Raw genomic sequence first — 56,084 nt, forward strand, 5'->3', positions numbered from 1 at the left:
TACTCGATCGAGGACCTCGCGCAGCTCATCTACGACGCCAAGCGGGCCAACCCCTCGGCGCGAGTGCACGTGAAGCTTGTGTCCGAAGTCGGGATCGGCACGGTGGCGTCCGGCGTCACCAAGGCGAAGGCCGACGTCGTGCTTGTTTCAGGGCACGACGGCGGAACCGGCGCCTCGCCGCTGAACTCGCTCAAGCATGCGGGTGTCCCGTGGGAGCTCGGCCTCGCTGAGACCCAGCAGACGCTCATGCTCAACGGGCTCCGCGACCGCGTCGTGGTCCAGGTGGACGGCCAGCTTAAGACGGGCCGCGACGTCGTCATCGCTGCGCTGCTGGGTGCCGAGGAGTACGGTTTCGCGACCGCGCCCCTCGTGGTTTCCGGCTGCATCATGATGCGCGTCTGCCACCTCGATACCTGCCCGGTCGGCGTCGCAACCCAGAACCCGGAGCTTCGTTCGCGCTTCACAGGCAAGCCCGAATTCGTGGTCAACTTCTTCGAATTCCTTGCCGAGGAAGTCCGCGAGCTGCTTGCCGAACTCGGTTTCCGCAGCCTCGAAGAAGCCATCGGCCACGCCGAGGTCCTTGACACCCGCGAAGCGGTCGACCACTGGAAGGCCGACGGACTGGACCTGGACCCGATCCTGCACGGACTCGAGTTCGACGACGACGTTCCCTTGCGGAACCTCACCGGCCAGAACCACGAGCTCGACAAGCACTTCGACCAGCGCCTCATCGGCATGGCCGCCGAGGCCTTGAGCGACCGCACGCCGGTGAAGATCGCCGTCGACGTCATCAACACGGACCGTTCCGTGGGCACCATGCTGGGGCACGTCGTGACCAAGACGTTCGGCATCGATGTCCTCGCCACCGACACTATCGACATCACGCTGAAGGGCACCGCCGGGCAGTCGCTGGGCGCCTTCCTTCCGGCGGGCATCACCCTGCGCATGTTCGGTGACTCCAACGACTACGTCGGCAAGGGCCTCTCCGGTGGACGGATCATCGTCCGGCCGGACCGCACCAACGTTTTCCAGGCGGAACGCAACGTCATCGCCGGCAACGTGATCGGTTACGGGGCTACGAGCGGCGAAATGTTCCTTCGTGGCCAGGTGGGCGAACGCTTCCTGGTGCGCAACTCGGGGGCCACCGCCGTCGTCGAAGGCATCGGTGACCATGGCTGCGAGTACATGACCGGCGGCCAGACGCTCATCATCGGCCGCACCGGACGCAACTTCGGTGCCGGCATGTCCGGTGGTACCGCGTACGTGCTGGACCTCCAGCCTGCCCGCGTGAACAAGCAGGCCTTGGATTCCGGCGAACTGCAGCTGCTTGAGCTCGACGACGAGGACCGCACCATCGTCCACGGCCTCCTGGTCAAGCATGTGGAAGAAACCGAATCCGTCCTCGCAGGCCGCTTGCTCGAAAACTTCGATGACACAGCCGCCCGCATCACCAAAGTTCTGCCGCGCGACTACGCCGCAGTCCTGCAAACCCGTCTCGACGCCATCGAAGAGGGCCTTGATCCCGATGGCGAAGAAGTATGGTCCCGAATCCTGGAGGTAACCGGTGGCTGATCCACGCGGATTTCTGAAAGTCCGGCAGCGCGAGACGCAGCCACGCCGTCCCGTTCCCGTCCGCATCATGGACTGGAAAGAAGTCTACGAAGCCCAGGACAAGGGCGTGCTCAAGAGCCAGGCCGGCCGCTGCATGGACTGCGGCGTGCCGTTCTGCCACCAAGGCTGCCCGCTGGGGAACCTCATCCCGGAGTGGAACGACCTTACCTGGCGCGGAAAGGGCGAGGAAGCGATTGAGCGCTTGCACGCGACCAACAACTTCCCGGAGTTCACGGGCCGCTTGTGTCCCGCGCCGTGTGAAGCATCCTGCGTCCTGGGCATCAACCAGCCCGCTGTGACCATCAAGCAGGTTGAAGTTTCGATCATCGACGACGCCTTCGAAAACGGCTGGGTACAACCTCTTCCGCCGACGCGTCTCTCCGGGAAGACGGTCGCCGTCGTCGGCTCCGGCCCCGCGGGGCTTGCAGTCGCACAGCAGCTGACGCGCGTCGGACACACCGTGGCCGTCTACGAGCGCGACGACAAGATCGGCGGACTGCTGCGCTATGGCATCCCCGACTTCAAGATGGAGAAGGAACAGGTCGACCGCCGCGTCGAGCAAATGAAGGCCGAGGGCACCCGCTTCCGCACGGGTGTCGCGGTCGGAAGCGACGTGACCTGGGAGCAGTTGCGCCGCCGGTACGACTCCGTGGTGATCGCCACCGGTGCTACCGTTCCGCGCGACCTTCCCATCCCGGGCCGCGAGCTTGAAGGCATCCACTTCGCCATGGACTACCTGGTGCCCGCCAACCGCGTGGTTGCCGGTGAAACCGTGGAGGGCCAGATCGATGCCAAGGGCAAGCACGTGATCATCCTCGGCGGCGGCGACACCGGCGCCGACTGCCTCGGCACGGCACACCGCCACGGCGCCGCCTCGGTCACCACCCTCGCGATCGGCAAGCAGCCGCCGCTCGAGCGCGCCTCGCACCAGCCGTGGCCGACGTTCCCCACGCTCTTCGAGGTTGCCAGCGCACACGAAGAGGGCGGCGAACGCACCTACCTCGCCTCGACCGTTGAATTTGTCGGCGAAAACGGCAAGCTCACTGGCGTCAAGGTCGCCGAGACCGAGTTCGTGGACGGCAAGCGCCTGCCGAAGGCCGGTACAGAGCGCGTGATTCCGGCCGATCTGGTCTTCCTGTCGCTCGGCTTCACGGGCGCGGAACCTGCCGGTATCACCGAACAGGTCAGCGCAGAATTCGACGGCCGCGGCAACGTGGCCCGAGATGGGTACTACATGACCAACACCGAGGGCGTTTTCGTGGCAGGCGATGCAGGCCGCGGGCAGTCCTTGATTGTCTGGGCGATCGCCGAAGGCCGCGCCTGCGCTGCCGCCGTCGACAAGTACCTCATGGGCAGCACCATTCTCCCCGCGCCGGTGGCTCCCACCGACCGGGCTATATCGGTCCTCTAAGGACCGGCGCACGACGCTTTCCCAACTCCAACTGCAGCACACTACTAGGGTAGGTATATGAGACGCGCAAAAATCGTGGCAACGTTCGGACCGGCAATTTCCAGCTTTGACAACACCCTCGCGGTGCTGGAGGCCGGCGTCGACGTCGCCCGCATGAACATGAGCCACGGCGACTACTCAGTACACGACAACACGTACGAGAACGTCCGCAAGGCTTCCGCCCAGCTCCACAAGCCCGTTGCCATCATGGCCGACTTGCAGGGCCCGAAGATCCGCCTGGGTCGATTTGTCGACGGCCCCCACGAGCTCGCCGTCGGTGACACTTTCACCATCACCACCGAGGACGTCCCCGGTACCAAGGACATCTGCTCCACCACGCTCAAGAGCCTGACCGAAGACGTCAACGTCGGCGACGCACTGCTGATCGACGACGGCAAGGTTGCCTTGCGCGCCATCGAGGTTGACGACGTCAAGGTGGTCGCCACTGTGACCGTCGGTGGCTGGGTCTCCAACAACAAGGGCATCAACCTGCCCGGCGTCGCCGTCAACGTCCCCGCACTGAGCGAAAAGGACGAGGACGATCTCCGCTGGGCCATGAAGCGCGGTGTCGACATGGTCGCACTGTCCTTCGTCCGCGATGCCTCCGACATCAAGCGCGTGCACGAAATCATGGACGAAGAAGGCCGTCGCGTGCCGGTCATCGCCAAGATCGAGAAGCCGCAGGCAGTGGACCAGCTCCACGAAATCATCGACGCCTTCGACGCCATCATGGTTGCCCGTGGCGACCTCGGCGTGGAACTCCCGCTCGAGGAAGTGCCGATCGTCCAGAAGCGCGCCATCGAACTGGCACGCCGCTGGGCCAAGCCGGTCATCGTGGCCACCCAGGTTCTCGAATCGATGATCGACAACCCGCGCCCGACCCGCGCCGAGGCTTCGGACTGCGCGAACGCAGTGCTGGACGGCGCCGACGCAGTCATGCTCTCCGGCGAGACCAGCGTGGGCAAGTACCCGATCGAGACGGTCAAGACCATGGCCCGGATCATCGAGTCCACCGAAGAACACGGACTTGAGCGCGTTCCCCCGCTGGGTACCAAGCCCAAGACCCGCGGAGGCGCCATCACGCGTGCCGCCGTCGAAATCGCCGACCAGCTGGACGCAAAGTACATCTGTACGTTCACCCAGTCCGGTGACTCGGCCCGCCGACTGTCCCGCCTGCGTCCCGTCAAGCCGGTATTCGCCTTCACCCCCGTGGAGCACGTCTGGAACCAGCTGGCTCTGACCTGGGGCATCCAGCCCGTCCTGGTCCCCATGGTGGGCCACACCGATGCCATGACGGCCCAGGTGGACCGCAGCCTCCTCGAGATGAAGATCGTCGAGAACGGCGACCTCGTGGTCATCGCTGCCGGTTCCCCTCCCGGACAGGCTGGTTCCACGAACTCGCTCAAGGTGCACAGGGTAGGAGACCTCGCGGACACGTCCCGTGTGGAAGAAGCCGCAGCCCGCAAGGAAAAGCTGGGACCGTGGCCGGAAAAGAAGAAGAAGGCCAAGTCCAAGGCCTGATCTTTCCGCGCTGTTTAGGAGGCTCCGCCGTTTGGCGGGGCCTCCTTTGTCTTGTTTTGCGGCTGGGTGGTTTGCGGGGGCGAGCTGGTTCGGGCGGCGGGCCGCGGGCGCTGTCCCGGGGGCGAGTGGCGGTGTCGGGTTCTGGGGGCACGAAGGACGCCCAGGCGTGTCCGGAGACGACGAAAGGACGCCGCTTCCCGTGGGAGCGGCGCCCTTCGCGGGTAGTGCTAGTTGACCTGGTTGATGATGGTCTCGGCGACCTCGCGCATGCTGAGGCGACGGTCCATAGAGGTCTTCTGGATCCAGCGGAATGCTTCCGGCTCCGTGAGGCCCATCTTCGTGGTCAGGAGGCTCTTTGCCCGCTCCACAAGCTTCCGCGTGGCGAACTGCTCCTGGAGGTCGGACACCTCGTTCTCGAGGGCCTTGATCTCCTCGTGGCGGGACAGTGCGATCTCGATAGCCGGGATCAAGTCGGCTGGAGTGAAAGGCTTGACGACGTAGGCCATGGCCCCGGCGTCGCGGGCGCGCTCCACGAGTTCCTTCTGGCTGAATGCTGTCAGCAGGACAACGGGGGCGATCCTCGCCTTGACGATCTTCTCCGCGGCGGAGATGCCGTCCATGACCGGCATCTTGACGTCCATGAGGACCAGATCCGGCTTCAGTTCCTCGGCCAGCTGAACGGCCTTCTCACCGTTGTCGGCCTCACCGACAACGTCGTAGCCTTCGCCCTTCAAGATCTCGATGATGTCCAGGCGGATGAGGGTTTCATCTTCTGCGACAACTACTCGGCGTGCCGGCTGGGATGCGGGCTTGGACTCCGTCTGTTCTGACACGGGATCTCCTTCAAGACGTACGGCGGGTTCTCAACCATCTTAGTTGCACCCGGTCGCTGCGTATGATTTATTGCTCGGCCGCGCCGGTTCTGAAAATTAGCCTATCTGCATGTAGAGTAGTTTCGCGCACTGCAACAGGGAGCGTTGAGTACTGTGAAGAGCTCGACGTCGGTTAGTCTTGTTCCAGTGTTCCGCGCCCGAGTGGCGGAATTGGCAGACGCGCCGCACTCAAAATGCGGTATCGAAAGGTGTGTGGGTTCGAGTCCCACCTCGGGCACAGCATACCCCCTCGTCAGAGGGGGTTTTTGCTTTAACGTGTTGACAAGGCTTGCGGTGGCGTCCCTCTGACGCTAAGTCCGCGGACTTTGGCCTGGCCGCCGCGGGGGCCTATTCAGGTGTGTGGGTGGCGGGTTCAGGGGGGCCTGGCTGGTGGGCCTCCCGCCTGCTATGGGTGGGGTTATGCGGTTCCTCGCTCCGGTTCTGTCGGGTTGGTCGTGGATGGCCAACACCAGTTCACGGGGATGGGGTGCAGGTACGACATGATGAAACCGATTTTGTTGGGGAACGGTTCTCGGAAGGTTGCTCGTGGCCATCCGGGGAACTGTGTGGGTGAGTTGGTCCTGTCAAAGCGAGTGTGGACACTGTCAACACTTATGTCTGCTTTATCGACGCGGCGATGAGCGTAGGCCATCCTCTCGGCACTTTGAATACTGGTGGGTATGGTTCGCTCAGGTCCCTCAGAGGTATCGCCATCTCGGGATTGCCCCGTGTAACACTCAGGTCATCGGCTTCGGCTCGCTGCGCGCGATCGTGACGGCCGGTTCATCATCAACCGAAGAGGCACTCGGCGAGGTGAGGTCCTCCGTGACTCGTCTGCACACTCAACGCCTCACGAGTGCTGTTCGCGACGGCCGCGCTCCTGTCCGTCACCCTGTCCGAGCTGACAGAGCTTGCGCTCTCCGCCCCCGCCGGGGCCGGAGGCCTGACATTGGTGCCGTACTTCGAGGGCGAGCGGACCCCCAATTTGCCGGAGGCAACCGGTTCCCTTCACGGCCTGAGGCTCCAAAACTACAACCGAGCCAACATCGCGCGCGCCGCAGTCGAAGGAATCGTGTGCTCACTAGCGGACGGTCTGAGCGCGTTGGCCTCCCGGTGTGTCGCAGCCCGGCGAATCATTCTTGTCGGCGGAGCTGCACGCTCCGCTGCAGTCCAACTAGCGGCCGCCGGGATCTTGGGCTACCAGTAGAGGTCCCGCCACCAGGGGAGTACGTTGCCGACGGCGCGGCGCGCCAGGCGGGCGGGGTCATCCTTGGCCGTCTTTCCGAATGGCAAAAACCGCCACAAACACTGTCAACGGAGCGCCAACCCCTGAGATCCTCGAACGCTATCGGACCGTGAGCACCCTCGGCCACAGTTCCAAGCCGTTGAGCCGGTAGCAGTTCACGAATGTGCTGAGTCATTAGATGGGTCGATCAGACACGGCCCAGGTAGCTGCAAGATAAAGCGTCATTGATGTGGTGCTTAAAGACTCGGGTGTCTTGGGTACCGCGGGCTCGCCTGCCGTGCAGTCCGACTTCGTCGCGTGCCATTTCGACGACCCTCTGGACTGCGGCGGACGCCAGCCCGCGGCCTGCAAAATCGCTGTCCACCCAGTAGCCCAGCAGGCCGCAAAGGCCTGCAGCTCGGATCAAGCCGAGCTGCACGCCTCCATCGGGTACTGACAGTGCCTATACCGCCGAAGCGAGAACGAAGTCGTAGCTGACCTCGCGGCCCGTGCCGTCCGCCTTGTCCTTCGGCTCGAGGACGAGCTCGGGTTTAACGGCCGAGGCTATGTCGTCCGAGAGGTGCTTGTCAGCTGTGAAGTACAGCTGCGTCGTGATGAGCTGGTACCCGGGCGCGCTGACTTTGAGGTGGAGGTGCGCCGGACGCCAGGCATGCCAACCGGCGGAGGCGATGAGCTGCCCGCAGGCGCCGTCTGTGGGGATCTGGTAGGGCGCGGGCTGCACGGTGTTGATTTGGTAGAGGCCTTCGGAGTCGGCAATGACTATGCCGCGAAGGTTCCATTCGGGAACGTCGGGGGCGAATTGCGAGTAGAAACCGAGGTCGTCCGCGTGCCAGATTTCCACGCTGGCGCCCACCAGGGGTTGACCGTCGACGCCCGTGACTCGGCCTTGGAACAGCAGCGGCCTGCCGGGTTCGTCGTCGCGCATTGGCAGCGTTGCCGGGGTCTCGAGAACGGGTGACCCCGGAACGTAATAGGGCCCCTCGATGGTTCCCTTGCTGCCTTCCCTATCCGCGTTTGCTACTTCCTCGACTGCGTGTTCAATCCAGACGTCCAGGAATAGCGGCCATTCGCCGTCTTCGCCCACTTTGATGAGCCAGGATTTCAGCGCGTTGTATTCGTCGTAGGAGACCTTTTCTTCCATCACTGTGTCCACAAGCGCCTTGATGACGCGGGAGGCAAGCGCGTTGACTCGTTCAGTACTGACTTCCGCGGCCACGGTCTTGTCCGAGCGGAAGCGTTCGGTTGCGTTGGCGCCGGATGCGGCAGCGGTTGCGGTGGTTTCGACAGACATAGTTTGTCCTTTCGTTGTCATTCCGACTCAGCGGCGAGGCGGTAATAGCAGGGGTGGGTTAATTGACGCCGTCAGGAGATCGACGACGGGTGTTTGGCGAGGGCGGTGACCTCAATGTCCATATAGGGGAACAGCGGAAGGCTCTGTAGAAGCTCGTGCAGTTCGTCGTTGCTTTCGACATCGAAGACCGAGTAATTGGCGTATTGCCCCACCACCCGCCATAGGTGCGGCCAACGGCCGTCGCGCTGGACGCCCTGGGAGTAGGCTCTTTCTTTCTCCTTGATTGCGGTGGCCTGATCTTCGGGCAGATTGGCGGGGAGGTTCACGTCCATGCGGACCAGGTACAGCACAATGCTCCTTTGCATTCGAGAGGGATGGGTGGTTTGCTCCGGCCGGCTATTTGTCCTGCCGGTAGCGCGCGAGCTTGTCCTCGTCGATATCCGCTCCGACGCCGGGGACATCCCGGACGCCGATCCGGCCGTCCTGAATGGCTATCGGCTCGGCCAAGAGGTCATCAGACATGTCAAGGAAATTGGACAGCTCACCGGCACGCCGCGACGTGGCCTCGTGCGCGGCGCCGAACGTGACGGTGGCGATCGTGCCAAGCTGGGTGTCGATCTGGTTTCCCATCACGACGTCGACGCCCAGTCCGGTGCAAAGGCCAAGGATCTGCTGCGCCTCGGTGAATCCGCTGCGCGCGGTCTTGATGCTGATGGCGTTGCATCCGCCGGAGAGCAGCTCCCGGGATGCGTCGCCGGCCGTGGGGACGCTTTCATCACCGACCACGGGAATGGGGGATTTCTCCACCAGGCGTCGGCGACTCATGGCCTCGTTGGCGTCGCATGGTTCCTCCAGGAGGGAAAGTCCCAGGCCGTCCGTGCGGCGCAGCACCTCGAGCGCTTCGTTGGCGGTCCAGCCTCGATTGGCATCGAGGTACAACTCGGTGCCCGGGCCCAGCCCCGCACGCAGTACGCGGCAGGCCTCGATGTCCAATGACAGCGGGCGGCGCCCGACTTTGAGCTTGAAGGTGTTGATGCCGTATTCGTCCTGGAACCGCAGGGCCTCGTCCAGTAGTCGCTGCGCCGGTTGGAAGCCGAGCATATGGCTGACTTCCATGGAGTCGGTGAAGCCTCCCAGCAGCCTGCTGACCGGAGTTCCAGTGGCTTTGCCGATGATGTCCCAGAGGGCGATGTCCAGACTGCCTTTGGCCACCTGGTTATTGATTGTCCTGGCCAGAACCTGGTGGATCTTCCCGCGGTGCATGGGGTCGAGTCCAATCACGGCCGGAGAGAAGATTTTGGTGACCACCGAGATGATGGAATCCTGCGTCTCGCCATAGGTGAACGCGCGTGGTGGAGCATCCGCCGTGCCCACCACGCCGTCGTCTGTGTGGATCCGGATGAGGACGTGCTCGGCGTCGGACACCCGCCCGCTGGCGAACTCCAAGGGCTTGGAGTAGGGGATCGAGTAGGGGATCGCTTCAATGCGCTCAATCTTCACGGGTGCCTTCAGGGATTTGGAATGGTTGGTCACAAGGGTGATGCTTTCCCTCAATATCCTTGCGTTGAATTCCGTGGGCGAAAATGCGAAAAATCACTGCCGGGCGTAAAGCTTTATACCCTTCCGAGGTAAGGAAATCCCCAATACCCTGCTGATAAACAACGTGAAAGGAGAACACCCGATGGCCCATCCCAAGAAGCACGACCGGATGTTCCTGACTTGCTATGCGGACACCTTCGGCTACGGCTGGCACCATGTGGACCTGTTCGTCCACGACGAGAACGACCTGGAGGTGAACTGGGTGCACTGGCAGGCGGACCATGACGGACCGGAGGCCGCCGACGCCATTACAGCCCGGATTGAACCCAAGCTGAAGCGGATGACTGAATGGAAGCATGGAATCAGTGCCAACGGTTCCGAGTACTGGACTGCCGACGCGGCCTGGGCATGATCCCGAGAGGCGCAGCGTAGTTTTGACGCAGGTAAGGGAAGGTCCCGTTTGGAAATCCAAACGGGACCTTCCCTCGTGCATCGGACCTGCTTGGCTACACGTGAGCCAGGGAAGCTTCAAGCCGCTCCGCGATGGAGAAGAGGCGGTGTTCGCGGCCGGGGGCTCCGATGAGCTGAATGCCGAGGGGCATTCCGCCGGAGTCGCGGAGGCCGGGGATGGTGATGACCGGTAGGCCCAATGCCTGCCAGGGGCGGCTGAGCACTGGAGTGCCGGTGGCTTCGATGCCGGCAGGAGCGGCGCCGAGGGCAGCCGGGCCAAGGATCGCATCGAACTGATCAAGGGCAGCCTCCACGGACGTTCGGGCGTCCGCGACGCGGTAGAGGGCTGCGACATAGTCCGCCTCGGGTGTAGTGGCGCCGGTTGTCAGTAATTCGGCCAGCGGGACGCTCAGCCGGTCTAGCTGTTGCAGCTCCCAGGAGCGCTCGCGAGCTGCTTCGAAGGCCATGATTGTGGCGTGGTCATCGGCGAGCCGGCGGACGACATCGTGGTCGGTCCAGTCTTCGCAGTGGAAACCTTCATGACTGATCGCCGCGACAGCCTGTTCGACGGCGGCGGCCATGTCCGCCGAGACCTCGCCGAGGCCACTGCTGTTCCATAGCAGGAGGCGCACGGAATTGCCGTCAGCTTTGTCCTTCGAAGCCAGCTCATCCCCGATCAGGGCGCACCACGCGAGATGGAGATCCGTCACTGTCCGTGCTACGAATCCGAGAGAGTCCAATGAAGGGCTGAGCCCGGTGACACCGCTCATGGAGAACTGTCCCTTGGCTGCGACAAACCCTGCGACCCCGCAGAACGACGCCGGGCGGGTAAGCGATCCTGCCGTCTGAGTTCCAATGGCCAATGGGACCATTCCTGCGGCGACGGCGGCCGCCGAACCGCTGGACGAGCCGCCTGGTGTGTGGGCGGGATTCGTGGGATTCCGTGTAGGCCCGGGGGCGAAGTAGCCGAACTCGGTGGTGACCGTCTTGCCCATGACCACGGCGCCTGCCCGCCGGAGAAGCTTCACGCAATCGGCATCTGAGCCGGCTGGTTCGCCGCCGCGCAACACGCTGCCGCAGCGGGTGGGAAGCCCCTGGACGTTGATCAGGTCCTTGACACCCACGGGCACTCCCCAAAGTGGCCCGCGGGGATTTGCCGAGCGCTCCAGTTCCCGCGCAACGGAGCGGGCGCCGGCCGCATCGATCTCGACCCAGGCCCGGATCTCGGGTTCCGTAGCCTGCATGCGCTGCCAGGCCTGTTCGACGGCTGAGCCCGGCGTCACGGCGCCGGACGCCAGGGCCGTGGAGAGCTCGCGGAGCGAACCGTCGGAGCTCAAGCGACGAGCTCCGGAGTCACGGAAAGGCGATGAAACTGCCTCTTGAAATAAATGAGGCTGTCACGCCCCTCCTGGACCTCGACACGTTCTACCTGGACGAAAATTACCGAGTGCGATCCCTGGACGCTGCGCCCGCTGATGCGACCCACGATCTTGACAAGGGCGTCACGCAGCACGGGCACGGCGTCAGTGCCCTTCTCCCAGATGTCCCAGCCAAAGCGCTCCTCCATGGGAACGCGCGTCGCTCCGGAGAAATGCCGGGCGAGTTCCTCGTGTTCGCCGCTGAGGACGTTGATGCACACTTGGCCATTGCTGTTGAAGATATCGTGTGTGGCGCTGTTCTGGTTGACGCAAACCAACACAGTGGGTGGGGAGTCGGTAACCGAGCAGACGGCGCTAACGGTGATTCCCACGCGCCCGTGCGGACCGGCTGTGGTCACCACGTTCACAGCCGCAGGCAGGTGCGCCATGGCAGACCGGAAATCTTTCTGGATTTGCGTGAGTTCAGGCATTTCTCTTCTCCAACTGTCGTGAACATTAATTCTGATCAGTCCATTAATCCTTGTGATAAGAATCTATGGCGGACTGGACTTAATGGGTATTGCGATTTGTTCCACCCATTTTCAGAACTCGCTTCAGCGTTGTAGGTAGTTTCCTTAGCATGTTATTGATTGACGGCCATGCCGTGGGCTCGATACCGTCGAGTTTCCCCCTACTACACCCCCAGGCAGTGCAAGGTCCTCACACATGGATTCACCAGAAGCCCTCGTTTACATCGTCGACGACGACCAGGAGCTGTGTGCCTCTTTGGCCTGGCTGCTTGAATCCGTCAGCATCCAGTCCCGCAGCTTCTTTGACGTCGCGTCGTTCCTGGCTCAGTATGACCCCGATATCCCGTCGTGCCTGGTCCTGGATGTCCGGATGCCGAGGACCGGCGGGTTTCAATTGCAAGAGACCTTGAACCAGATCGCTTCGCCTATCCCCATCATTTTTGTGTCCGCTCACGGCGACATCCGCATGTCAGTGAAAGCGCTGCGCCAAGGGGCTGTCAATTTCCTGGAGAAGCCGTACGACCCACAGCACATGTTGGATGTGGTGCAGGAAACGCTCGAACTCGCACGCGCGCGCTTTGAATCCAACCGCGGGCGGCGGGAAGTCGAGCAACGGATCGCAGGGCTGACGCCCCGTGAACGGGAGATTCTAGCCCTCGTTATCGACGGTCTGCCGAGCCAGAACATCGCGAGGAAGTTGGGGACCAGCGTGAAGACCATTGACGTCCACCGCACGAGGATCAAGGCGAAGACCGGAGCAGACAGCATCGCCACACTGGTCCGGGACATTCTTCAAAACAACGTCACGGTCGCCCCAGGCTGAAGCCGGACCGCAGGTGCTCTGCACGAACAAAGGAGCCCCGTGGTCGATTCGCATGGATCGACCACCGGGCTCCTTTGCGAGAGCCGGGAACTCTTGCTTTCAGAGGAGCTCCAGGACCAGCCTGGGGGACTTTGACCGGGAAACGCAGGCCGCGATCTGGTCGTTGGCGTTCTTTTCGCTGCTGGACATGCACTGGTCCCGGTGGTCCGGTTCGCCTTTCAGGACGCCCATGATGCATGTGCCGCAGATCCCTTCCTGGCACGATGTGTCCACTTCGACCCCGTTATCCGCGAGGACCTGCACGATGGACTGACCAACGGGCACCTCATAGACCTCGTCGTCGAGTTCCACCTCAAAAGGTGTATCGCCGGCTGTGTCCACGGGCTCGGCGGCCTGGAAGTGCTCGATATGGACGTTGTCCTCAGGAATCACGGAAGCCGCGCTTTCCCGGACGCGCTCCATGAACCCCTGAGGTCCGCAGGTATAGACGTGCGAGGCAGCGCTGAGGCCCGCGAACGCGCCGTCCAGAACGGCCGGCTGCTGCTCACGCTGCAGTCCGAAATGGAAGTGGACACGTTCGCCGAAACCGCTGCGCTTCTCAAGGAGTTCGCAGAAGGCGGCATCCTCACGGGAACGGGCAAAATAGTGCAACTCGAACTCTTCGCCCTCCTTATGCAGGTGGTAGGCGATGCTGATCATCGGGGTGACGCCAATGCCCGCCGCCACCAGGATGTGCCGGTCGGCACCTTCGGCGACAGACAAGAGATTGCGCGGTGCGCTGATCTCCAGCTCGTGACCGACCTCGACGTGATCGTGGAGGGCCTGGGAACCACCGCGCGACTCCGGCTCAAGCTTGACTGCAACCACGTAGTCGTCAAGATCGTCAGGTGGACTGCACAGCGAGTACTGCCTGACAACGGCGGTCGGGCCGAGGACGTCGATATGCGCGCCCGCCGGATAGGGATCGAACGGCGCCCCGTCCGCACGTTGCAGGCGGAAGGACTTGATGTTGCTTGTCTCCTCCAGTACTTCAGCTACGCGTACCTTGAACATACCCATGGGGCAACGCTCCTTTCTTCTGTCAGCTTGTAAATGGGCCGGCCGGACCTAACGCATGTAAAGGCCGCCGTTGATGTCCCAGCAGGCTCCGGTGACCGAAGCGGCCCCGGGGGAGGCGAGGAGGGCCACGGTGTCGGCGATGAATTCCGCGTCGCCGAATCGGCCCACTGGAATGTTCGCCTTGATGGTGTCCAGCTTGTCCGGGTCCACGGTTTCGTAGACCACGGGCAGGTCCAGTGGACCCGGGGAAACGGCATTGACGGTAACGCCGGAGGAGGCAAACTCGCGGGCAAACACCTTGGTGAGCGTGGACACCCCGCCCTTAGATGCAGCGTAGTGGGCTCCGGTGGCCGTGCCTCCGTTGTGGCCTGCCAGAGAGTGGATGTTGATGATCCGGCCGTAGCCACGGTCCCGGAAATGCGGACCGAACACCTGGCAGCCTAGGAAAGTGCCGTTGAGGTTGATCTCAACATTCGCGGAGAACTCCTCCGGAGTGATCTCCAGCAAAGGCGCGACTTGGGAACGTCCGGCATTGTTCACCAGGACGTCCGTGCCGCCCCACTTTTCAGCCAGGACGTCCCGAACAGCCTCGAAGTCGGCCTTTTTCCGGACATCCAGGGCGCCGGCCCAAGCGGTTTCCCCGGAGGGGTCCAGGCTGTCCGCGATGGGCTGTAGGGAGGCAGGGTTGGTGTCGGTTATGGCTACTCTGAAGCCTTCCTTGTGCAGCTTGCGGGCGATGGATTCGCCGAGGCCGCGGCCGGCGCCGGTGACCAGTGCGACATGGTTCACTGTGGATCCTGCGTTCATGATGGTCCTAAAGGAGGAAGCCAGAGGCGTTGACGGCGGAATCGGAGTTGACCAGTCGGATGAGTTTGAGCTCAATCCGGGCATCGTCGCCGTTGAAGCGGATGCGGTGCGTCAGGTCGGCCCCCAGCATCTGGAACTTGTCGCGCTTGAAGCCCACCAGCACTTGCGCGGAGCGCAGGGTGACGGTGTCCGCGGTGATCTCTTCCACGGTGAAGCGGGAAATGGTGCGTGAGGTGCGGGCGGCAGCGACGGCGGACATCGAGTAGCCCTGCACAAGGCGCGTGACTCGCATGTGGCGCATCCGCGCGTCGTCGTACACCATGTTCAGTGACGATTCGAAGTCCTCGGTGTCCGGGTCGACAGGGATGACGTACTTGGCGTCCTCCGTGTACAGCGTCTGCCAGAATTCGTAGTCCTTGTCGTCCAGCAGCTGGGCCTCGCGCCAGATCAGCTCGATGGCACGGCCCACGAGGGGATCGGCGAGTTGACCGAGTCCCACCTCGTAGCGCTGGGGCGCTGGGCGGTTGTCGATCGCTACAACTTCTTCGGCGGTGTCAGTTTTCATCGCTCATCATCCTTTTCCACATTGCGTACGATTCGCGCATGCCGGTTTCGTCGGTCACGTGCGAGGTCTTCCAGCCTTCGTCCACGGTCACCTCACGTCCCAGGCCACGGTTGACCAGGATCGGCATGTCCGGGTTTGCGACGGCGCCGCGCTGCACCCGGTCCCAGGCCTCGGAGTCATCGGACGTGCCGAAGCCGAACGGCCCCTGGAAGTGCTCGTGGATGCGCAGGCGCTCGCGGTTCACGCTCTCCGGGCCGCCCTCGAGACCGAGCGCCATGTGCTGGATTTCCGTTTCGTTCACGGAGATGGGGCGCAGGACCCGGAAGAAGGACATGGACAGGGAAAGGTTCGGGAACAGGTTCAGGTTGTAGCCGGCGCCGTGCATTGAGCGGACTATCCGCCGGACCTGCTGTTGGGGCATGATCTCAGAGAGTTCGTCGATGATGTGGCGGAAGCGCTCCTGCAGTTCCTCCATGCCGTCGTCCTCTTCCAAGTCCACGTGTTCGGGGACCATGATCGCCACGCTGTGCCCGTTGCCGAGGGCGTGGGTCACTGCCTTCTCGTCGGTCATGAAGGACAACATGTCCGCGGTTTCGGCGTCCACGGAGGCCATCCAGGAGCGGTGGACGATGGGGAAGTGGTAGCCGTCGGTGGTGTTTTCCAGCTGGATCTTCCAGTTGCCCTCGAAGCGGAACTTGTGCTCTCCCTGGACTTTGACGGGGAAGCCTGCGCCCTGCTTCATGAAGCGGTCGATCCAGATTTTCGCATCGCCGAGGAATTCCTCGAGCGGCTCGATGTCCGGTTTGAAACTGGCGAAAATGAGGCCGTTGTAGCTCTCCACGCGCAGGCGCTGCAGGGGCAGGTCGCGCTTTTCAGTCACTCCCTCGTAGCCGTCCGGGTAGGGGATGCCGCGGAGGTTTCCTTCGAGGGAGTAGGACCACGAGTGATAGGGGCAGGTGAAACCGTTAGCTTTACCCTTGGGGACCTCGCAGACGCTCGCCCCGCGGTGGCGGCAGCGGTTAAGCAGGACGTTGAAGTTGCCCTTGCGGTCCCGGTTCACGATGACCGGCTGAAGCCCGATGTGCGACATCTTGAAGCTTCCTGCCTCCGGGATCTCACTTTCATGCGCCACCCAGACCCACGTACTGTAGAAGATCCTTTCCATCTCCCAATCGAAGATCTCCGGGTCGGTGTAGAGCTGGGCGGCGACGCGGTCGCCTTGGGCAAGGGCGGCGAAGCCGCCGGTCCCTTCTGACGTTGGTGAAGTCACTGAATGCTCCTTGATTTTGCTTGGTGCTAGGCGTGGATTGGTGCGGCGAATAGCTTTTCGGTGCGGAAGTGGGAGATTCGGGCGGCGCCGTCGGCGTACTGAAAATCCACCGTGAGGCGCGCCGAGAGCAGTTCCGTGCCGCCGCCGTCGTACTCCGAAAGCTGTTGCATGATCCAGGTCCCGCTGGCGGCACTCGTCGCCGCCACAACGCTGCCGCCGCTTAGCAAGTGGATGTTCCGTTTGAAGTGCGACGACGGCGGGAGGAAGTCCGCGAGCATCGAAAGGATCGCTGGGCGGCCTTCCAAGCGGCCGAATTTCCCGGTGTATTCGGGGCCGATGCCTTCCCAGACCGCGTCCTCGGCGAACAGGGAGGACATGTCCTCCCAAGAGAAGACCGGTTGCGGGACGTCGCAGAGTTCCATGTAGCGCGACAACGTGGAGCGCGCCGCCTCGCGGATTTCGAGGGTGGCGAGGCGTTCTTCCAAACTGCCCGCAGTGTCGCTTCTCATCCTGCTAACCGGCCGTTTCGACGTCGTCTCGGATGGTGAGTGCCCGGCCGATCCGTGCCTCGATCTTGGCGTAGCGCCACAGCGCGTATTCGCCCACCATCGTGGTCCTGAACAGGTTGCAGGCGGCCTTCACGGTTTCTTGGGTATCGACATCGGCCAGGATGTAGCACGTCCAGGGCCACCCCTCGGACGGGCCTACCATGTGCGAATCGTCGTCCATGTCGCCGATGACGTCGACGCCGGGCAGCCGCGCCATCTCCGCCATCATTCCGGAGAACGCGGTCCAAACCTCGCCGATCCCGCTCTTGGGGAGGTCGAAGAAATTCTGGTTGATACCGATGCAAAACAGTACGCGCAAAGGTTGCGCGGCGGGGTTCTCGCTCAAGTCAGCTCCTAGGGGCCAGTTGTTGTGGAGGCGGCTCAGATGAAAGCGGGGATCGACGGCGGGACGTCCATGAGCACCGCGCCCGCACCGTCGTAGATGCCGTCACCGAGGAAGGCGTGCTGGGTGACCACCAAAGCATCACGCAGGTAGCGCTGCATGGGGTTGGAATCGTAGATGGCCGCGGTTCCAGAGAGCGTGTAGGCGGTGTTCACTGCCCTGGCTCCTACACGGGCAACGTGGGTGGAGGCGAGGCGAAGCAGCGCCTTCTGCTTGTCCGTTGCAGGGTCACCCGCCTCGACCGTTGCGTATACTTCATCGGAAATTTCGTAAAAGAATGCGCGAGCGGATCGCAGTTCGGCTTCGGCCTTGGCCACGTCCATCCGGTAGTAGGAGCGGTCTGCCAGCTTCGGGGCCCCGGTGATGCCCGTTCGGCCGCTGCCGACGCCGATTGCGTAGTCCAGCGCGGCCCGGCCTGCACCGAGGTTGACGACGGCGAGCACCTGCGCTGCGTAGGCGATGGCGGGGTAGCGGTACAACGGTTCGTCGACGGTGGGTTCGCCGCCGCGGACAAACGTCCACTCGTCGTTCACCACGTGGCCGCTGACCCGTAGGTCATGGCTGCCTGTGCCGTTGAGCCCAATAACGTCCCAGTTCTCTACGATCTCCACGTGCTCGGGGCGGAGCAGGGCGGTCAGGGGCTTGCCTTGGGTGGCTTTGTTGCCCACCAAGCCAACGCCCAGGATGTCCGCGCCTTTGCAGCCGCTGGAGAACTTCCACTCGCCGGAGACGTACCAGCCGCCGTCCACCCGTTCGGCTTTGGCCAGGGGATACAGCCCGCCGGCGAAAGCCACGTCCGGGCCGTCCGCGTACAGTTGGGCCTGGGTTTCCAAAGGCAGCGCGGCGAGGTAGACGGAAGAACCGAAGCTGGCCACCCAGCCGGCGGAGGCGTCCACCGCTGAGATCTTCTCGATGATGCGCAGGAACTCGCTCGGCGGAAGGGCGTCACCGCCGAAGCGCCGTGGAGTGCCTGCCCGGAAGATGCCTACCTTCTTGAATTCGGAGACAATATCCCGCGGAACGAACTTATTTTCGCCGAATTCCTCGCGGCGCTTCGCGATGAGCTCCAGGACGTCATCAAGCGTGGTTGGCGGAGCCGTATCCAAAACGTCGGTCATTGGAATTCCCATCAATAGAGCGGACAGCAAATTGTTCTGGTCTCAAAAGTATTTGGCGGGCGAGTTGCCTTCAATCGGGGATTCGTAGCCGTCAGCCAAGGAAATAGCCATGCGGGGTAAAGGAAATACCTATGCGGGAGGACCTGCCGGCGGGCTAGAATTGCCTGTGCCTAATTCCTTGCCAGGTCCGTCTGCGGAAGACTATAAAGTCCTGATTCAGTCGCTCAGCTATTGCATCCTGATCCATGACGCCGAATCCAAGGACATCCTTTGGGCCAACCAAGCCGCTTGCGACATGCTGGGCTTCACCCTTGAGGAACTGAGACCGCTCAAGGCACCTGATATGAGCGGTGCGGATTCCCGCTACCGACGCTCCGTTGGTGTTCACTGGCTTCAGGACGCCGCGGACCACGGAATCAGCAGGACCGAATGGATGTACCGTTCAAAATCCGGGCGGGAATTCCTGACCGAGGCCATCGCCGTCCGTGTGCAACTTCAGTCCGGCAGCGCCGTCATGGTGCAATTCCGGGACATCGAAAAAGAAGAGTCGCTGAAATCCGAGCTGCAGCGCACGGAAGGCCGCCTCCAAGCGTTCCTCCTGCGAATGGCCGAGGGAATCCTGGTGCTGGACGCCGACGGCGTGATCACCTTCGCCAGCGGTGCCGCCGGGGGTCAGTTGGGCCGCGACGTCGACAGCCTGCTGGGCGAGAGTTTCCTTGACCTCTGTACGCCGTCTTCCAAGCTCGTTTTGGAAAACGCCCTGACCAAGATGCAAGCCGACGGTTCTTCGATTCTTCGCCTCGAACTGGTGCATCCCGACGGCAACAACCGGTGGTTTGGCACCAGCTGCCACTACCTCGCATTGGAGAAGGACCTGACAGGTGCCATGCTCCTTCTCCAGGACATCACCGAATATGTCGCCGCAGAAGAGCAGCACCGTCGCGACCTGGAGCATTTGAACTACTTGGGCCGGTACAACGCCATGGGAGATATGGCCATGGCAATCGCCCATGAGCTTGGTCAACCCCTGGCCGCAGCCACCAACTTCGTGGATGGTGTAACGCGGCGGGTCAAGGATCCGGAAATGCGGATCGATGACTTGGTCTATGGTTTGGACAATGCGCGCAAGCAAATTGACCGGGCAAACCAGATCGTCAAAAGCCTGCGCGATTTCGTCGTCCAGCTGGAGCAGTCCGAGCAACTCGTTGACCTGAATGAAATCGTCAGGGATTGCCTATATTTCATTCGGCTGCGGGCTGATCAGCATGAGACCGAGCTGCAGTTGGTGATGAGTGACAGCCCTATCTGGATTCGTTGCGAAAAGGTCCTCACGGGGCAAGTGATCCTGAACCTCTGCCACAACGCCATCGACGAGATGTCAGGCTGGCCACAGCGTGAACGGCATGTCGCCATCACCACTTATGCCACGGAATCCAGCGGTGTTTTCCGGGTCGCCGATCGCGGCAAAGGACTCGCCCATATCCCGGACGGCAGGATCTTTGACGGCGCTTTCACCTCAAAGTCCGCTGGCAGCGGGATCGGGCTTGCCCTCAGCCATCGCATCATCACTCGCCAGCACGGCCGGATTTACGCAGAGGAAAACGAATCCCGCGGAGCGACATTTACTTTTGAGCTTCCGCTCGCGAGTGAATGAGTGCTAGCTGGGCCCGGTGACGTGAATCAGCGCGCTTTTGGCGTCGGCGGATTCGTCGATGGCGGCCAGGATGCGTTGGACGGCCAGCCCTTGTTCGAGCGACGGCGACGGCGCGGTTCCGGCGTCGATGGCGGTCAGGTAGTCGCGGATCTGGTGGGTGAAGCTGTGTTCCCAGCCGATCACGTGCCCTTGGGGCCACCAGGCGCCCATGTAGGGATGTTCGGGCTCGTTGACCAGGATCCTGCGGAAACCCTGCTCCCGCACCGGAAGGGTGGCGTCCAGGAAGCCGAGTTCGTTGAGGTTTTCCAGGTCGAAGAGCAGGGAGCCTTTGTCCCCGTAGATTTCCAGGGCCAGGGAGTTCTTCCGCCCCGTGGCCATGCGGGAGACTTCCACGGAGGCGATTGCCCCGGAGGCGAGGGTCAGCGTGGCCCAGGCGGCGTCGTCGACCGTTACTTGTTCCGGACCGTCCGTGCCGGGGCGCTGGTTCACGAAGGTGTGCAGCCGGCCGGAGACCTCGGTGACAGTGTCCCCGAGCAGGAACAGGACCTGGTCGATCGCGTGCGAGGCGATATCCCCCAGGGCCCCGGACCCTGCCGTTTCCTTGTTCAACCGCCAGGTCATGGGCGACTCGGGATCGGCCAGCCAGTCCTGCAGGTACGAGGCTCGCACATGCCGGACGGTCCCGAGCCGGCCGTCCGCGATGAGCTCCCGGGCCAAGGCCAGGGCCGGGACGCGGCGGTAGTTGAAGCCGATCATGGACTGCACGCCCCGGGCCCGGGCCTTAGCCGCCGCGGCGGTCATGAGTTCCGCTTCGGCCAGGGTGTTCGCCAACGGTTTCTCGACCAGGACGTGCTTGCCTGCTTCGAGGGCCGCGATGGCGATCTCGGCGTGCATCCAGCCCGGGGCGCAGATGTCCACGATATGGATGTCATCGCGTTCCAGGACCTGGCGCCAGTCCGTGGCGGACTCGCTCCAGCCGTACCGGGCGGCCGCCTCGGCGACCCGTTCCGGGTTCCGGCCCACGAGCACTTTCTGCTCGAACGCCGGAACATCGAAGAAACTGGCCACGTTCCGCCACGCACTCGAATGCGCCTTGCCCATGAACGCGTAACCAATCGCGGCAACACCGAGGGTCTTGATTCCGGTCCCGTCCACGTTTTGCGAAGTTTCACTCAATTGGCTTGTCCTGTCGCTTCGGCCATGCGGAGCTGGGCGTTGAATTGCTGGCGCGTCGCACGCCGGACGGCCTGGCGTTCGGGATCGGGAACCGGGGCGGCAAGCAGGAGGCGTTGCGTGTAGCTTGCATCAGGATTGGACGTGATCTTGTCCGCGGTTCCGCTTTCGACGATTTCCCCCTTGTACATCACGGCGACACGGTGGCTGATGTATCGCACAACGGACAGGTCATGCGTGACAAAGAGGTAGGAAACCCCCGTGCGTTCCTGGATTTCGATGAACAGGTCCAGGACCCGCGACTGGTTGGACAGGTCCAACGCGCTGACGGGTTCGTCGCAGACGATCAGGCGCGGGTCCCGGCAGAGCGCACGGGCAATGGCGATTCGCTGGCGCTGTCCCCCCGAGAATTCACGTGGCAGACGGGTGGCTGCGTCCTTCGGCAGGTGGACTTGCTCAAGGAGGTCGGTAACCCGTTGCTCGGCAGCCGCACGCCCGGTGCCGGCTGTCATTAATGGTTCTGCGAGGATATCCAGCACCGTCAGGGCCGGGTTCAGCGAGGTATAGGGGTCTTGGAACACCACTTGGATTTCGTCGCTGAGTGACCGGCGTTCCTTGCGGTTCATGGACGAAATGACTTTGCCGTCGTAACGGATCGCGCCGGCTGTTACGGGGGCAAGGCCCAGCACGGCGCGGCCCAGTGTCGTTTTTCCGGAGCCGGATTCTCCTACGAGACCCATGGTTTCGCCGGGCTGGATGTCCAGGGAAATACCTTTGAGTGCAGTGAAGGCGGGCTTGCGCCATCCCTTGGACGGATATTGGACCGTGACGCCCTCGATGCTCAGGAGTGGGGAGCCGGATCCGCCATGAGATCCGGACGGGGCTTCAACTGTGGAGATCATGTCAGTTCCCATCAGGCTGTCTGTGCCCTGTTAGGCAGCGCGGGGTTTGGCCGCGTGGAGTTCGGCACGCCGGGCTTGCGATTCAACGGCGGACGCGGCGTGGCACCCTCCAAGGTGGATGAAAGGAGCATCCGGGTGTACGGGTCCTGCGGATTGGCGAAGAGATCGCGGACCTCGGCCGCCTCTACAATCTTTCCGGTGTGCATGACGGCTACGCGATCGCAAAGGTCCGCGACCACACCGAAGTCGTGGGTCACCAGGATGACACCCATGTTGCGTTCGGCCTGAAGTGAACGGATCAGGTCGAGGATCTCAGCCTGGACCGTTACGTCCAGGGCCGTTGTGGGTTCATCGGCGATGAGCAGGTCCGGATCGCAGGAAATTGCGCCGGCGATGAGGACGCGCTGTGCCATGCCTCCCGACACCTGGTGCGGATAGGAGTCATACACCCGCGCAGGATCGTTGATTCCAACACGCTCCAGCAGGCCCAGAAGGCGGGTTCTTGCTTCCTTGGCCGAAATCTTCAAATGCTGCCGCAGGGGCTCGGCCAGCTGTGAGCCAATGCTGAACGCAGGATCAAGGTTGGACATGGGTTCCTGCGGTACGTACGCGATGCGCTTTCCGCGGAGGCGGTTCATGGCACCCCTCCCCAGGCTATTGAGCTCGACCCCGTCAAAGTGCAGCCGTTCGGCCGAAACCCTGGCTTCTGGCGGCAGCAAGCCCAGAAGCGAAAAGGCCGTCTGGCTCTTTCCGGAACCCGACTCGCCAACGAGCCCAAGGACCTGGCCGCGGCTCACTGTCAGCGACACTCCGTCCACAACGGTTCGCCGTCCGCCGTCGACTGGATAGTTCACCTTCAAGTTCTCAACAACCAGCAGGACGTCCTCCGCCACTGGCGCATAGTCAGCCGGTGCGGGAGTTGATGCCTCGCGCGCCGAGGAGGATTCGGCGTCGCGTTTTCGCTCCAAATGGCGTTGGGTGCGTTTCCGGGAACCGCCAAGGATGTCGCGCAGGGAGTTGGCCAGGAGGGCGAGCGATGCGGTGGTCAAGCAGATAATCAGGCCAGGCCACAGAAGCAGCAGTGGGGCTACATAAATGTTCGCGAAAGCGTCATTCAGCATGGCACCCCAACTGGCCTCATTGGGCGAACCAAGCCCCAGGAAGGCGATACCGGCCTGGATTCCGATGGAGACACCGAAGATCTGGGCGGCCTGGATGATGGAAGGCGCCTGGACAACGGGGAGGATGTGGCGGCGAATGATGCGGGCATCGGACAAACCGGACACCCGCGCCGCGTCAACGAAGAGTTCTTCGCGAACCGAAACAACCGAAGCCCTGACCAAGCGGTAGACGGACGGCGAGACGATGAGGCCCAGTACGACCATGGCCACATACGTGCTTTGGGATACGGCAGCCATGACTACCAGCAGGACGATGATGGCCGGTACCGCCATCATGAAGTTGCTTGCCCAAGCGAGGATGGCGTCGGCCCGCCCGCGGTAGTAGCCGCCCAGGAGTCCGGCAGGCAGTCCCACGGCAAATGCGACACCAACGGCCACCAGCGCCGCGGCAAGACTCGTTTGTCCGCCGTACAGCAAACGGGCGACGACGTCCCGGCCCACCCCGTCTGCACCAAGCAGGTGTTCCTGGCCCATGGGAGCCAATGTCTGGGCGAGGGAGGACTTGAGGGGATCCTGATCGGTGAGGAAAGGCGCCAGTACGCTCACCAATATGAGGATCAGCAATATGGCAAGCGAGCAGATGGCAACAGGATCCTGCAAGACCTGAACCGCCACATGCCGTTTCCTGGCGATGTTGCCACCTGCAGGGGCGGCGACGATTCCGTCGATTGGGGGGATTGTCATTCTGCACGCACCTTGGGGTTGAGCCAGCCGTAGGCCAGGTCAGCAATGAGATTTACCGCGACCACGATGACCACCATCACGATCACGACGCCGAGCACCACGGGAGCGTCTCCCTGGACTGCGGCCGAGGTCGCGATGCTGCCGATCCCGCGAAGGCCGAAGACCTTCTCGACGATCACCGCACCTCCGACGAGTCCGATGAATTGCAGGGACAAGACGGTAAGTGCCGGAGGTGCGGCGTTGCGAAGGACGTGCTTGAAGATCACCCGCCGGTCACTGAGCCCGCGGCTGCGCAAGGTCCGGACGAAGTCCAACCTGAGGACGTCCAGCATGGAGCCACGCAATTGTTGGGTGGTGGCTGCTGTAGCACCGAAGGCCAAGGCAATTGACGGCAGGGTGATGGATCGCAGCCACTCGACCACCGAGCGCTGGAAGGGTACGAAGCCCGTGGCAGGCAGCCATCCGAGGTTGACTGCCACCACCATCGCGAGGATGAGCGCTACGAGGAATCCCGGTATGGAGTCTGCCAACACGGCGCCGACCTGGATGCTTTTGTCCAACCAGCCGGCACGGACAGCGGCGATCGAACCCAGGACAACGCTGACCATTGCTGACAAGATCAGCGCGCCGAGAATGATCGACAGGGTCACTGGCAGTGCTGTGAGCAGCGTGGTGGAGACAGGCACGCTGTTGAACCACGATTTCCCGAGGTTCCCGGTGAACGTGGTGCCCAACCAGTCGAAGTAGCGGACACCGATCGGACGGTCGAGTCCCAGTTCGGCTGCCTTGGCCATCGCTTGTTCCGGCGTTGCGGTTTCGCCCACGATATTGCGAGCCACATCGGATCCCGTGAAGTTGAGCATGATGTAGGTTGCACTGGCGACGAGGATCACCAGCAAGATCCCGGCCAATAGGCGCCGGATCAGGAACACGACCATCCCGTTCACCCTCTTTCTTTTTAGCTGTTCAGTTCCGCCGCTAGTTCGCGGCCGGCTTGAAGTTGTACAGGGGAGGGGCGTTGTAGAACGGGTTCATCGTGACCTCGACCTTCTTCGAGGACGCGTAGGTGTCCTTCACGACATCCCACGGAGCGTTCCACGCCTGCTTGACCAGATATGTGTTCAGCTCCTGATAAGCCTTGGTCTGCTCGTCGCCGGTGGAGCGGCTGATTTGGGCGATCAGGTCATTGGCGTGCGGATCCTCGAAATGCAGGGGGTTCCATGTGCCCTGCTTGGCCACGATCAACTGGATGGTGATCCAAGGATCGGTGCCGCCGGTCTTGAAGTAGGACATGGCGTACTTGCCGGCAAGGATCGACGGCATGAATTGGTCGAAAGGTATCTTGTCGAGCTTGACCCGGATGCCGATGTTCCCCAGTTGTTCCACCATGGCTGCCTGCATCTCCGGGAACAGCGAAGAGATGTCCGGCATGACGACGTCGAAGCCGTTCGCGTAACCAGCCTCAGCCAACAAGGCTTTCGCCTTGGCGGGGTCATATTTGTACGTCTGGTCCAGTCCGGGGACGAAAGCTCCGCTGTCCGAGGTGAAGTGCTGGCTGGTGGGAGTGCCCAGGCCCTTCTTGGCAATTTTCACGATTGAAGCGGTGTCGAACGCGTAGTTGAGGGCTTGGCGGACACGAGCGTCTGCCAAGGCCGGAACGATTGTTCCCTTCCGGTCCCAGATGTAGAGTCCTTCGACGACGCCGGGGCTTACCGTATCCGTTTTCAGCCCGCCGGCCTTCACTGCATCGATCCTGTCCGCGGCCACCGAGCTCCCGTCAAGCTGCCCGGAGAGGAGGGCGTTGGTCAGTGCGGTTCGATCGGAAATGGTCTTGATATCCACCTTGTCGAAAGGGAAAGCGTCCTTGTTCCAGTAATTTGGATTCACCGCGTAGACGTACTCAGTGCCCGCCGTGGTGGACGAGATATCCAAGGTGTAGGGTCCCGAGCCCACAGGGCTCTGGGGATTTGCCAGTGATTTGGGGCTCGCGATCATCCCGGCGACGTTGCCGAGGCTCCTCAAGAGCGACGGGGTGGGCGTGGATAGCTTGACCACTACGGTTGACGAATCGGGGGCCTGGACATCCGAGATCGCCTTCACCAGGGCAGCTGCCTCGCCCTTGCCGGCCTTCGTATGCATCAGGTTTGCTTTTACCGCCTCTGCGTCAAGCGGCGTGCCGTCGGTGAACTTCACATCGGTGCGCAGCTTGAGAGTGAGGGTTGTCAGGGCTTTGTCGTATTCCCAGGAGGTCGCGAGGTTCGCGGTCGGTGCGCCCTTGGAATCCAGGCGGAAGAGGGAGTCGAACACCGGCTGGTAGTACTCCTGGTCTTGCCCGTTGCCGGCCTCTGCGAGGTCCCATGACTTCAGGGCCTGGGATACGGCAAGGTTGAGGGTGCCGCCGGTTTTCCCTGCTGCTGCAGTTCCGCCGCCCCCGCAGGCGGAGACCGACAGCGCCAGCGCCAACGCGCCGGCAAGGATGAGCTTTCTTTTCATTGTTTCTCCTGTTGGAACTCTGTGAATGGCTGGCCTAGCAGTGTGAGACTGTGTACCGGCCATGGTGCGTGGAAGATTTTGGGTGTCAGGGACGTTGGTTTTTGGCCTCGGCCTGCATGGAATACTTCGGTGTCTTGATCAGCGTGTGACCGTTTTTCGGGTTCGCGCTCCGGGCGAATTCACTGTGCGGCCTTTCTTCAGCGGCGCTTTTTGTGTCCCCCATCACTCCGTTGATTAAGCATGTTTTAGCGTTTGCTTGTTCGCAAGATGCCGGATTTAGTTTTCTTGGTTACATAATTCGGGCGTAAAGCGCTCCGAGAGCCACGCTCCGCAGCGCATGATGCTGTCCTCGGGTTCGGTGGTGCCCCGGTCCACTTCCATGACCACCCAGCCAGCGAAATCCGGTCCCGCAGCAGTCAGAACCTCGTCGATGTTGGCGTCGCCCAATCCGGGCTCCGTCCAGAAACCCGCCCGTACGGTGGAGCGGTAGTCAACGTCCTCGTCGCGGCTCCGCTTGGCGAAACGCGAGTGGTAGTCCTTGATGTGGATTCCAGCCACCCTTGTGGCATATTCGGTGATGATGTGCGCCGGGTTGACCCCGGTCCAGGCCAAGTGTCCGGCGTCGGGTCCGAAGCTGAGGATGCTTTCATCGACGCTGTCGAGGACGAACCGGGCCTCCTCCGCCGTCTCGATCCACGTCCCTACATGTGGGTGCAATGCGGGCACGGCCCCTTCGCCGGCCATGATGCCGGCCGCCTCTGCCAGATAGTCGCGCACCGCTTCAAGGCGCGCAGGCTTGAAGTCGAAACCGACGCCGGGATGGGCCACGCGCGGGGCCTCTTTGTCCATACCCATGGCCAGGAACACAAGGGGTACACCCACACCAACGTTGTTCGCGGACGTCAGGCGTGCGCGTTCCAGGAATGTCAGCCTGGCCGAGGGATCCTCCGTCCACGGCATGGGCACATAACCCGGACCCGGGCTGATGCCTGCCCAGGCGAGGCATTCCCGATACTCTCCGGGCGCCATTCCAACGGGAATTTCTGTCTTGATGGCAGAAAAGCCACTGGCAGCAATGACGGGCAGCCGTTGCTGAAGGGGTGGTGCCTGCCGCGGGTCGATCCAGCCATCTCTGGTTGCCAGCCATTGGATGGGGTTCAGGGCGAACTGGCTCTTGGTGATCGCCATTTCATTCGCTCCTGGCCCTTAGGCGCACTGCGATGTAGGGCTTGCCTGGCAGCTCCAGCTGGAAGCTTCCGCGGACCGGTTCGGGTTGTGTGTCGATGGTCATGGCCCACGTGTCTACGATGTCGACGTCGTAAGCTATCGCAGGATCGATGCTGAATTTCCTGTAGCTGGGTTGGCTCAGCCCGAAATACACGAGGTAGTACTGGTCCTTCACACCTCCGTAGGGCACGTCCCAGTCGGACTCTTGCGGATCAATCTGGCCGGTGGGCGATTGCCTGATGAGCTCGGCGAGAAATGCGATTCTGGCCGGGCTTGAACCAACCAGGTTTCCGCCCTTGGACCACCAGAGCTCGTCACGGTTGTTCGTATACGTTTCTCCGTGGCCCACGTAACCTCCGCGCACAGCCCCTTCCCAGAACCGCCGTGTCATTTCCTGGCCGGAAATGTTTCCCCAGCCCTGGTCGATGTTCCCCTCATAGGCGCACTCGTCGATGACGACCGGTTTGCCCCATTGCTTTCGCCAATCGTCGGTGTTCTCCGACGTTCGGTAGACGTCTATCCGCTGGATGCTGCAGTGCGTCACCCAAGGCCGGTGATAGTCGTAGAACGTGAGGCAATTGTGGATGGAATTCAGATGGGAAAACGGATCATTGTCTGACACAACCTTGGCCAGGCGTTCCCAATCGTCCTCCGACTTGGAGTAAAGGAGATCGTACTCGTTGGCCATGGACCACCACACGTTTCTGAACGCGGCCAACCGCCGGACGACGTACCTTACGAACATGTCATCGGATGCCGGGGTCATGGTTGAAAAACCCCATCGATCGTATGCATGGAAGAGAATGAGGTCAGCCTCGATGCCGAGCTGTCCCAGCCGAAGGATCTGCCGTTCGAGGTGGTGGAAGAAGTCCGGATTGGGCTGCTTGTAGTCCCAGCCCGTCAGATCCTGGTCATCCATGTCGGCCTTGCGGCTGAACGGGTAGAGCACCGGCTCATTGGTGTTGAACATGTAGGCCTTCGGAAACACGGCCATCCGAATTTTCGTGAATCCACTGCCTTCGAGTGTTTCCAGTGTCCTGTCCTGCACCGCATAATCCTGGTGCGTCCAGGCGTAGGCCGTCGTCCCGATCGGGAGGTATGGCGTTCCGTCCGCATGGGCGAAATGGAAGCCGTCCTTGACGCGGACCGGCCCATGAACTCCGCTGGCTGGCGGCAGACAGTCAAAGCTACCGCCCAAGCCATTCAGGGACCGTGCCGAGGAACCAACCACGAAACTCCACTGTCCTTCGTGCTCGGGCATGAACCTGATCAGGTAGACGCCTGCGCCGTCATAGAACCCACCCATCCGAATCGTCTCTTCGTCGTGTGAGAAGTCCGCCCAAAGGTCCACTTCCAGGAACGGGTTGCCATGTGAAGGACCGTCAATCCGAATCTCGTAGATTCCCCAGCGTGCAGCCGACACTGGAGCCTGAAGAGTCGCTGAAGCCGCCACAACCGAAGATTTCTCGTAGTCCCAAGAAGGCGCTTGCACAACTTCGGGCAACGGAGGTGCCGGTTGCCAGCCATCGAAGGCACTGCTGACCTCCCGCCAGAAGTTGTTCCGCACCGTCTCGTCCGCTAAAGGCGCCTTGTCCCACGCGGAGACAGCCACCGATTCCCGTTCTACGATCCGGCTAAGTGGGAGTGCTTTGAGCTGAAAGCCCAGCGGTGAATTGATCACGCCGGGCAGATAGCGCTGAACCACATTTCTGGCTGCTGCATTGTCCAGGACAGCGGACAATAGCGTGCTTTGTTCAAATACCATGACTCTCTCTCGGTTCGTTGTGCCTTCCACCCCGGAGCCAAAACCGGGAATTGAGACAGAGCCGGCTGCTCACCAAGATGAGCAGCCGGCCGGGCTTTGCTGCGGTCAGTGCTGAGGTCAGCGGGAGGCGGCCTCCAACCCAAAGGTGCTTTCAAACCACCGGCCGCACAGGTCGATGCTTTCCCCGGGAACCGCCGTCGTGCCGCGATCCACTTCAACCACCACCCAGCCGGCGAAGTCTTCACCGGCGGCGGCCAGGATCGCGGGGATGTCTGCGTCGCCCGTACCGGGCTCGGTCCAGATCCCGGCCCGTACGGTGGACCGGTAGTCGATGTCCTCGCGGCGGCTCTTGTCCGCGATATCCAAGCGGTAGTCCTTGATATGGATTCCGGCGAGGCGGGAGCGGTATTCGGCGATGATCCCGGCCGGATCGATGCCCGTCCAAGCAAAGTGTCCGGCGTCGGGACCGAACTTCAGGATGCTCTCGTCAACGCTATCCAAGACCAAACGGGCGTCGTCTTCGGTTTCAACCCACGTTCCGATGTGCGGGTGCAAGGCGGCGACGCCACCCTCGGCAGTGATGAGCTGCGCGGCTTCCGCCAGGTAGTCCCTGACCTGTTCCAGCCGAGAAGGATTGTGGTCATATCCGACGGCGGGATGCGCGACGCGGGGCGCGTCACGCTGCATGCCCATGGCCAGGAAGAGCAGTTCGTTGCCAAGCTCAACGTTGTTGGCGGCCAGGACCTTGGCCCGCTCCAGATGCCGGGCACGGTCCGCTGCCAGGTCAGCCCACGGCAGGTTTACATAGCCGGGGCCGGGGCGGATTCCTGCTGCTTCGAGGGCTTGGCCGTACGCGCCAACGGTGGAATCGGACGGCACTTCGGACTGGATGGCGGTGAACCCTGCGGCCGCGATCCGGGTGAGGCGTTCGGGGAGTGGGGGTGCGATGCTGGGATCGATCCAACCGTCTTCGGTGGCGACCCATTGCAGGGGATTGATGGCGAACTGGCTGGGCGAGATGGGCAAGTCAAACTCTTTTCTGTGAAGTGGGCTAAGCGGGTGGGTCAGGACGGGAACAGGGGCGCGGGCCGTTCGGCCCGGCTTTCGAGCACGATCGGCTGCCCGGCAGCGGCGGACTCGTCGATCGCGAGCATCGCGTCAAGGACGTGGAAGGCGAACGCGGAGTTGGCGCGATGCGGGTGCCCGGACAAGGCGCCCGCCAGGTCGTTCACGCCCAGTCCGCGACGGTGCTGTTCGGAAGTTCCAACCGCGCCGAAAAGGGGCGTCACGGGTTCAAGCACTTGCCATTCACTGTGTTCGCGACGCTTCAACCTGACGTCGCCGTCGAAGGTGTTGGGGTCATTGAGGCTGAGAGTGCCCTCGGTGCCGTAAATTTCGATCCTGGGCAAGGTGGTGTCCCAGACGTCGAAGCTCATGAGGATGGTTCCGATGGCGCCGGATTCGAAGGAAAAAACGGCGGAGGCGTGGGTATTCACGGAGACCGGAACTTCGTCCACCGTCCGATCCGGGGCGGTGACGGTTCGCGTGGGTGAACCAATGCGTGCTTCCGCGCTGACGCGCCGGATCGGTCCGAGGCAGTTGACCAGTGCAGCGATGTAGTAGGGACCCATGTCCATCACGGGTCCGCCGCCTTGCTCGAAGAGGAACCCCGGGTTGGGGTGCCAGGTCTCGGCCCGTGATGACCGTACGAAAGCGCTGGCGCCGATAGGCGTGCCGATGAGGCCTGCGTCCATGGCGTGCCTGGCGGTCTGCCCGGCGCTGCCGAGAAAGGTGTCCGGCGCGGAGCCAAGGATGCCCGGGTTCTCCCGCTCGGCTTTGAGCATCAGGAGCGCGTCTTCGCGATTGGTGGCCAGGGGTTTTTCGACGTAGACGCTTTTGCCTGCCTCGAGCGCCTGGATCACGGTGGATGCGTGGAGGTTCGGCGGGGTCAGGTTGATAACGACGTCTATGCCTTCGTCGGCGAGGAGGGCCCCGGTGCCGCCGGAGGCGGTTACCGAGAATTCCGTCGCCAGGGCGGCGGCCCGGTCATGATCGACGTCGGCGATGTACTTGACGCTCAGCTCCGGGAAGTTCTGGAGCCCCTGCATGTACCGAGCGGAGATGTTTCCGGCACCGACGATGCCGATGTTGATTGTCATGGATTGTTTCCTTCAGATTGGGCGGAAAGCCATTACCGGAAGGCTATAGTTGGCCATCTTTGTGCCACAAGATGCCGATTTAAGTCTGATGATCGGATTAAATATGCGGCGAAGGGTGCATAATGTGTTCATGACTGAGATAGCCTCGGATCGATCGCCTGCCAACACGATCCTTCGCCTGGTAGCTGCGGGCACAGTGACGAGCCGCGCGCAAGCGGCGCGCTTGACTGGAATGGCCAGGTCAACCATCGGACTGCATGTGGACCAGATGTTGCGCGACGACGTCCTTGCGGAGAATGACGAACCGCAAGGTGCCCGGGGGCGGCCCGCGAAGGAGCTCACCGTGGGCCGTGGAGCAGGCTATGTAGTGGACGTCATTTTTGACCGCACTGAGACCAGCGTGGCCATCTCCGACGCCAGCGCCGCAGTTGTCGACTCGAAGACCATCGATATTCTGCTGAGCCAGGACCCGGAGGCAGTGCTCGAACAGGTTTTCGCTACAGGGGACACCCTCCTGGCCGAGCATGGCCTCGAGGTCGACGACGTCCGCCAAGTCATCGCCAGCGTCCCCGCTCCCATCGACTTCCAGAAGGGAGTCACGGCGCACCGGTCAATTATGGCGGGGTGGGAAGGGATCCAGATCGCCAAGATCCTCGGCGATCATTTTGGGGCACCTGCCCTCATGGATAACGATGCGAACCTCATGGCGCTCGGGGCCGCCACCACGCTGCATGAGGACGAACTTCCGCTGGTGCATTTGCAACTATCCACGGGAATCGGCGCCGGGCTGATCACTGCCGATTCCAAGATCCACCGGGGCGCCGACGGTTCCGCCGGGGACATAGGGCATCTGCGGATCGACAGGCAGTCCGAGGTCGCTTGCCAATGCGGGAAGCGCGGCTGCATCGGTGCCTACGCCAGCCTGCACGCCGTGATGGCCCAGCTCGGGATCGAAGAGGGCACCGGCGTCGATCCAAGGGCCGCAAGGAAGACCCTTACACAGTTGGTCAGGCGTTCCGATCCCGCGACACTCGCCGCACTCAGGGATGCTGCGGTGCACTTGGGGTACCTGACGGCGATCCTGGTGGACATGTTCAACCCGAGGACGATCGTCCTGGGGGGACCCATGGTTGAACTCAGCGACGATGTCCTATCCACCGTCCGCGGGGTTGTGTACCAAGAGGCGTTGTCGGTGGCGACACGTCGACTCGTGATCAGCCCCTCGCGTCTTGGAAACAAGGCGGCCTTGGTCGGCGCTGCCCGGATGGGCGCCGACGAGCTGCTCGACGCGTCGCTCCGTGGCGGGCGGCCTGCCTCGCGTGCCGACGCCTAGGCGGTGACGGGCGTCCGGATGGGAAGTGTGTCACGCCGTGCGACGCCCGATTGGAGGACCATCCGAACGTGTTCCGGGTCCGCCAACGCCGCGATATCGGCCAGCGGGTCGGCGTCGGTGATCACCAGGTCCGCGAGCTTTCCGGGTTCGACTGTTCCTACGGCGTCGTCGATTCCTAGAAGCCGGGCCGCGTTCAGGGTGCCGGCGGTGATTGCCTGCAATTCCGTCATGCCGAGTTCCACGAGGTGGGACAGTTCCATGAGGTTCGCGGCGTGGGGGCTGACGCCGGCGTCGGTACCCATGGCGATGGCGACTCCGCGGCTGATCGCGAGGGCGATGTTCTCCCGGGTCCTCTCGGCCCAACGGGACTTCTTTTCGAAGTGCAGCGGGCTCACCTTCGACGGGTCCATGGGATTGAAAGCAGTGGCCAGGGTGGGAACCAGATACGTCCGGGCGGCGAGGGCAAGATCGCAGGCTTCCTCGGTAATGCCGTAGCCGTGCTCAATGCTTGCGACGCCACCCCGGAGAGCATTAATGATCCCCGCGGTACCCTGCGCGTGCGCGGCGACCTTCTTTCCGCGATGCCGGCGGGCCTCGTCCACGACCGCGCGGATTTCCGCTTCGCTCAGGTCCTCGTCATCCGGATCATCATGGGGGCTGCCCATGCCGCCGGTTGCGCAGATCTTGATGACATCAGCGCCCTCGCGCAACACCGTCCGAACAGCAACCCGGGCTGATTGCTCATCGTCCGCCAGGATGGTGAAATGCCCCGTGGCATTGTGTCCGTCCGGCCCGGTCGCGTCGCAGTGCCCGCCGGTGTGACCGATGATCCGGCCCGCGGTCAGCACGCGAGGAGCCTGGATCAGCCCCGATTGTTGCGCCGAGGAGTATCCTACGGACAACCCGCCCAGATCCCTCACCGAGGTTATGCCCGCCTCCAGTGTCTGGCGCATGCGCTCTGCCACTTGGAACGTCGTCAGCGCCCGATCCTGGGAGTTACCGGATTGCTTGGGGCCGAAGAGGAAATGCACGTGGGCGTCAATGAATCCCGGAAGAATGGTCATGCCTGTCAGATCCATTGTTGGAACATCGGGCGTTTCCGGAGCGCGCTCGGCGGGACCACAATAGGTAATCTTTCCGGTGGCATCCACAATGACGGTGGAGTCGTCCAACGGGTTTTTTCCCGTTCCGTCGATTAAGCGTGCGTGCTCGAGACGCTTTTCGGAGCCGGTCATTTTGTGATCCCTTCGATGCCGAGCATTCCCGCACTACGCGATAAAGCCGGTGTGCAAAGGCGTGAGTTTCAAAACACCTTCAATGAAGGAGTCTAGTTAGCAGCGCGCGGCATTCAAGATGACGATTTAAGTACGGTAGGGGTCACAAGTTCGCACAAAATCTGCCTTGGTTTCTCGAGCGTTTCTGATCAATCCGATGATGTGGCTGCTCTGATTTCGCAGCTCTCTACCGGCCCGGCCCTTGTCTTCGGGAACAGTGGCGGCGCCATCGTGGCCGGAGGACCTGGCCGCCCGTTTCGGCGGAAATGTCGACTACCTATTTGGCTGGGAATGGAAGGCCTGGGGTTTGTACCGGCCGGACTTGGATGCCCTGTCGAGGGCAACCTTTCCCATAGTTTTGGGAGCCGGGGCCGCCGACAGGGGAGCGTACTACGCCAGACCCTCAGTCGAAATTGCACGGCGCATCAAGGCGCCTTGGGTGGAATTCCCGGGCATCCATATGGAGTTTCTGCGCAACCCTGAAACCTTTGGCTCGGCTCTCAAAGCCGTCGCGACCATCATTCAAACCCAAGTCGGCGAGGTCCCGGAGCTATGGTGTAAAGAACAGCAGCCCAGCATCCCGTCAGCCGCAAACTGAACTGCAGGGAGGCAGGACATCAGACATGTCCTGCCTCCCTCTGTACCGGGCACCAACACGCATCGGTCGAGCTGGCAGCTGCTGCCTTCGACGGCCCCATAAGCCTCCTTCCTTCTGTGCGCTGAACATATCGGAAGGCGCAGTCGTTGCCAGCTGAGGACCCGCGGATGCCGCTCGAACACCACAAACCGTAAAACCCCTCGGAGAGGACCATAAAAATGTTGCTCACCGTTTTTTGCGGCTCTAATCCACGGGACTGCGCACGCAAGCAACCTGGGTGCATTTCATAACCTAGGGAAGCGAAGTTCCCCCAGGGAGTGCTTGCCTCGTTTCCCTGGGAAGGTTGGTGGCAGGAGGAAGAAGCCACCTCATGTCAGCCGCGGAAGTAAGGTCTCAGCATGGAATCGTCCGACATAACCTTCCGCACCCGGAAGTGGGTGCGTCCAGAAGACCTGAACGCCAACGGCACCTTATTCGGTGGGAGTCTCCTCAAATGGATTGACGAGGAGGCAGCAATCTATGCCATCCTCCAGCTCGGCAACGGCAGGGCAGTAACGAAGTACATTTCGGAAATCAACTTTGTCAGCTCATCCGTGCAGGGGGAGCTCATTGAAATGGGACTGACGGCAACCAAACTGGCCCCTTGGCCCGATCTTCATCTGGGAGCCAGGGGCTCCGGACCTTTCAGGGACGCAGCCTTAATGGGACGACGGCTTGGCGCCTTCTGCAGGAGTACGGGCCAGATGTGACGGGGTCCCAAGCTCAGCTGTCATGTTGTGGATCTGGAGCTTCGCCAAGTCGTCTTCGCGTGCAGGAATTGCGCACATTCTCGGGGCCGGCCAGAGATCTACTTCGACTCGCTATTCCGGCTCGGGTTCGGGGTTTGGGGCCCCGGTGAGGTTGGTGCGTCTATGCCAGTCGTGCCGGGGTTGTGGCTGGTTTTGTGGATTGTTTCGGCGAAGTCCAGGAGGGTGGTGCTGAGGGTGGGTAGTTCGCGGGGTTGGAGGCCGTATTTGGTGAATTCGGTGGTGGGGAGTGTCCGGTGTCTGGCGAGGGCGTCGGCGAAGGTTGGAAGGTCAAGGGTCGGGTCGCGGCGTTGGCAGAGGGTGATTAGTTGTTTTTGGGTGAAGCGGTGGCTGGTGATGATGGAGTAGGCGTCGAGGTAGTCGCGGGCGTATCCGCGTGAGTAGACGGCGAGCAGTTTGGACGCGACGGAGTCTTTGAGGGAGAGGACGGGTCCGATGTCGATGATGGCGGGGGAGTTCTCCCACCAGTCCAGTCCGAGGTCGATGACAATGGCTTGTTCGTTGTGTCCTACGGTGACGCTGGCGAATTCCTCGTATTGTCGGGTGATCTCCACGGTGTATCCGGCGGCTTCGAGGGCGGTTGTCATTGTCTGCACGGAGGAGGCGAAGGTTGCCGGGCTGTGCTGGCGGTGCAGGGCGAAGAGATCGATGTCGTCCGAGAGACGTTCGGTGATGCCGTGTTCGATCAGGGCCTGGCCTCCGGCGAGGAGGAAGCCATCAGCTGCCAGGACGGCAAGTGCGATTTTAGCTGCTACGCGCTGAGCGTTGTCCATGATGGGTGTTCCTTCGCTTCGCGGGTGCCGGGGAGCTGGGGGAAGCTGGTTTCCCAGAGCTGCCTGCAGCGTGCGGGCAGGATCATGGTCGGCCACAGGGCGGTCAGCCGTCCCGGGTGGACGATGCGGCAGATTTCCTCGATCGAGCCGGAGTTCTGGAGGGTGAGTTGGTACATCACCGAGCAGCTGCCGTCATCGTTGACCTTGTAGGTTCCTTCCGGTCCCCAGTCCAGGTGGATCGGGAGCTTCACGGTTCCGGCGGCGGGGCCGTGCAGGTCGTTGAAGGCGTCCGGGACGAGGTAGACGAGGGAGTCGGCGATCGTGTGCCGGTGCTCGACGGGGGCTGCGACGTAGTCACGGAGCCGGGTGCGGATGAGTTCGGACACGGACGTGCCTTCGCGCAGGGCTTTGCGGTGCGCTTCGTTCCATAGTTCGTCGCTGATGCGGATGGTGTGCCGTGGTGTCCCTGCCGACATGGCGCGCTCCTTTCAGACGGCTTGACCTTTATGGCCAAGTCTACGCGGTGTCATGACACCCGAAGGAGAATTTCGTGACACGGTAAGAGGCGGGTGTTAGACGCTGCCAGGAAGGCCCGAACTGTCGTGGCCACCTGCTGGCGAGGCGTTGATGCGCGATCGCCGCGGAAAGCTCTACGCCTGAAGGTTGTAAATCATATTGTTGAGCGGCCGATGGGGGAAGATCTGAGGTGTTGACAGTGTCAACATTTCAGGCTTCGGATTGGGTCGTACATCGGCCGGACTGGCCCGTACTGTCTATGTTTCCGAGCCTTCCCAGTGATGCTCCTATGGTTGTCAATTCGTTTTTTGAGTGCCCTGCTCCTCGAGCCATTTCCTGTAGCTTGTTGCGAGGTCGTCGTTGCGCATGAGGCCTCGTTCGATGCGGGAGATAACGGAGGGCCATTGGCTGAGTTCGCCGGCGACCGCATTGACGGTCAACCCGAGGCTTTTGCGTTTCTGGCGTAGGTCGGTGATGCCTGGTGCCGGTACCGGGTTGAGTATCTGTCGGTATATTTCACGGGATACGTAGCGTTTGAGGCAACGCATGATGTCCCGCTTGCTTTTTCCTTCCGTGGTGCGTTTACTGACATAGTTTTTCGTGCGTGGGCACGAAGCCATCCGGGTCAGCACCACTTGATGCAGGGCACGGTTTGCGTTGCGGTCACCGCCTCGGCTGAGCCGGTGGCGGGTCGTTTTTCCTGACGATGCCGGGATGGGTGCAACCCCGACGAGTGCCGCGAACTGGGCTTCGTTTCCGATCCGTCCCCGGTTGTCTCCCACGGTGATGAGGAGCTGGCTGGCAACGTCCGGTCCTACGCCTGGGAGGTCGCAGAGCAAGGGCGCGTAGGAATCGAGGATTTCTTGCAGGGCGGTATCGGCGGCGGTGATTTCCTCGGACAACGCCTGGTAACGGGTGGCCAGGGTTTTCAAGGTCAGGGCCGTCATGTATTCCGGGTCGGCCACATGGCCTGAGGGCCTGCTCCGCTGGAGGGCGGTGATCATGGCAGGAGTGGCCATTCCCCTGTATTTCGCTCGGAGAGCGTCCGGTGCCGACACGAGGAGACCCTTGATCTGATTGACTGCTGCCGTGCGGGCCTTCATCGCCGATGAACGCGCCGTACGTAGGATCCGCAGGCATTCGACGGGTCCGTCTTTGGCTTTCGGGGTCGAGAGGCCTCGTTGAGCCAGTACCGACTGGGCTGCCTCGTAGGCATCCAGGGGATCGGATTTGCCTTTCAGGCGACGCTGAGCCCGGTTCGGCCGGTTGACCTCCAGGACAGTGAGCCCTTCGCTGCGGAGCACCTTGGACAGCCCGGCACCGTATGAGCCGGTTCCTTCGACCCCCACCGCGGCAGCCGTTCCATGACTGGCAATGAAGTCCAGGATTTTGCGGTATCCGGAGCCCGCGGCGAGGAACTCCTGATCGGCCAGAGGTTTGCCGTACTCGCTGATGATGGCGACGTGGTGAGTATCGGCATGCGTGTCGACGCCGACGAAGACATTTAGCGGTTCTTTTGCCAAAATGGAAACTGCCCCTGAGATATCAATGATCAGTTGACGGGCACGTGGGCCAGGTGGGCAGACAAAACGGTAATGGGACTGGTCGAATCAGGCTCCTATGAAGTCATGTCCGCCTGGCTCAACGCGCTTATAGCGGAACTTGAACCGGCGGACAGATCACAGGGAAGACAGCACCGGCAGGCACGTCAGTTTTCAAGTGGGTCACACCGGTTCAAGACCAATTCCAGTATTACCGTTTTCAGGGCCTGGAATGCCGTTCGAGTCCCGCCTCGGGCACGACGTATTCCCTCGTCAGGGGCGATTTTGCTTTGACGTGTTGACAAAGCTTGTGATGGCGTCCCTCTGACGCTCGGGGCGCGGGCTGGCGCCTGCCCGCCGCGGTGGCCTATGAAGGTGTGTGGGTTGCGGGTTCAGGGTCCTGGCTGGTGGGCCTTCCGCCTGCTGTCGTGGGGTTATGCAGTTCCTCGTTTCCGTTCTGTCGGGTTGGCCCGGGGTGGCCTAGCCCTATTCATGGGCCAGGGGAGCGGGAACGACATGACGCTGGCGTACTGGCTGTAGGGCGTTGCGGGAGGCGGTCTCAGGCCACTTGCGAGAGCTGTCCGCGGGCGTGTGTCCTGGCAAAGAGGGTGTGGACAGTGTCCACACTTATGTCTGCTTTAGTGGAGGGCTGAGAAGAGTTGAGTCCGATGTCAGTTTGGGTCCCCTCCATGTCGCCTTCGGATCCACCTCCGCGGGTGCAAGAGGCCGTCAGGCCAGCTCTCGCCTGCCGCCCGGTTTCTGCAGCGCTTAGTTAGGTGAGGATTTTGTGGATGGTGGTGCCGTCGCCCTGGGAGATGAGGGTTCTGCTTTGGCCTTCGATTCGTACCCAGAAGTATGAGGCGTCTTCGGCGATGTCATCGATGGTGCCGTGTTCGGGTTCGCAACCGTGTCGTTTTACGACCACCCTGTCGCCGGGGTTCAGGTAGATCCAGTTGTGATAATCGAGCAGGCGGGTTTGGGATCCAGGGAGTGTTGCGTTCACTTGCGGCGTGGCTGCATCCTTCATGGTTTTCCTTCCTGTGTTGGTGCTGCGTTCGTCCCCCCGGGTCTGGGTATAAGGATGGGGCGGGGCGGGGCACTGGTGTGCACGCCCCGCCCTCTTCTTTTGGTACTGCTATGTCAGTTCTGGGGTACTACCTGCATGCTTGGGGGCTGGCGCCTCCTGCTCGGACGAGTTGTCTGCTGTGGCCGTCAGGCCCTCTTTTTTCTGCACCCTCTTTGCCCAGGCTGACGTTACGATCGGGCAGAGTACTGCTGAGACGACGACCGAGGCTGCTACGAGGACGGTGGCGTGGTCGGCGGCTGGGGCGTAGACGGGGTTGGCTGTGGCGATGATTGCCGGGACTAGGGCGGCGTTGCCTGCTGTGGTTGCTGCGGCGAGGCCTGCGACGCCGTCACCGCCGGTGAGTTTGTCGGCCAGTAGCAGCACGGCGCCGCCGACGAAGACCACGAACAGGCCGAGTACGATTCCGAGGAGTCCTGCTTCGACGACTGCGTTGAGGTTGATGGTCAGGCCGAGGGCCAGGCCGAGGAACGGCACCATGGCGGGTACCAGTGGGGCCAGGAGGTTGCGCATGTTTTTGTCCAGGTTTCCGAGGAGCATGCCCAGTGCCAGCGGGAGGATGGCGCCGACTAGTGCCTGCCAGGGGAAGGCTGAGAGTCCTGCGATGCCGAGGGTGACCATGGTCAGGAAGGGCCCTGATTCCAGGGACAGGATGGAGTAGGCGCCGGCGTCGCGTTTGCGGCCGTACTGGCCCATGAGGGAGATGTAGAGCCCGCCGTTGGTGTCGTTGAGTGCGGCGACGAGTGCGAGGGTTGAGAGTCCTGCGAGGATTCCTGAGTCGATGGGTGCTTCGCCGAGGAAGCGTCCGGCGATGACGCCGATGAGGATGGCGAAGAGGATTTTGGAGCCGAGCAGCACGCCGCCTTTTTTGAGGATGTAGGGCGTGGATTTCACTTCGAGTGTTGCGCCTAGGCAGACGAAGAACACGGCAAGGAGTGGTGCTAGGCCGGTGAAGAATGCGCCGGTGAAGGATCCGAAGAATTTTCCGGCGTCAGGGGCGAGGGTGTGGATGACGGCGCCGATGCCAAGGGGCACCAGCATCATGCCGCCGGGGACTTTTTCCAGGGCTTTCTTGATGGGAATCGACATTGATATCTCCTGTGAATGGCTGGGTGGTTGGGAGCTGCACGGGTCCGACCGTCAGTTCCGTTGTTGGGTTGGGTTAGCCGAGGCCCGGGATGAGCAGGACTTTGCAGGCGTCCCCGGTGAGCAGTTCGACGGCTTCGTCGATGTCGCTGAGTTTCTTGCGGTGGGTGATGAGCCAGTCCAGGTCCAGCTTTCCGGAGTCCAGGAGCAGCAGGCTTTGTTCCCAGGTTTCCCAGAGCCGGCGCCCGAAGATGCCGCGCAGGGTGATGCCCTTTTTGTTGATGTATGCGGCGATGTCGACTTCTGCGGGGCGGCTGGGGTGTCCGACGGTGATGACGGTCGCTTCGCGGCGGACGGCTTCGAAGAGGGTTGCCAGGGTGCCGGGGGCGCCGGAGCATTCGAAGGCGACGTCGAAGCCGCCGCGGCGGCCGGTCAGTTCGCGGCAGCGCTCAACGATGCCGTCGTTGGGGTGCAGTGCTGTGGCACCGAGTTTCTCGGCCTGGGCACGGCGGTAGGGGTTGGGGTCGACGGCGATGACATGGCTGGCGCCCATGAGCAGGGCCAGGTTCACGACGACGAGGCCGACCGGGCCTGCGCCGCTGACGAGCACGGCCCGGCCCGCGACGGAGTAGTCGGCCCGCTGGATGGCGTGCACGGCGACACCGGCGGCTTCGAGCAGGGCCCCGGATTCCAGCGACAGGCCAGCGGGGAGCTTGACGCAGATGTCCTGCGGGACGGAGGCGTACTCGGCGAAGACACCATCGATGTGCATTCCGAGGATGCCGGTGCGTTCGCAGGTGTGTGCGTCGCCGGTCCGGCAGGGGAAGCACTGGCCGCAGGTCAGGTGGCTTTCGAGGGCGACCTGGTCGCCGACCTTGAGCCCGGTGACGCCGGGACCGACTTCGACGACGGTTCCTGCGCCTTCGTGGCCGAGGATGACCGGGAGGTTGAGGTTGAATGCCTGGGCTGAGGGGGTCCATTCATACAACTCACGGTCGGTGCCGCACAGGGACGCGGCTCCTACTTCGATGACGACGGAGCCTTCTGTTGCCTTGGGGTCGCCGGCGTCGGTGACGTAGGTGACGCCTCGCTCGGCTGCGTTCTTGACTACTGCCCGCATGGGGGCCGCCTTTCGTTGGTTCTGGTGATGCGCGGAGGGAATTGCTTGTGAGTCAGCCGGGGAGTTGGCCGGCGAAGCGGCGCAGGATGTCGGTCGGGCCGACCTGTCCGCCCTTGAGCAGGAGCCTGCACCCTGCGACGGCGGAGCCGCCGTCGGCCAGCAGGATGGGGCCGGCTGTGACGAACTGGTCGGAGACCCGCAGCTGGTGTACTCCCATGGCGATGAGTGCGTGGCTGGAGGTATCACCGCCGCAGACGGCGATATCGCGGGTGAGCTCGGTATCGGCCATCCTGGCGGCGATGCCGCCGATGAGGGTGCCGACGTAGCCGGCGTCCACCGGTTTACCGGCTTCGTAGCGGGGGTCGGCCGCGCCGCGGGTGGTGTGGACGACCACGTTCCTGCCTGCCCGAAGGGCAGCGGACACCCGTTCGTCGAGGGCTGCCACGGCGGTGGTGTCATCGCGCTGCAGCAGTTCGGCAGGCACGGGAACGTCCTGCCAGCCATTCGATACGGCGTCGTTGATCTGTTCCGCTGTGGTGCTGGAGGCTGAAGCGCTGACAGCCAGTACCGGTCCCGACGGGCGCTGCGGCCCGGGGGTACGCGGAGCCTGGTCCGAGATGGAGCGTGCCAGGGCTGCCATGATGCCGCCGGAGCCGACGACGATGGATGGGCCGTGGCCGTGTTCTTCCCGGGTGAGGGCTTCTGCGATGGCGTCCATGTGGTGTTCGTCCACGGCGTCGACGACGAAGGCCTGTGCTCCGGGGTCCCGGCGCCGGTCGGCCCAGGCGTCCTTGAAGGTGCCGTCCTGGTAGGCGGGCAGGTGGATGGCCCCGGGCACCTGGGTGCCGCCGAGCTGTTCGGCCAGGACGTCGCGGAGGTCCGCCTCGGACATGGGGGTGGACGGGTGCCGTGAGATCACCGGATGGCGGTCCAGCCGGTAGATTTTTCCGGCGTGGGTCGCGTAGTGGGTGCTGAAGGCGGTGTAACGGCCGAAGCCCGGCTGGGCCGGCACCACCGGGATCGGGCCGTGCAGGGGGAATTGCTGATGGAGCAGCTGGATCCCGCGGCCGATGCTTCCCACAGTGGTGGAACTGTCGAACGTGGAGCAGACCTTGTACAGCAGCACGTCCAGGTACAGGGCCGCGATCCCGGCAAGGTCGCGGGTTACCAGGGTGTCGAACGCCGTTCCGGACAGGGACCGTGCAGGCCCGGCGAACCCGACGACGTCGGTGTCCGTGGGCAGGGGCGCGTCCCCGATGACCAGGGCAGCTTCCAGGTGGGACTGGGCCAGGACGTCGGCGGCTCCGGTGAGGTCGTCCGCGACGAAACCGAAAGCTGGCATGTCAGGCACCTTTCCCGAACGTCTGGACGGCATGCAGCAGGGCGTCATCTCCAGTTTCCGCCCGCTTGGTGGCTGCAGTCTGCAGCGGGACCCCGTCCACGGCTGCTTCCCACGCCTGTCGTAGGCTGCGCACTCCGGCGCCGGGACCGTCCGGGTGGGCTGCGACCCCGCCGCCGGCCAGCATCATCAGGTCGGTGGAACCCACTGCGTCGAACGTGGGGCCGGGAGTGGTGACGTTCTGCCCTGAGGACAAGACGGGAAGTGGTGTGATGGTCTGTCCGAGAGGTTCGAGGAGGCTGCGGATGTTGGCGGCGACTTCTTCGTCGAGTTCGTAGAACTTGCTGCCCAGTCCGCTGGCGTGCAGGTGATCGGCCCCGGCAAGGCGGGCCATCTGCTGCCAGACCCGGTAGTCCATGCCCAGGGCCTTGGACCGCATGGAGGCGGCGAGGCCCGCGCGATGGCCGTGGATGGGGACCTCGGCGAAGCTGCGGAGCAACGCCAGGGCCGGGAGTCCCATCACCGGGATGTTCAGCATCACGCAGCGGCCACCGGCCTCGACAACCAGGTCGTGGCGCTTTTGCAGTCCGGCAAGATCGCCGGTGATGTTGAAGGCGTACATCGTCGAGTGGCCCGTGACCTGCTCGGCGGCTCGGATTTCCTCGGTAGCGACCGCGACCCGGCGTTTCAGCGGCAGGTACGCCGGATCAGTCATCAGCTCGTCATCCTTGATCAGGTCGATGGAGGCCATCGCCAGATCCCTAACCACCAGCCGGAATTCCGCTTCAGACAGCCCGACATTGGGTTTGACGATGGTGCCGACCATGACGCCCTGAACGCCACTGATGAGCTTGCGGGTCCCCTCGATGCCGAAGGCCGGGCCAGGGTGGGCGGCAACGAAGTCACCTGGCAGCTGAATGTCCTGGAGCCGGCACGCGTAAAGGTCGCCCAGCTCAAAGAGATTGCCTGCGATGGCAGTCTGCAGCGTCGCCAGGTCGGTACCGACGTTCTCCATCGGGAAATCAACCGTCACCAATGCGGCACGGACTTTTTCCGGGTTGGCCCGTGACGGCAGGGAAGGACGGCAGAAGCCAAGCTCCTGGACATCGGCTATCCGGGCGGCATGCCGTTCCCGGATCCGGGAGGATTCGCCGGGCACCGGCAGGAACGTGCCGCTGGACTGCTCACCCGCCATGATGGCCGCGGCCTTCTCGGGCTCAATCTCAGACTCTAGGTAATAGGTGCAACGCACCGAGCGCGGGTCGCGCATGGACTCTCCAATTCGAGGGGTATGAAACTCACGTATCCGACTGTCACCTGCAGGTACTTTCACTTCGCTCACGCGCCGATGCGGGCTCAAGCAGGTGACTCGCGCTTCGGGTCCACGGGATCTTCTGTGATCAGCGGTCCGAAGTTGTACGTACCTTTGATACGTACAATAATGGGTGGTGTAGGTCACGTCAAGACCGCCTCGTAGCACCGCAGACCACTGGGCACGCGGCGGGAGGGCTAAGATTTGCACAGCGAAGAGGAGTGAGCGTGAGTTTGGAACCAACAGAAACAGGATCGGAGCCGGCGGGACGCGCCGGGGGCCTGAACCGGGAAGCCGGAGGTCCCCTCCATGCCCAGATCCGGGACATCCTGCACCGGCAGATCGTGGACCTTGCACTGCCCCCGGGCTCCTCCCTGCCCACCGAAGAGGAACTGCAAAGGCAGTTCGGGGTTTCCCGCAGCGTCGTGCGCCAGGCCCTCTCAGGGCTCGCCGACCTCGGCCTGATCCGGCGCCAGCGCGGCCGCGGCAGTGTGGTGGCTGCCACCCCCGTCCTCCGCCGGCACGTTCAGCGTGCGGGCGGCCTGGATGAGCAGGCGGCCGCGCACGGCCAGCGCCTGCGCACCCATGTCCTCAGCGTGGAACCTTCCGAGCCGCCCCAGGCGGGCATCGAGGCCCTCGACACCACCAACACGTGGAAAATCGAGCGGGTCCGGTACCTCGACGATCTTCCCGTTGCCTTCATGCGTACCTGGGTCCCTCGCGACTTCTTCCCGCATTTCACCGTGGAACTGCTCGAGAACGCCTCGCTCCTTGGCCTGATGCGCGACCACGGCTACCACCCCGCCGGCGGTCCCCGTCAGGTACAGGCCGTGTCCTCAGATCCTGACCTGGCGCGGAAACTGAACATCAACACCAGGGAGCCGCTGCTCCTGCTCCAAGGCGTCACCCGGGACGCCCTCGGCCATGGCCTCGAATGGTTCAACGTCTGGCACAGCCCCAACACCGTCTTCGACGTCGACGCGCAAGTCACCAGCCAGCCGGGACGCGTCTCCCAAGAACACATCCGCCGCCTGCGCACCCTGACCCAACAACTCGAATCAGAACTAGCCGACCTCGAACGAGGAGCACGCTAACGCGGGCCCACGGACGACGCGTCCGGTTTGGTTTGGGTGTAGTTCCGGCCGACATGTGGCAGGCCTGGCGGCGATAACTGAAGGTTGGTGTCAGCGGGGCAGGAGCAGGCGGATCTGGGTGCTGATGTCCTGCACAATGTCCTCGGTGCGAAGAGCGGGATTTGCATTCACTGCCATGCTGAGGAACATGATGGCAGAGACGATGCGTGCGGTTGTTGCGGCGTCATCGGCACTGAGAAGGTCATCGCGGACCAGGACGGCGGCGATGACCTCCTCGGTCTGCGCGACGATGGAAAGGGCTTCACTGTGGTGGGGCTCCGTCGCGTCGCCGAAGACCATCTCCCGCAGGTAGGTGCGCCCATTGTCGACCTGGACGCGGTTGCACTCCACGATCGGCCGCACGATGGCCATCACTGCATCCAGTGCATTCGGGATGGTTTCAGCATCGGCCCGGCCCCGTTCGAGAGCTTCCGCGTAGTGGGCATTCTGCACGAGCAGGAGGAGTTCTCCCTTAGTCTTTGCGTATAGGAACAGGGTTCCGGTGCCGATGTCAGCCTTATCGGCGATCTGCTGGGTTGTGACCTCCTCAACCCCGTGTTCCGCGAACAGTGCACTGGCCGCGGCGGTGATGCGGTCAAGCTTCAGCTGCTTGTTCCGCTCACGTCGTCCGAGCGGCTGGGGTGCGACGGGCATGAAGGTTCCTCCGGACGTAAACTGACTGGACTCAGTTATGAGTATAACGAACACGGAGAGCCGAGGCACCCCCGGCCTGTCTACTTCCAGCAGTGGGGGGCTCGACCGCGCTTCACGTGAGTGAGCGCAACGTCTTTGTCATAAGCGTGAGTTGCCGAAGCCAGCGGTATCAGCCGGCGGGAAAGCTGATTGATCGCGCTAGTCGTGAAGAAGCCACCGTGGGCCGCGGTGGCGGCGAACCCTTGACGAGATGTAGAAGTTCCGAACGTGGGTTAGTTGGCGAGGAATTCGACGGCGGTCGGTGCGAACTTGGCGTGGTGCTGGAAGATGCCGCCGTGGCCGGAGTCGGGGTACATGATCAGCTCGGATCCTTGGATGCGCCGGTGCAGGTCTTCGGAGAGGACGGATGGCACCATGCGGTCGTTGTCGCCGTTGGCGATGAGGGTGGGGTGCGTGAGTGTGGACAGGTCTGACGGGGCGGAGCGGCCGAAGGCTTGGATTGCCTTCAACTGCGTTTGGAATGCGTGCGTGCTGATCGGCTTGTCACGGTCGGCGCTGCGCTCCTGGAGGCGCTTGATGAACGCTTTCGCTGCGGGTTTGCCGGTGGTGTTGCGTTTGAAGAACAGGAACTCCTTGGGATCGGACCTTGTCAGGATTGCGCGGAGGATGTCCCAGTAGGTGGTGCCGACGACTTTGTCGATATCCTTGCCGCCGCGCGGGCCGGTTCCGGTGAGCACGAGCTTGCGGACAAGGTCGGGATGTTTGAGGGCCAGGTCCTGGGCGATCATGCCCCCCAATGAGAAGGAGAAGACATCGATTTTGTCGAACCCGAGGGCCTTGATGAAGGTGTAGGAGTCGTCGGCCATTGCCTCGACGTTGCGGGGAACTTGCCCGGTGGAAGCGCCGACACCGGGCTGGTCGAAGGTGATGACGTGGCGGTTCTTCGCGATGGGGTCGATGATCCGGGGATCCCAGTTATCCAAGGTGGCGGCTAGGTGCACGAAGAACAGGACGGGGATGCCGCCCTTCGGCCCCAGCTCCCGGTAGGCGTAGGTGACACCTTCGGCTGTGATGGCTTTGGTAGGTGCTATCGCGTACGAGGTAACGACAGAGTCGTGCGGGGTGCCGGTGTTGTCCATGACGGTTGTTCTCCTGCGTGGTTCGTGAAGTGGAAAAGGTGGCGGTTCAGTTGCTCAGGGCGACCACTGCTTTGCCGCGGATGCCGCCCTCGGCCAGGTACTGCAGCGCCTCTGGGGTCTGGTCGAAGCTGAAGACCTTCCCTACGATGGGGCGCAGCACGCCGTCGTCGACCAGCGATGCGATCTGGCGCAGTTGGTCGCCGCTGGCGCGCATGAAGAGGAACTCATAGCTGACGCCGAGCTTCCTGGCATGCCGGCGAATCTTAGTGCTGAGTACGGTGATTGCCAGGCGAAGCGCAGGATTCAGCCCGGCTTCGCGGGCGAACGCCGGATCCGGCGGTCCGGAGATACCGATGGTCTTGCCGCCGGGTTTGAGGATGCGCAGTGACTTCTCAAGGTTCTCCCCGCCGAGGCTGTCGAGCACGAGGTCGTAGCCGCTGAGGAGTTGCTCGAAGTCCTGGGTGCGGTAGTCGATCACGATGTCGGCTCCGAGTTCGCGCATGAAGCCGGCGTTGGAGCCGCTCGCGGTGGTTGCAACGGTCGCGCCGAGGTGCTTGGCGAGCTGGACGGCGATAGAGCCGACGCCGCCGGCTCCCGCGTGAATGAGAACCTTCTGTCCGGGACGCACGTTGCCCCGCTCAACGAGGGCCTGCCATGCGGTCAGCGCCACCAGCGGCAGCGAGCCGGCCTCCTCCATGCTGGCCGATGCAGGCTTCAACGCAAGGTCATCCTCGGCGACGGCGATGCGCTCTGCGAACGTGCCGATGCGGTCCTTATCGGGGCGGCCGTAAACCTCATCACCGGGCTTGAACCCGCGCACCTTAGCCCCGACCTGCAGGACGGTGCCGGCCACGTCATTGCCGAGGATCAGCTGGAGCTTGTAGGGGAGGATTTGCTTGAACTCGCCCAGCCGGATCTTCTCGTCCAACTGGTTCAGGCCTGCCGCTTGAACCTGCACGAGCACGTCCCCTTCGCCGACGGTCGGCTCAGCAACCGCCGCTTCGCGCAGCGGCTCCTTGTACTTGGTGACGACGAACGCTCGCATGCCGTGATGCTCCTTCGGGGGGTTTTGGTTAGTAGCTGGTGCCATTCATGCAGCGATATCTCGGGGCGTCGCTCTGCCGCGCCGGGCACTCTTGTCAGTACCGGCATGTTTTGGACGGGCCCTTAAGAGAGTGATCACAATCAATTATGACTGCACTCATATATTTGTCAAGGCCGGGCCTAGTTAATTGCGAGCAGGGGAGTGCGGCGAACGGTGGCGAACTAAATTGACAAAGGACAGGCAGGGCACGGCTCGCCGAATTTAGCTGAAGCTTCAAGTATTCTGATGACGGTGTATGTTCGCTCTCGAACTATTGACTGCTTTGCGTCCTGTAACCTGCGGGCGGGTTGGTATCGTGAGATTCACAGGATTCACAGGATTCATAAGATTCATAAGATTCATCGACATTCACAGGAGCAGGTGTGGGGAACCCTTTTCGGCCGACGGCCGGGGCGACGCCGCCGGATCTTGTCGGGCGCGGCGGTGTGCTGGACGAGTTCGCTTATGGTCTGCGGATCGGGTCGGGGGCGCCGGGGCTTCTGACGATCTTTACCGGGGCGAGGGGGATCGGCAAGACCGTCATGCTAGGTGCCGCTGATGACCTCGCCGTGGCCGGTGGCTGGGCGGTCGTGTCCGAGACCGCGACCGGCGGATTCCTGGGCCGTATCGGGGAGGCAATGCGCAGGCTGACGAACGAACTGGGGGACGGGCCGACGGGCCGGCGGGTAACGGGGGTGTCGGTGGCCGGGTTCTCGGTCACGACCCAGCTTGCGCCGGAGGAGCAGGTCGATTGGCGGGCGCGGGGAGCGGTGCTTTTGCGTTTGCTGGCGGAGCGGGGGACGGGGTTGGTCATCACGGTGGATGAGATTCATGCGGCGGACCGGGTGGAGTTGTCCCAGCTTGCCGCGGATGTCCAGCATTTCATTCGCGAGGGCCTGCCGATCGGGCTGATTTTCGCGGGTTTACCTGCGGCTGTTTCCGATTTGCTGAACGAGGGAGTGGCCACGTTCCTGCGGCGCGCGGACCGGATCGATCTGCACGCGGCCTCGATCGCGGAGGTGGAGCGTTCGTTCGCGGAAACCTTCGCCGCGGCGGGCGTGGCCCTGGACGGTGAGCTGGCCAGGGTCGCGGCGGAGGGCACGGGTGGTTATCCGTTCTTGATCCAGTTGATCGGCTATTACCTTTGGCAGGAAGCAGAAAAGGCCGCGGGCGGTCTGGATGGCGCCGCTGTCAGCCGGGCGGTGACGGCGGGCCGGCGTCGGAACGAGCGGGTGGTCATTGAAGCGGCGCTGTCCACGACGTCCGGGCGGGACCGTGATTTCCTGCAGGCCATGGCCGAAGATCCCGGGCCGTCATCGACGTACCGGGATGCGGCCGAATGCCGTCGGTAACTACCGGACGCGGTTGATGGATGCGGGTCTGATCGAACCGGCAGGTTACGGGATCGTGGACTTCGCCATCCCTGGACTGCGCGAATACATGACCGCTGGTCCGGCCAGGAAATAAGCCGCGCGGCCGGCAGAAGTGCGGATCTCCGTCGTCCATAAGTTGTCATTCCCGGTGCGTTGACAGTGTCAACACCTTTGCCTTCGGACCGGGTCGTACATCGGCCGGATCGGGCCGGATTCCACATGTTTCCGCAGGTCAGGGGCCTTTGGCCCCTGACTGTTGACGGAGCACGGCTGGGCATGAGGCTTGGATGGCAAGCGGCGTAAAGCGCCCTGGTTGCGCGGAGGACCCGCCCAGCGACCATGGTGCGTCGGAACGACAAAACAATGAAGGTCCTCCGGGCCGCCCATGAATGGCCGGGCTCCGGGCTCCCGCCTCCCGAACACCTCTTGGAGGCGGTAGGCCTCGCCTAACAGTTGGATACGCTGCACTGAATACCGCCTAGCCGGCAAGAGACTTCCCGGTCGTCGTTAGGGATCTCTGTGCTGCTCGCGCGAGGCAGCGTTGCTCGTCTTGGCGCCTGCCGAGTTGGGCAAAACTATCCGCCGCCTCCCGAAACAGGGCGATGGCTTGATTCTCGTGACCCTCAGCGCGGCGCAGGACGGCTCGTGCTTCCCAGAGTGCGGCGTGCCATGGTCCGCCAGGCCACATGCCGGCGAGCTGTTCGGCCTGGGCGAGACGGCGGCGGCTGGCGGCCAGCTTACCTGCGAGTGCGTAACTCCTCGCTGCGGCGACTTGATAACCCATCGAGCACGGCGGACAGACGCTCCTACCGGCCAGAGCAGCGTCGGCTCGCTCGATGATGTGGACCGCTTGCGCCGGAGAACTGGCTGCCTCAGCGAGCACTCCGTACAGGCGTACAACCAGGTGTGGCTCAAGCCACGTGGACGCGGCGGCAGGCAAAGCGCGACTTGCTGCCCGAGCGGCCTCCTCGGTCCGATCCTGCGCGAGGTCAACCTCAGCCAGTCGTTGCAGTGTCACGATCTCGCCGGCCCGGGCCCCGGCCCGCCGGTGCAGCTCGAGCGCCGACTGGAGCAGGCTGCGCGCGTCGCCGACTTCACCGGAGAACAGTGCCGCTTCGCCCAGTAACAGGTCGGCGATGGCCTGACCGCGCACCGAGCCTGCTCGCTCGGCGATCGCGCGCAGACGCTTTACTCGCCGCGCAATGTTCCGATGCCCGTCCGGCCCGCACAGGCAGAACTCAGCGAGGCACAACTGAGCGTCGAGAATGTAGCCTGAGCGCTCGGAATCGTGTCGTGTGAATTCCACGAACTCGGCCTCGAACATCTCGGGCCATCGGTTCTGCATGTTCGCCGCGATCGCCAGCACTGCGCTGGCCTCGCCGATCTCTCGGCCTAGGTTCGCTTCCATGGCCAGCTCGCGCGCACGCCGGGCGCATGAGGTGGCTTCGGAGAGGTCGCCGCTGTTCAGGGCGATGAGTGCTCGCGCCAACGTCGCCCGCGTACGATTCTCCGCACGCCGGCTGTCCTCGGCGATGGCCTTCTCGTAGATCGCGACCGTCGCCGCCCCTGGGCCGACGCCCAAGTCTGCCCGCAAATGCCGACAGAGTCGCTCAAACTGGCGGATCGCTCCCTGACGATCACCCGCGCCAAGTGCGCGAACCATGATCGCCCGGTGGGCATCCTCGTCCGTTGGCTCGGCCAGCACCAAGTCGTCCCACCGAGCTGCAGCCTTGAGCAGACTCAGGTACAGCGTGCGCAGCCGATCGCGGGGATCCTCGGCCCACACGGCGAATCGATCGTCAGGAAGCAAGTCTCCTCCATACAAGGCGAGCGCCTTGGACGTCCCTGCAGATGAGGCGAGCGCGTCACGCGCGTCCGCTTCGAACCGTTCCGCGTCAATGGAGACCTCGGTGTCGGGCAGTAGAAGCAGCAAGTCGCCGCGCGCTTGCACGGCCTCGGACGAGCCGAAGGCAGCGCGAGCGAAATGCATTGCCTTGCGTAGGTTCGAAGCAGCAGCTTGTGCGCTGAGATCGGGCCAGAGCAGATCCGCGACGACATCCCTATGCAGCCGGTGCCCTTCCGCCAGGGCGAGGATCTTGACGAGCCCTGCGGCCTTGGTGCGATTCCACGCCTCCCCTGGAACAGTCCGGCCGTCAACAACGACACGGAAGGTGCCCAGCATGACGACGGCGCACGTCTCCATGCCCTCATGGTAGTCCGGGGGAACGGTGGGGGAACAGGGTCGCCTTACCGTCAGAAGTGACGGCGAGCCAATTGGCTCCGTCATCACATCGCAACGCCCAGGAGGACATGATGGGACTGCAACTCGGTGAGATCGCACCCGATTTCTCCGCCAAGACGACAGCTGGAGACATCCGCTTCCATGACTGGCTCGGAGACGCGTGGGGAGTGCTGTTCTCGCACCCGAAGGACTTCACCCCGGTCTGCACGACCGAGCTCGCCTACATGGCCAAGATCAAGCCCGAGTTCGACCGGCGCGGAGTCAAGATCATCGGCTTGTCCGTGGACTCGACAGCTGATCACGAACGGTGGGGCGCCGATATCGAAGAAACGCAGGGAACTCGCCCCAATTACCCGGTGATCGGCGACGAGGACTGCACCGTGGCGAAGCTTTACGGCATGCTCCCGGCAACCACGTCAGGGGACGCCAAGAGCCGCACGCCCGCGGACAACCAGACCGTCCGCAACGTGTTCGTCACCGGGCCGGACAAGAAGATCAAGCTGATCCTCGTCTACCCCATGACGACCGGACGCAACTTCGACGAAGTACTTCGCGTCATCGACTCGCTTCAGCTCACTGCGAAGCACCGGGTGGCGACGCCGGTCAACTGGAAGCAAGGCGAGGACGTGATCATCGCCGGCTCCGTCCCGAACAGCGAGGCCCGGGAGATCTTTGGCGATTGGAAGGAGCCCAAGCCGTACATTCGAATCGTTCCGCAGCCGGTGTGATCGCGCATAAGAGAGGACACTGCCATGACCTTGGACCAGTCTCCGCAAGAATGCCGATCGGGGACCGCTTGTCGTCAGTATGTTGTTCGCATTCCCCCTTGGTTTGATCCGGGGCTATATGACGCGCAATTCGGGCAGCATTGTTCCTTCGTCTCTATTCCACGCGGGCGCGGACATGCCGATTTGCTTGGGATTTCTGTCTTACGTCTCTAGCTTCTGAGAGATTGCTCGGCTCTGACGACCTCCTACGGAGGGGTGGGTCGTTTGGGCGTGGGAGCGTTGGCTTGGGCCCCTTAACTTGAGCAAGCCAATCGGACAGAGGCACCTTCGGCCGACGGCTCCGTGGCTGGCTTCTGACCGCTTATCAAGATGGACTTCCCAGGGGACGCAAAGTTGGCAGATCCATCGCAGGAATTTGTGTAGCTCCTCCCCGTCGCAAGCAGCGGGGAGGAGTTTTGCCGGGGAAGGGTGGCGCCAACGGCCGTTTCAATGAAATTCGCGGGTCGTCGCTGCGTATCGGCGGCTACAGGGAATTGGTTTTGGTGCGATGCCTTTACGAGATGGCGGCGCAGACGTCCACGGCCTGGCCGGAGGTGTCGTCGACGGAGAGCACGTTTTGGGTCGCGATTGAGTCCAGTGTGACCACGATCCGTCCGGTGTACTGGGTTACTCTGGGGCCGGTTGCGTCGGTCGGGAAGAAGATAAATCCGTTGTGGCCGGTGGCTTCCAGGGTGACGGTTCCGTTCGAGTTTTGGATGAAACGGTCTACGGATCCGGAAGTGTTGACGGTATAGGTTTTGCCGTTGCTGAGGTTGGTGTAGGTGAGGAGGACTCCTTTGCCGACGTTGAAGATGCTTCCGTTTTTGAGGGTCACCTCGGTGATCTGCCCGTTCGTACCTTTGATGTCGACGGCGAATGAACAGCCTTGTCCTGCCGGGATCTGCAAGTCGAAGTTTTGGAGCGAGGGCGGGCGGCTGACGTCGGCGCTGGCCGGTGCGGCGGCGAGCAACAACGCGGCGATCGCAGCCCAGGGGGCGAGGCGGCGGGTGGTTTTTCCGAGCACGATGGTCTCCTGAATGTCTAGCAGCGAACGCATCACCCAAGGGTGGAGACCATGCGTTTCAAATGACGGCAACGGGGTGAACCCTGACCTGACGGCGGCAGTGCCGCCCGTATGCGGCCGGCTTCGATGCCCAGCGCACGGGAAAGACTTTACTCAATTCGGTGGGGAAGCGACCGAGTGCTCCTACTTGTTAATCGCGGTCCGTTTCCTCGCTTTACCCTTGCTTACTTACGCGCACGGTGTGGGGTTGGAGGCCCCCTCCAACCCCAGGACGCACTGCAGTCCCGGAACGGGTTCCGCATCCGTGACGTCGGGCTGCTCGCCTCCGACTTGGTGCGCCCAGGGACGACGGTCGTGGGCACTGGAGCCTATCCTCAACTGTCCCTGAAGCCCGCAGCACTCCTCGAGTCCGTCACCCAGGTTTCATCCACTCATCGAAGGCAACAAACGCACCGCCTGGACGCTCATGTTCCTGATGCTCTGGATCAACGGCTACCGGCACGACTTCAGCACCGACGAGAAATTCGACCTGGTTGTGGAAGTGGCCGCTGGCGACATCGACTTGCAGCGCAGCGCCATCCTGATCGAGAAGCACCTGATTCGACGATAGGTCCTGTGGAAGTGGCCAGGCTGATGGCCCGGAATTCCCGATGGACAGTCGGTGGGGGTCTGCGGGGCTGGATTCGGGCTGTGCACAATGTGCACACACTCTGGCCGTCGGACAGAGCCGTACTCGGCATGTTTTCAGGACTTCCCACTGTTTCCAAGGCCCGGAATGCAGTTCGAGTCCCACCTCGGGCACGTTTTCCCACCTCAGGGGGGCCTTTTGGGCCTCTGAGTGTGCACACAAAACCTCGTTTTGTGTGCACACGAAGCCTAGAATTCTTGCCAAGGCCAGCTTTTGGGAGCGAAAAAAATCTGACGGATCGACTTCGTTCACGGTCCGCTGGCGCAACCCCGAGACGCGTAAGCAAGAAGGAATCACCTTCTCCACGGCCTCCGAAGCAAAGACCCTCAAGCGGCTGCTCGATGCAAACCACCAGTCATTTGAAATCGCTCAGTACGCGATGGTCAAGAGCCAAACCAAAGCGCCAACCGTCGCCGCCGTTATCCAAGAACGTATTGACCTTTTGGGGCGACCTTCTGTCGGTACGGCTGTGATGCTGCGGTACCGAAAGGACAATCCTTGTCGGAGCGTGCAGCTCCGTCTGGTGAGAAGGCCGAGGACGATGCAAGGTTCCTGACTCACGCCGAGCTCCGGTTGATTCTTGAGGGCATGGGGGAGCGGTACGAGGCGTTTACAGAATTCTTGGTGATGACTGAACCCGGTTTGGCGAGGCGACCACGCCGCCAAGGACGTAGGCCCGGATCATGTTCATTTCCCGCTCCAGGAGTGTCAGTCCGTTTGGGCACCGCTAGATCGCCCATTCCACCTGAGGTGTCCAGTGACAGTCATCCCTATCGTGAGGCAGCTTGCCGCGGCCATGGCCAGGCCTAGATGCACATGCTGTAGTGCCGCTCCCGTCAAGGCTCCGGCGAGGATGGCAGTTACTGCGGCGAGCCTTCGATTCCACACTCGACCCTTTGGCCGGCCGACCAATGACTCCCCCGCGAAAGAGACCAGGGTCGAAGTGACCACGACCGTCGTCATGTCACGCACGGCGAGCCTCCGCGCAACGCAGGCCTGGAGTCCCATCTCGAAGGCCATGGCCGTCGCGAATACGTTCTTCCGCATAGGGCTGAGTTGCCCGTCGAGCAGCCAGGCGGCCGCACTTACTGTCATGAGTATGAGGCTGGAAGCCCCCAGAATGGCTGACACCCGCCAAGTCCATCGGAGTTCGGGACCGCGCAGAACCCACCCGGCACCCGCAGCCCCTGCGCTGAAGCCTGCCAAAGCGATCAGCGGGCCGAATAGAGGTAGGCCCGAGCTCCCGGCCAAAGCCATGCCGATGATGACGATGTTTCCGGTCATATTGCCGACGAAGACCTTGTCGAGGCCAAGGTAGCCGACAGCGTCTCCGACGCCCGTCGCAAATGTCAGGACGATCATCAGCCAAATTTTGAGAGCCTCTCGATCGGCGTTATTGGACGAGTTTTTCGAAGTCTGAAGAACAGACAATATGTTCAGCCTTTCGGGACGGCGATTAATCTACCTCCGCCAAGTGGAAGAGGCCGCTGGGGTCAGGG

Annotated in this window: 53 protein-coding genes, 1 tRNA gene and 1 pseudogene (1 of these 55 cut by a window edge); 17 read left to right on the forward strand and 38 right to left on the reverse strand. The window is 62.7% G+C overall.

What is annotated here, in order from left to right; genetic code table 11:
- The 3 genes in view from gltB to pyk are tightly spaced (at most 57 nt apart) and all read left to right on the forward strand, a layout consistent with a single transcriptional unit that may run on beyond the window.
- Positions 1–1,572 carry the end of a glutamate synthase large subunit gene (gene gltB, locus QRN52_RS07300; protein WP_284752071.1) on the forward strand. It extends 3,042 nt beyond the left edge of the window, so only the last 1,572 of its 4,614 coding nucleotides appear in the window; its start codon lies off the left edge, out of view; its stop codon occupies positions 1,570–1,572.
- Positions 1,565–3,022: a glutamate synthase subunit beta gene (locus tag QRN52_RS07305; protein WP_284752072.1), complete on the forward strand. Its 1,458-nt coding sequence runs from the start codon at positions 1,565–1,567 to the stop codon at positions 3,020–3,022. Before gltB ends, QRN52_RS07305 begins: the two co-directional genes overlap by 8 nt.
- A 57-nt stretch (positions 3,023–3,079) precedes the next feature.
- Positions 3,080–4,582 carry a pyruvate kinase gene (gene pyk / locus QRN52_RS07310; RefSeq protein ID WP_284752073.1) on the forward strand — a complete coding sequence of 501 codons (1,503 nt, stop codon included), beginning with the start codon at positions 3,080–3,082 and terminating at the stop codon, positions 4,580–4,582.
- A gap of 227 nt (positions 4,583–4,809) precedes the next feature.
- Here the strand turns inward: pyk and QRN52_RS07315 are convergent, their stop codons facing one another.
- On the reverse strand, positions 4,810–5,415 hold the full coding sequence (locus QRN52_RS07315; protein WP_028266834.1) for an ANTAR domain-containing response regulator: 606 nt from the start codon (positions 5,413–5,415) through the stop codon (positions 4,810–4,812).
- Positions 5,416–5,610: 195 nt separating this feature from the next.
- Here QRN52_RS07315 and QRN52_RS07320 point away from each other — a divergent pair.
- Both QRN52_RS07320 and QRN52_RS07325 read left to right on the forward strand, forming a co-directional pair.
- Positions 5,611–5,692, forward strand: a tRNA-Leu gene (locus QRN52_RS07320).
- Between the two features lie 591 nt (positions 5,693–6,283).
- Positions 6,284–6,851: pseudogene (locus QRN52_RS07325) on the forward strand (FGGY-family carbohydrate kinase); the annotation flags it as partial.
- Positions 6,852–6,887: 36 nt separating this feature from the next.
- On the opposite strand, the gene QRN52_RS07330 reads toward QRN52_RS07325, so the two are convergent.
- The 4 genes from QRN52_RS07330 to QRN52_RS07345 all read right to left on the reverse strand — a co-directional run bounded on the left by QRN52_RS07330 (position 6,888) and on the right by QRN52_RS07345 (position 9,491).
- Entirely contained in the window at positions 6,888–7,118 is a 231-nt protein-coding gene (locus QRN52_RS07330) for a GNAT family N-acetyltransferase (protein WP_350225132.1), read from the reverse strand.
- Between the two features lie 24 nt (positions 7,119–7,142).
- Complete coding sequence (gene catA, locus QRN52_RS07335; protein WP_284752074.1) at positions 7,143–7,991, reverse strand: catechol 1,2-dioxygenase; 849 nt, start codon at positions 7,989–7,991, stop codon at positions 7,143–7,145.
- Between the two features lie 71 nt (positions 7,992–8,062).
- Positions 8,063–8,341: a muconolactone Delta-isomerase gene (gene catC / locus QRN52_RS07340; protein ID WP_284752205.1), complete on the reverse strand. Its 279-nt coding sequence runs from the start codon at positions 8,339–8,341 to the stop codon at positions 8,063–8,065.
- Between the two features lie 46 nt (positions 8,342–8,387).
- Positions 8,388–9,491 carry an enolase C-terminal domain-like protein gene (locus QRN52_RS07345; RefSeq protein WP_284752206.1) on the reverse strand — a complete coding sequence of 368 codons (1,104 nt, stop codon included), beginning with the start codon at positions 9,489–9,491 and terminating at the stop codon, positions 8,388–8,390.
- A 181-nt stretch (positions 9,492–9,672) separates the two neighbouring features.
- On the opposite strand from QRN52_RS07345, the gene QRN52_RS07350 reads away from it, so the two are divergent.
- Entirely contained in the window at positions 9,673–9,942 is a 270-nt protein-coding gene (locus QRN52_RS07350; protein ID WP_284752075.1) for a hypothetical protein, read from the forward strand.
- 94 nt (positions 9,943–10,036) lie between these two features.
- Here the strand turns inward: QRN52_RS07350 and QRN52_RS07355 are convergent, their stop codons facing one another.
- Complete coding sequence (locus QRN52_RS07355; RefSeq protein WP_284752076.1) at positions 10,037–11,317, reverse strand: amidase; 1,281 nt, start codon at positions 11,315–11,317, stop codon at positions 10,037–10,039.
- Positions 11,314–11,829 (reverse strand): 4-hydroxyphenylacetate 3-monooxygenase, reductase component, encoded by a 516-nt coding sequence (gene hpaC / locus QRN52_RS07360; protein WP_284752077.1) that lies wholly within the window; start codon positions 11,827–11,829, stop codon positions 11,314–11,316. Before hpaC ends, QRN52_RS07355 begins: the two co-directional genes overlap by 4 nt.
- Positions 11,830–12,064: 235 nt before the next feature.
- Here hpaC and QRN52_RS07365 point away from each other — a divergent pair, with 235 nt between their 5' ends.
- Positions 12,065–12,691 carry a response regulator transcription factor gene (locus QRN52_RS07365; RefSeq protein WP_284752078.1) on the forward strand — a complete coding sequence of 209 codons (627 nt, stop codon included), beginning with the start codon at positions 12,065–12,067 and terminating at the stop codon, positions 12,689–12,691.
- Positions 12,692–12,790: 99 nt separating this feature from the next.
- On the opposite strand, the gene QRN52_RS07370 is transcribed toward QRN52_RS07365, so the two are convergent.
- From QRN52_RS07370 to QRN52_RS07400, 7 genes are read right to left on the reverse strand one after another with little or no spacing between them, the layout of a single operon-like run.
- On the reverse strand, positions 12,791–13,750 hold the full coding sequence (locus QRN52_RS07370; protein ID WP_284752079.1) for a PDR/VanB family oxidoreductase: 960 nt from the start codon (positions 13,748–13,750) through the stop codon (positions 12,791–12,793).
- A 48-nt stretch (positions 13,751–13,798) separates the two neighbouring features.
- Positions 13,799–14,557: an SDR family NAD(P)-dependent oxidoreductase gene (locus QRN52_RS07375; protein WP_284752080.1), complete on the reverse strand. Its 759-nt coding sequence runs from the start codon at positions 14,555–14,557 to the stop codon at positions 13,799–13,801.
- A 7-nt stretch (positions 14,558–14,564) separates the two neighbouring features.
- On the reverse strand, positions 14,565–15,122 hold the full coding sequence (locus QRN52_RS07380; RefSeq protein WP_284752081.1) for an aromatic-ring-hydroxylating dioxygenase subunit beta: 558 nt from the start codon (positions 15,120–15,122) through the stop codon (positions 14,565–14,567).
- Positions 15,112–16,392, reverse strand: coding sequence for an aromatic ring-hydroxylating oxygenase subunit alpha (locus QRN52_RS07385; protein ID WP_284752082.1), 1,281 nt, complete (start codon positions 16,390–16,392; stop codon positions 15,112–15,114). Before QRN52_RS07385 ends, QRN52_RS07380 begins: the two co-directional genes overlap by 11 nt.
- 26 nt (positions 16,393–16,418) lie before the next feature.
- Positions 16,419–16,901: a nuclear transport factor 2 family protein gene (locus tag QRN52_RS07390; RefSeq protein WP_284752083.1), complete on the reverse strand. Its 483-nt coding sequence runs from the start codon at positions 16,899–16,901 to the stop codon at positions 16,419–16,421.
- Positions 16,902–16,905: 4 nt separating this feature from the next.
- A complete protein-coding gene (locus QRN52_RS07395; protein WP_284752084.1) occupies positions 16,906–17,286 on the reverse strand; it encodes a hypothetical protein in 381 nt (126 codons plus the stop codon).
- 35 nt (positions 17,287–17,321) lie between these two features.
- Entirely contained in the window at positions 17,322–18,461 is a 1,140-nt protein-coding gene (locus tag QRN52_RS07400; RefSeq protein WP_284752085.1) for an acyl-CoA dehydrogenase family protein, read from the reverse strand.
- A 166-nt stretch (positions 18,462–18,627) separates the two neighbouring features.
- Between QRN52_RS07400 and QRN52_RS07405 the strand changes: the two genes are divergently transcribed.
- Complete coding sequence (locus QRN52_RS07405; RefSeq protein ID WP_284752086.1) at positions 18,628–20,115, forward strand: PAS domain S-box protein; 1,488 nt, start codon at positions 18,628–18,630, stop codon at positions 20,113–20,115.
- Between the two features lie 3 nt (positions 20,116–20,118).
- On the opposite strand, the gene QRN52_RS07410 is transcribed toward QRN52_RS07405, so the two are convergent.
- From QRN52_RS07410 to QRN52_RS07450, 9 genes are all read right to left on the reverse strand, one after another.
- Positions 20,119–21,291 (reverse strand): Gfo/Idh/MocA family protein, encoded by a 1,173-nt coding sequence (locus tag QRN52_RS07410; protein WP_284752087.1) that lies wholly within the window; start codon positions 21,289–21,291, stop codon positions 20,119–20,121.
- Complete coding sequence (locus QRN52_RS07415) at positions 21,288–22,190, reverse strand: ABC transporter ATP-binding protein (RefSeq protein ID WP_284752088.1); 903 nt, start codon at positions 22,188–22,190, stop codon at positions 21,288–21,290. The genes QRN52_RS07410 and QRN52_RS07415 overlap by 4 nt, the downstream gene beginning before the upstream one ends.
- Positions 22,191–22,201: 11 nt before the next feature.
- Positions 22,202–24,055 (reverse strand): dipeptide/oligopeptide/nickel ABC transporter permease/ATP-binding protein, encoded by a 1,854-nt coding sequence (locus QRN52_RS07420; RefSeq protein ID WP_284752089.1) that lies wholly within the window; start codon positions 24,053–24,055, stop codon positions 22,202–22,204.
- On the reverse strand, positions 24,052–24,993 hold the full coding sequence (locus tag QRN52_RS07425) for an ABC transporter permease (RefSeq protein ID WP_284752207.1): 942 nt from the start codon (positions 24,991–24,993) through the stop codon (positions 24,052–24,054). The genes QRN52_RS07420 and QRN52_RS07425 overlap by 4 nt, the downstream gene beginning before the upstream one ends.
- Positions 24,994–25,033: 40 nt before the next feature.
- Complete coding sequence (locus QRN52_RS07430; RefSeq protein ID WP_284752090.1) at positions 25,034–26,548, reverse strand: ABC transporter substrate-binding protein; 1,515 nt, start codon at positions 26,546–26,548, stop codon at positions 25,034–25,036.
- A gap of 276 nt (positions 26,549–26,824) precedes the next feature.
- Positions 26,825–27,736 (reverse strand): sugar phosphate isomerase/epimerase family protein, encoded by a 912-nt coding sequence (locus QRN52_RS07435; protein ID WP_284752091.1) that lies wholly within the window; start codon positions 27,734–27,736, stop codon positions 26,825–26,827.
- A gap of 1 nt (position 27,737) precedes the next feature.
- Positions 27,738–29,540 (reverse strand): DUF5605 domain-containing protein, encoded by a 1,803-nt coding sequence (locus QRN52_RS07440; RefSeq protein ID WP_284752092.1) that lies wholly within the window; start codon positions 29,538–29,540, stop codon positions 27,738–27,740.
- A gap of 117 nt (positions 29,541–29,657) precedes the next feature.
- Positions 29,658–30,566: a sugar phosphate isomerase/epimerase family protein gene (locus QRN52_RS07445; RefSeq protein ID WP_284752093.1), complete on the reverse strand. Its 909-nt coding sequence runs from the start codon at positions 30,564–30,566 to the stop codon at positions 29,658–29,660.
- A 38-nt stretch (positions 30,567–30,604) separates the two neighbouring features.
- A complete protein-coding gene (locus QRN52_RS07450) occupies positions 30,605–31,699 on the reverse strand; it encodes a Gfo/Idh/MocA family protein (RefSeq protein ID WP_284752094.1) in 1,095 nt (364 codons plus the stop codon).
- Positions 31,700–31,829: 130 nt separating this feature from the next.
- Between QRN52_RS07450 and QRN52_RS07455 the strand changes: the two genes are divergently transcribed.
- A complete protein-coding gene (locus QRN52_RS07455; protein WP_284752095.1) occupies positions 31,830–33,032 on the forward strand; it encodes an ROK family protein in 1,203 nt (400 codons plus the stop codon).
- On the opposite strand, the gene QRN52_RS07460 is transcribed toward QRN52_RS07455, so the two are convergent.
- The gene (locus tag QRN52_RS07460) at positions 33,029–34,267 is read right to left on the reverse strand and encodes a metal-dependent hydrolase family protein (RefSeq protein ID WP_284752096.1); all 1,239 of its coding nucleotides are present in this window, start codon (positions 34,265–34,267) and stop codon (positions 33,029–33,031) included. The genes QRN52_RS07455 and QRN52_RS07460 overlap by 4 nt on opposite strands.
- A gap of 256 nt (positions 34,268–34,523) precedes the next feature.
- Between QRN52_RS07460 and QRN52_RS07465 the strand changes: the two genes are divergently transcribed.
- The gene (locus QRN52_RS07465; RefSeq protein ID WP_284752097.1) at positions 34,524–34,904 is read left to right on the forward strand and encodes a hypothetical protein; all 381 of its coding nucleotides are present in this window, start codon (positions 34,524–34,526) and stop codon (positions 34,902–34,904) included.
- A gap of 398 nt (positions 34,905–35,302) precedes the next feature.
- The gene (locus QRN52_RS07470) at positions 35,303–35,653 is read left to right on the forward strand and encodes an acyl-CoA thioesterase (protein WP_284752098.1); all 351 of its coding nucleotides are present in this window, start codon (positions 35,303–35,305) and stop codon (positions 35,651–35,653) included.
- Positions 35,654–35,751: 98 nt separating this feature from the next.
- Here the strand turns inward: QRN52_RS07470 and QRN52_RS07475 are convergent, their stop codons facing one another.
- From QRN52_RS07475 to QRN52_RS07510, 8 genes are all read right to left on the reverse strand, one after another.
- Positions 35,752–36,483 carry a nucleotidyl transferase AbiEii/AbiGii toxin family protein gene (locus tag QRN52_RS07475; RefSeq protein WP_284752099.1) on the reverse strand — a complete coding sequence of 244 codons (732 nt, stop codon included), beginning with the start codon at positions 36,481–36,483 and terminating at the stop codon, positions 35,752–35,754.
- Entirely contained in the window at positions 36,462–36,959 is a 498-nt protein-coding gene (locus tag QRN52_RS07480) for a hypothetical protein (protein WP_284752100.1), read from the reverse strand. The genes QRN52_RS07475 and QRN52_RS07480 overlap by 22 nt, the downstream gene beginning before the upstream one ends.
- 336 nt (positions 36,960–37,295) lie before the next feature.
- Positions 37,296–38,522, reverse strand: coding sequence for an IS110 family RNA-guided transposase (locus tag QRN52_RS07485; RefSeq protein WP_284752101.1), 1,227 nt, complete (start codon positions 38,520–38,522; stop codon positions 37,296–37,298).
- Positions 38,523–39,312: 790 nt separating this feature from the next.
- On the reverse strand, positions 39,313–39,567 hold the full coding sequence (locus QRN52_RS07490; RefSeq protein WP_284752102.1) for a hypothetical protein: 255 nt from the start codon (positions 39,565–39,567) through the stop codon (positions 39,313–39,315).
- Positions 39,568–39,675: 108 nt separating this feature from the next.
- Complete coding sequence (locus tag QRN52_RS07495) at positions 39,676–40,713, reverse strand: 2-keto-3-deoxygluconate permease (RefSeq protein ID WP_284752103.1); 1,038 nt, start codon at positions 40,711–40,713, stop codon at positions 39,676–39,678.
- A gap of 73 nt (positions 40,714–40,786) precedes the next feature.
- Positions 40,787–41,830 carry an alcohol dehydrogenase catalytic domain-containing protein gene (locus QRN52_RS07500; RefSeq protein ID WP_284752104.1) on the reverse strand — a complete coding sequence of 348 codons (1,044 nt, stop codon included), beginning with the start codon at positions 41,828–41,830 and terminating at the stop codon, positions 40,787–40,789.
- A 52-nt stretch (positions 41,831–41,882) separates the two neighbouring features.
- A complete protein-coding gene (locus QRN52_RS07505) occupies positions 41,883–43,172 on the reverse strand; it encodes a four-carbon acid sugar kinase family protein (RefSeq protein ID WP_284752105.1) in 1,290 nt (429 codons plus the stop codon).
- Position 43,173: 1 nt separating this feature from the next.
- Positions 43,174–44,439: a RuBisCO large subunit C-terminal-like domain-containing protein gene (locus tag QRN52_RS07510; protein WP_284752106.1), complete on the reverse strand. Its 1,266-nt coding sequence runs from the start codon at positions 44,437–44,439 to the stop codon at positions 43,174–43,176.
- A 269-nt stretch (positions 44,440–44,708) separates the two neighbouring features.
- Here QRN52_RS07510 and QRN52_RS07515 point away from each other — a divergent pair, with 269 nt between their 5' ends.
- Positions 44,709–45,575: a GntR family transcriptional regulator gene (locus QRN52_RS07515; RefSeq protein ID WP_284752107.1), complete on the forward strand. Its 867-nt coding sequence runs from the start codon at positions 44,709–44,711 to the stop codon at positions 45,573–45,575.
- Positions 45,576–45,665: 90 nt separating this feature from the next.
- Here the strand turns inward: QRN52_RS07515 and QRN52_RS07520 are convergent, their stop codons facing one another.
- The 3 genes from QRN52_RS07520 to QRN52_RS07530 form a co-directional block, all read right to left on the reverse strand.
- The gene (locus QRN52_RS07520; RefSeq protein WP_284752108.1) at positions 45,666–46,268 is read right to left on the reverse strand and encodes a TetR/AcrR family transcriptional regulator; all 603 of its coding nucleotides are present in this window, start codon (positions 46,266–46,268) and stop codon (positions 45,666–45,668) included.
- 272 nt (positions 46,269–46,540) lie between these two features.
- Positions 46,541–47,407 carry an alpha/beta fold hydrolase gene (locus QRN52_RS07525; RefSeq protein WP_284752109.1) on the reverse strand — a complete coding sequence of 289 codons (867 nt, stop codon included), beginning with the start codon at positions 47,405–47,407 and terminating at the stop codon, positions 46,541–46,543.
- 46 nt (positions 47,408–47,453) lie between these two features.
- The gene (locus QRN52_RS07530; protein ID WP_284752110.1) at positions 47,454–48,452 is read right to left on the reverse strand and encodes an NADP-dependent oxidoreductase; all 999 of its coding nucleotides are present in this window, start codon (positions 48,450–48,452) and stop codon (positions 47,454–47,456) included.
- Between the two features lie 422 nt (positions 48,453–48,874).
- Here QRN52_RS07530 and QRN52_RS07535 point away from each other — a divergent pair, with 422 nt between their 5' ends.
- Positions 48,875–49,843, forward strand: a complete 969-nt coding sequence (locus tag QRN52_RS07535; RefSeq protein WP_284752111.1) for an ATP-binding protein — start codon at positions 48,875–48,877, stop codon at positions 49,841–49,843.
- Between the two features lie 16 nt (positions 49,844–49,859).
- On the forward strand, positions 49,860–49,958 hold the full coding sequence (locus QRN52_RS24005; protein ID WP_502869698.1) for a hypothetical protein: 99 nt from the start codon (positions 49,860–49,862) through the stop codon (positions 49,956–49,958).
- A gap of 384 nt (positions 49,959–50,342) precedes the next feature.
- On the opposite strand, the gene QRN52_RS07540 is transcribed toward QRN52_RS24005, so the two are convergent.
- Positions 50,343–52,151, reverse strand: a complete 1,809-nt coding sequence (locus QRN52_RS07540; protein WP_284752112.1) for an AfsR/SARP family transcriptional regulator — start codon at positions 52,149–52,151, stop codon at positions 50,343–50,345.
- Between the two features lie 23 nt (positions 52,152–52,174).
- On the opposite strand from QRN52_RS07540, the gene QRN52_RS07545 reads away from it, so the two are divergent.
- Together QRN52_RS07545 and QRN52_RS23920 are read left to right on the forward strand one after the other, a co-directional pair.
- Positions 52,175–52,834: a redoxin domain-containing protein gene (locus QRN52_RS07545; protein ID WP_284752113.1), complete on the forward strand. Its 660-nt coding sequence runs from the start codon at positions 52,175–52,177 to the stop codon at positions 52,832–52,834.
- Positions 52,835–52,913: 79 nt separating this feature from the next.
- A complete protein-coding gene (locus QRN52_RS23920) occupies positions 52,914–53,054 on the forward strand; it encodes a hypothetical protein (protein WP_350225133.1) in 141 nt (46 codons plus the stop codon).
- Between the two features lie 333 nt (positions 53,055–53,387).
- On the opposite strand, the gene QRN52_RS07550 is transcribed toward QRN52_RS23920, so the two are convergent.
- Positions 53,388–53,930 carry a hypothetical protein gene (locus tag QRN52_RS07550; RefSeq protein WP_284752114.1) on the reverse strand — a complete coding sequence of 181 codons (543 nt, stop codon included), beginning with the start codon at positions 53,928–53,930 and terminating at the stop codon, positions 53,388–53,390.
- Positions 53,931–54,363: 433 nt separating this feature from the next.
- Between QRN52_RS07550 and QRN52_RS07555 the strand changes: the two genes are divergently transcribed.
- Positions 54,364–54,507: a hypothetical protein gene (locus tag QRN52_RS07555; protein ID WP_284752115.1), complete on the forward strand. Its 144-nt coding sequence runs from the start codon at positions 54,364–54,366 to the stop codon at positions 54,505–54,507.
- A gap of 786 nt (positions 54,508–55,293) precedes the next feature.
- Here the strand turns inward: QRN52_RS07555 and QRN52_RS07560 are convergent.
- Positions 55,294–55,947 carry a YoaK family protein gene (locus QRN52_RS07560; RefSeq protein ID WP_284752116.1) on the reverse strand — a complete coding sequence of 218 codons (654 nt, stop codon included), beginning with the start codon at positions 55,945–55,947 and terminating at the stop codon, positions 55,294–55,296.
- Between the last annotated feature and the right edge of the window lie 137 nt (positions 55,948–56,084).

The sequence above is a fragment of the Arthrobacter sp. efr-133-R2A-120 genome (assembly GCF_030209835.1).
GTDB lineage: Bacteria > Actinomycetota > Actinomycetes > Actinomycetales > Micrococcaceae > Arthrobacter.

Excerpts from the sequence above, each read along its gene's own strand:
- pyk (WP_284752073.1), top strand. The coding sequence starts at position 3,080 with ATGAGACGCGCAAAAATCGTGGCAACGTTCGGACCGGCAATTTCCAGC.
- catA (WP_284752074.1), bottom strand. The coding sequence starts at position 7,991 with ATGTCTGTCGAAACCACCGCAACCGCTGCCGCATCCGGCGCCAACGCA.
- QRN52_RS07350 (WP_284752075.1), top strand. The coding sequence starts at position 9,673 with ATGGCCCATCCCAAGAAGCACGACCGGATGTTCCTGACTTGCTATGCG.
- hpaC (WP_284752077.1), bottom strand. The coding sequence starts at position 11,829 with ATGCCTGAACTCACGCAAATCCAGAAAGATTTCCGGTCTGCCATGGCG.
- QRN52_RS07365 (WP_284752078.1), top strand. The coding sequence starts at position 12,065 with ATGGATTCACCAGAAGCCCTCGTTTACATCGTCGACGACGACCAGGAG.
- QRN52_RS07370 (WP_284752079.1), bottom strand. The coding sequence starts at position 13,750 with ATGGGTATGTTCAAGGTACGCGTAGCTGAAGTACTGGAGGAGACAAGC.
- QRN52_RS07375 (WP_284752080.1), bottom strand. The coding sequence starts at position 14,557 with ATGAACGCAGGATCCACAGTGAACCATGTCGCACTGGTCACCGGCGCC.
- QRN52_RS07380 (WP_284752081.1), bottom strand. The coding sequence starts at position 15,122 with ATGAAAACTGACACCGCCGAAGAAGTTGTAGCGATCGACAACCGCCCA.
- QRN52_RS07390 (WP_284752083.1), bottom strand. The coding sequence starts at position 16,901 with ATGAGAAGCGACACTGCGGGCAGTTTGGAAGAACGCCTCGCCACCCTC.
- QRN52_RS07400 (WP_284752085.1), bottom strand. The coding sequence starts at position 18,461 with ATGACCGACGTTTTGGATACGGCTCCGCCAACCACGCTTGATGACGTC.
- QRN52_RS07415 (WP_284752088.1), bottom strand. The coding sequence starts at position 22,190 with ATGATCTCCACAGTTGAAGCCCCGTCCGGATCTCATGGCGGATCCGGC.
- QRN52_RS07420 (WP_284752089.1), bottom strand. The coding sequence starts at position 24,055 with ATGACAATCCCCCCAATCGACGGAATCGTCGCCGCCCCTGCAGGTGGC.
- QRN52_RS07425 (WP_284752207.1), bottom strand. The coding sequence starts at position 24,993 with ATGGTCGTGTTCCTGATCCGGCGCCTATTGGCCGGGATCTTGCTGGTG.
- QRN52_RS07430 (WP_284752090.1), bottom strand. The coding sequence starts at position 26,548 with ATGAAAAGAAAGCTCATCCTTGCCGGCGCGTTGGCGCTGGCGCTGTCG.
- QRN52_RS07435 (WP_284752091.1), bottom strand. The coding sequence starts at position 27,736 with ATGGCGATCACCAAGAGCCAGTTCGCCCTGAACCCCATCCAATGGCTG.
- QRN52_RS07440 (WP_284752092.1), bottom strand. The coding sequence starts at position 29,540 with ATGGTATTTGAACAAAGCACGCTATTGTCCGCTGTCCTGGACAATGCA.
- QRN52_RS07450 (WP_284752094.1), bottom strand. The coding sequence starts at position 31,699 with ATGACAATCAACATCGGCATCGTCGGTGCCGGAAACATCTCCGCTCGG.
- QRN52_RS07455 (WP_284752095.1), top strand. The coding sequence starts at position 31,830 with ATGACTGAGATAGCCTCGGATCGATCGCCTGCCAACACGATCCTTCGC.
- QRN52_RS07460 (WP_284752096.1), bottom strand. The coding sequence starts at position 34,267 with ATGACCGGCTCCGAAAAGCGTCTCGAGCACGCACGCTTAATCGACGGA.
- QRN52_RS07470 (WP_284752098.1), top strand. The coding sequence starts at position 35,303 with ATGGAATCGTCCGACATAACCTTCCGCACCCGGAAGTGGGTGCGTCCA.
- QRN52_RS07475 (WP_284752099.1), bottom strand. The coding sequence starts at position 36,483 with ATGGACAACGCTCAGCGCGTAGCAGCTAAAATCGCACTTGCCGTCCTG.
- QRN52_RS07480 (WP_284752100.1), bottom strand. The coding sequence starts at position 36,959 with ATGTCGGCAGGGACACCACGGCACACCATCCGCATCAGCGACGAACTA.
- QRN52_RS07490 (WP_284752102.1), bottom strand. The coding sequence starts at position 39,567 with ATGAAGGATGCAGCCACGCCGCAAGTGAACGCAACACTCCCTGGATCC.
- QRN52_RS07495 (WP_284752103.1), bottom strand. The coding sequence starts at position 40,713 with ATGTCGATTCCCATCAAGAAAGCCCTGGAAAAAGTCCCCGGCGGCATG.
- QRN52_RS07500 (WP_284752104.1), bottom strand. The coding sequence starts at position 41,830 with ATGCGGGCAGTAGTCAAGAACGCAGCCGAGCGAGGCGTCACCTACGTC.
- QRN52_RS07505 (WP_284752105.1), bottom strand. The coding sequence starts at position 43,172 with ATGCCAGCTTTCGGTTTCGTCGCGGACGACCTCACCGGAGCCGCCGAC.
- QRN52_RS07510 (WP_284752106.1), bottom strand. The coding sequence starts at position 44,439 with ATGCGCGACCCGCGCTCGGTGCGTTGCACCTATTACCTAGAGTCTGAG.
- QRN52_RS07520 (WP_284752108.1), bottom strand. The coding sequence starts at position 46,268 with ATGCCCGTCGCACCCCAGCCGCTCGGACGACGTGAGCGGAACAAGCAG.
- QRN52_RS07525 (WP_284752109.1), bottom strand. The coding sequence starts at position 47,407 with ATGGACAACACCGGCACCCCGCACGACTCTGTCGTTACCTCGTACGCG.
- QRN52_RS07530 (WP_284752110.1), bottom strand. The coding sequence starts at position 48,452 with ATGCGAGCGTTCGTCGTCACCAAGTACAAGGAGCCGCTGCGCGAAGCG.
- QRN52_RS24005 (WP_502869698.1), top strand. The coding sequence starts at position 49,860 with ATGGATGCGGGTCTGATCGAACCGGCAGGTTACGGGATCGTGGACTTC.
- QRN52_RS07540 (WP_284752112.1), bottom strand. The coding sequence starts at position 52,151 with ATGACGGAGCCAATTGGCTCGCCGTCACTTCTGACGGTAAGGCGACCC.
- QRN52_RS07545 (WP_284752113.1), top strand. The coding sequence starts at position 52,175 with ATGATGGGACTGCAACTCGGTGAGATCGCACCCGATTTCTCCGCCAAG.
- QRN52_RS23920 (WP_350225133.1), top strand. The coding sequence starts at position 52,914 with ATGTTGTTCGCATTCCCCCTTGGTTTGATCCGGGGCTATATGACGCGC.
- QRN52_RS07550 (WP_284752114.1), bottom strand. The coding sequence starts at position 53,930 with ATGCGTTCGCTGCTAGACATTCAGGAGACCATCGTGCTCGGAAAAACC.
- QRN52_RS07555 (WP_284752115.1), top strand. The coding sequence starts at position 54,364 with ATGTTCCTGATGCTCTGGATCAACGGCTACCGGCACGACTTCAGCACC.
- QRN52_RS07560 (WP_284752116.1), bottom strand. The coding sequence starts at position 55,947 with ATGATCGTCCTGACATTTGCGACGGGCGTCGGAGACGCTGTCGGCTAC.